This is a genomic window from Sphingobacterium sp. 18053, assembly GCF_902706145.1.
GTDB lineage: Bacteria > Bacteroidota > Bacteroidia > Sphingobacteriales > Sphingobacteriaceae > Sphingobacterium > Sphingobacterium paramultivorum.
Window position 1 is genome coordinate 57,672 of record NZ_CACSJW010000011.1, and the last position, 57,671, is coordinate 115,342.

Here is a 57,671-nt window from a genome sequence, read left to right on the forward strand (position 1 = left end):
ATAAATTCAGATCATCCATAAGCAAAGGCGACGTAAAGCTTAGTTTCAGATCCACCTTACCAGCCTGAAAGTTATAGACCGTACGCGTCGCTGTTATTTCCACATCTTTTTGCACGGCTTCTTGAATTCGTGGCCCACGCTCTTTGAGCCTGTCGACCAAACCAAAATCCAGGTAACGACCGCCGGCACTATTCTTCAAATGGATGGCAATATGATTTTGCCCAGCCCTCAGATTCGCCTTGTCAATCGGTAAATATTGAAAGCTGTTAGTCCAACCTACCTTTTCGTAAACCTTCTTCCCATTCAAAAATACTTCTATATTATCATCATGATTGAGTTTTAGAAACAGCTCATTGATACCCTTCGGATCCGTTACGGAAAACTCACGTCTCACCCAGATATCGTCCGATTTCCAAAGCGTCTTTACCTGTTGCGCATCATCACCAATGGGTGCAAGTCCAGATTTCCACGTATTCGTCTTATAAACGGAAGACTCCCAGCCGCCTTGAGGTTTTGATTCAGTATATTGTACCGTATAAGATTTATCTTCCGAAGTCGGTAGAATAACCGCATAACTAGGCTCTTCTTTGCCAAGAAAACGATAAATATTACCATCAACATCAATTAAGCCCAACAGCGAATGATCAGCGTCTGTCCAGTGTTTCGTTGTAGACGCATGAAGCTGGTCCGTCATGGACCATATACTAAAATTGGGGTTGTGTGTAATTAATGGATAAGCCGGAGCTTTGCGCTCTTGGGCTTGTCCATCTAAAACAGTGGAAACACAGGCCACAATAACACAGAGACCTATCTTCCCAAGTTTGTTCATTGCATAAATAGATTTTTGAAAAGGTTTAATCATATTTTTTGGATAAAATTAGCTATACAGTTTTCCCTATTGAGCATATGCCCAATCGTTTTAACAAAGAAAGTCGGAATAAATTAAATTCAGCTGTCGCATCGTATCATTTTATCTTCAATTTATATCATATTTGACGATCTGCCTTCTAATCAAGATAATTATTATCTTTGAGAACCTGTCCGATCGTTATGCGCAAAATGACCTATATCCATCGGCATTCAATTTTACCAACAACACAATGAGAAGTATTTACGTTTATTTCTTAATGACCATATCTTGTCTTTTTTCAACGAGCACACAGCTTTATGCACAAGAAACCGATTCGGTCAATAAAAAAGAACTGGATCTGAGTTCCCTTCTGAACGGAATCAGACAACAGCAAATTAATGATTCTCTTGAACGGGTAAAGCTTCAGCATGAAATTGCCGATCTTAAAAGTCAAAATAGCCCCAAAAAGGAAAATTTAAAACAGCAGCTGAATGAGTTTGACGAAGAAAATAACCTTCGGAAGCAGCAGCTGAAAGTTAAAGTAGACTCCATCAAAAAAAACACAAAAAGATATGCGGTAGCACCATTTCAGGATACGCTATTCTATATCTACAATAAACTTGGATCATCATTAGCCAAAGACCGAGCTTACAATGTGGTCAGCAGAATCCATAATCTATATGAAGATGATTTTGTGAAAGTAGACTCGTTTAAAATCGAAAACAACGAAATCAGTGCCGACATCATTTATAAAGATCTCGTCATAACTTCCGTCACAGAACTCGATGCACTACTGGAAGGAAAAAGCAAAGAAGAGATTGCTGCAAACTACCTAAAAAGAATTCAGGATTCAATCACAACGGAACGTGCAGACAACAGCATTACAAAACTTCTTACCCGTATTGGGCTTGTATTTCTCATTCTCGTCGTTTTTTCGATATTGATTCTATTGATAAACAAATTGAAAAAATATGGTACACGACGTATATTAACGGAGAGAACACAACGGATCAAAGACATTAAGATCAAAAATTACGTCCTTGTCACTTCGGTACAAAAAACACGGATGTTTATTAATGCCATAAATATCTTACGCTGGGGCTTGATCGTCCTCATTGCCTTTATCATGCTGCCGATTGTCTTCAGTGTGTTTCCATTTACACAAAGCTGGGCATCCAATCTCATTGGACTTTTCACAAAGCCCCTGAAGACTGCAGTTTTGGCAATTTGGGATTATATTCCCAATCTGATTACCGTATTTGTCATACTCGTTGTCATGCGTTACGCCGTTCGATTCATAAAGTATATTTTTACCGAAATTGACAAAGGCAAATTAGAGGTTAATGGCTTTCATCGCGATTTTGCCATGCCTACCTTTACTATTGTTCGCTTTCTGCTCCAAGCCTTCACACTGGTGCTCATATTCCCGTACCTACCCGGCGCAAATTCAGATATCTTTAAAGGAATATCCGTATTTATTGGTGTCCTATTCTCTTTAGGATCATCTTCTGCGATTTCCAATATCATAGCGGGACTTGTGATCACCTATATGCGTCCTTTCCGTATCGGAGACCGTATCACTATCGCCGACAAAACAGGCGTGGTTATCGAAAAATCACCACTGGTAACAAGGCTTCGAACGATAAAAAATGAAGAAATTACCATCCCCAATTCCTCGGTACTTTCCGGAAATACCGTCAATTATTCTACCTTCTCAGAAGATGGAATCTGCTTTCAGGTGGAATTGACAGTCGGTTATGAAGAACCTTGGCAACGTATACACGAATTGCTACTGAACATCCCACCCCGAATAAAAAGGGTCAACCTTAACCCCGCGCCATTTGTCTTACAAAAAAAATTAGACGACTTCTATGTCCTCTATGAACTGAATGTGTACATCGCTAAATCTGGGGAAATTGAACTGGCAAAATCTGAAATTTTTCAATCGATCTTGGATGACTTTCTAGCTGCAGGAATTGAGATGAATGGCCCACACATATTTGCCAAAGTTGACCATGTACAACAATATAATCCAAAAATGCCCAACAGCTCGTACAATAACTGATCTGAAAGCACAATTTTTAGCTGATTACTGCAAAGAACATCTAATGCGTTTTGACCGGTATACATATCCTGTTGAATTCATCCACTGTTGTGAGCTTGTTAACTAAAGATGTAAAACATAGATTAGCTCTTCGGCTTCGACTCTGTCAGGCCAAACGACATCCCTGGATTGCGTGAACACCAGTCAGCCCGCGCAATAAATGAACACTGGACCAGCTACATTATTCAAATTGGACTAGCTCAGTTGCATCTATTGGCTGTAATTTTGGATAAAATCAAGAAATAGCTATTTGCATGTATGTACCCAAACATTTCCAGTTCGAAGATTACGCAGAAAAGGTTGAATTTATGCAACAATATAGTTTTGCGACCATTGTATCGATTAAAGAGGGGATTCCAATAGCCACACAGCTCCCCTTCCACATCCGTACAGATAAAGATCAGCTGCTTTTAACATCACACTTCGCTCGCGCAAACGAACAAGCCAATTATATCGAAAATACGCCGTCATTGGTTATTTTCTCCGAACCACATGCTTATATCTCACCACAACACTATGACAAGGAAGAAAGTGTGCCAACTTGGGATTACATCGCTGTACATGCCTATGGCCTTGCATCCATCCTTACAGACGAAATAGCAAAAAGTAAAGCCCTAGAACAGATGATCCTGAGTTACGACGAAGCCTATTTAACACAATGGGAAAGCCTTTCCGATCGTTTTAAAAGTGGTATGATGCGAGGTATCGTCGCCTTCGAACTTGTCGTTACGGATTTACAGGGCCAAAAAAAATTAAGTCAAAATAAAAGTGAAACGGAAAGACAGCGTATCCGTGATTTTCTAAAAAATAGCGACAATGAGCTCGAAAGAAATATTGCCGCAGCAATGAAAAATGGATCAATAAGTAACGAAAAAAAATGAACACACACACTGACATAGAAATCACGCAGGTAAAACTAACAGATATTGACCTGCTGCAGCAAATAGGAAAAGCAACATTTATTCAGACCTTTTCAGACACGAACACCGAAGAAAATATGAAGACCTATCTGGCCGAAGGGTTTTCAAAGGAAAAATTATTGTCCGAGCTCTGCGATAACGAATCTGAATTTTACTTCGCTGTCTTGAAAAATGATGTTATTGGCTACCTAAAAGTAAATACCGGCCAGGCCCAGACCGAACAACAGTGCCCCCAGGCATTAGAAATTGAACGCATTTATGTATTACAGGAATTTCATGGTAGAAAAGTGGGGCAGTTATTGTTTGAAAAAGCGCTAGCCTTAGCCCAAATAAAAGCAGCGTCATTTATCTGGCTTGGTGTTTGGGAAAAAAACTTGCGGGCAATCAATTTCTATCAGAAAAATGGTTTTGTCGCATTCGACCAGCATATTTTTCAACTGGGTGACGATAAACAAATAGATATCATGATGAAAAAAACAGTACAACCACATGCATGAGTTTATAGCAGAAAATATACAGGTCATACAACAACGTATTGATGAAACCTGCAAAGCAAGCCGTCGCGATCCCCGCGAGGTAAAATTATTGCTGGCCACTAAAACCGTACCTGCCGAACGTATCGAAATCGCACTACAAACTGGTCAAACCTTAATTGCTGAAAATAAAGTGCAGGAACTGAAAGACAAATTTGAGTATTTAAACGCTGTTCCCCATGTCAATCATTTTATTGGTCATCTTCAAACCAATAAGATCAAGGATCTGCTCAAATGCAACGTATCCTGCATCCATTCGATCGATCGTATAGATCTCGCCGAAAAATTGCATCAGCGACTTTTAAAAGAAGATAAAACCATGGAAGTGCTCATTCAAGTAAATACTTCCTTCGAAGAGAGCAAGTACGGCGCTGCCCCAGAGGAAGTGATCAGCCTGGTTCAGCAAATAGCAACATTAAGCACACTAAAGATTAAAGGACTGATGACTATCGGTATATTGAGTGCCGAGGCCGAACAGGTACGAGCCTGTTTTCAATTGCTCAAACATATTCAACGACAGATTATAGCCCTAGCTATTCCCGATGTATCGATGCAAGAATTGTCGATGGGCATGAGCGGGGATTTAGAAATAGCGATAGCGGAAGGCGCTACGATTGTCAGGGTAGGCACGGCAATTTTTGGACGGCGTCCTACTCCAGATAGTTATTACTGGAATGAGAACCTATAACATAAAAACCAATGCGGATACATTTTATACAACACGAAGTTTTTGAAGCACCCGGGGCCTATTTAACCTGGGCGGAAAAACAACAGCATGAGCTCACCTTTTCCCAGGTCTATCAACAGGACCGTCTGCCGGAAGAAATCGATTCCATCGATATATTGATCATTATGGGCGGACCTCAAAGTCCAGATTCATCCCCGTCCGAATACCCTTATTTTGACGCTAAGGCCGAAATTGCTTTTATCCGCCGATGTATTGATGCAGGCAAGGCGGTTGTTGGTATATGTCTGGGCGCACAATTGATTGGCGAAGCGCTGTCGGCAACGTACAGACATAGTCCGCAAAAGGAAATCGGAGTTTTCCCCATCACGCTCACAGAGGAAGGAATAAACGACAGCAAAATAGCACATTTTGGCAGCCCATTACCGGTCGGACATTGGCACAACGATATGCCTGGACTTACCCCTGAAAGTAAAATCTTAGCAAGCAGCGTCGGCTGCCCTCGACAAATTGTTCGCTATACAAATCTCGTTTACGGATTTCAATGCCATATGGAACTTACTACTGAAGTCGTCCGGCTTTTGATAGCTGCAGAAGAAGATCTCTTTCTTCAAAGCCAATCGCAGCAGTTTGTCCAATCACCTGACGAAATTCAGGCTTATGATTACAGCCAAATGAACAGCAAACTTCATACATTTTTAGATTTGCTTGAATGTGCATACACGAAAAGCCTAGTAAATAAATGAAGCGTATCTGTCTAAACGAGGAGGGTAAAAATTTACAGTAGTAATTCATTCGTTGGATAAAAAATAGTAGATTTGGTGTAACACAAAAAAACTATTGATGAACCTAAGACGCGGTCAACTTTTGAAAATGGGCTATCTAGCCCTTCTGGCAATTCTCCTACACGCCTGTGTTTCCCAAAAAGAAAATAAAAACCTCACTTGGTATCAACATCAGGTTATCGAGCAGCTTGTTCCGGAAACTGATTCCAGTTATAGAGTTCAAATTGGTATTATGGCTGCCACCTTCTGGCTGGACAATCAGGATGGTCAACTGGCCAAAAAATTGAACCTCCTGCAACAGAGCTACACGCAACGAAATAAAGTCGATGTCGCTGTTCAGCAAGGTACCAACAAAATCATTCGCGTCACTAAATCAGAATAAAACAAGCTTATTCAAGGCAACACAAATGATTTTGGTACCCACCAATACTTCAATTATAGTTAATATCTTCCGCCTGTACACATCATCCACTACATGATATTCTTTGCTATCTTTTCAATACGATCCTTACAGGCCACATTGTAAATTAAGCGATTTTATTCATTAATATAATTTGACGCGCTTCCTGCAATTTTTCAGCGGCAACTTTTCCGAATGCTACAATATAAGGTTGTTGATTATGCGCATCCAAGCCCGCCTGATCTTCCCAGATTTCATAAAATATAAACTGGTTTTCATCACTGTTTACCTGGTGCAGATCGTACTGTATACAAGCTTCTTCCTTTCTACTTGCTTCGACCATTTCTAACAATAATGCCAATACTTCTTCCCGATGTGCAGGAACTGCCTTTAAAATTGCGGTTAAATATACCTTCATGTTATTGATTTTTATTTTGGTAATTTACTCTTTTCATCGCAATAACGCCATGGATAAAGCGATTTATCGATCAATAAATTTTTAGTTCAACGTAGTTTCCAAATGGAAGACCTCTTCCACATATTGTTTATATTCCTTTTCGTAATTGTCGACACGTTCTTGAGACGCACCCTTCTCCATATCATGAAAATGGAAGCTTCCCAGATGTTCCAATCCTGCAAACTGATTCATCTTGTGAAAACCGAATAAAACACCAGCATCAACTGAATGCTGATCAAAAAACTCATTTTCCATTGTAAAGGCTGTCTCAGGAGCATTCCAGCTCGAAGTCACCATGTATTTTTTACCATGCATCAAACCTCCGGTACCATAATTAATGGCCGGATTCTTACGTGAACGACCATCATTTTTATAGATACCGTTGTTGTGACCCGCCGTAAAAACTTCATCGATATAGAGCTTCAGACGGTTCGGAACCTGAAACCACCATACAGGAAAATGGTAAACGATAATGTCTGCCCATTTAAAATTTTCAACTTCAACCATTGGATCAAAATCATCGTTGATATTGGTTACCCTTGTTTCAAGTCCATTTTCAGCCAATGTTTCAACAGTCCAATTTGTTATTGTGGTATTGAAAGAACCACCCGAGTGTGCGAATTTCTGTCCGCCGTTGATAATAAATATTTTCATTTCTATAATTTTTCTTATTGATAACACAAATTTCTATCATATTTTTAAATCATACAAATAATTTAAATTGTATATTTGTATCATAAAAATAATAACTATGAAATGGAACTTAGAATGGCTTCGTACATTTAAGGCAATTTATGAAACCGGAACATTATCTGCAGCGGCACAGGAATTGTTTATTTCTCAACCTGGTGTCAGCCTACATCTGAATTCCCTGGAAGCCTTTACCGGGCACAAGCTTTTTGATCGATCTGCGCGAAGAATGGTGCCGACCGAAAAGGGGAAAATCTTGTACAACTATGTTATTGACCCGCTTAAAAAACTAGAAACCGGTGAACAGCATTTTCACAAACGCGCATTGGACGAACGTGTCACAATCAGTATCGGAATGTGTTTTGAGACATTTCAATACACATTGGAAGAACATATTGCACAGCTCCCCTTTAATTTAATTATCAAATTTGGAGAATATCCTCAGATGCAGCAGGATCTTGATAATGGTTTATTGGATCTTATTATTACGCCTCAAAAAGGAAACCAGCAGAATCTACAATACGAAGCTTTCTCAAAAGAGCGCATTGTCTTGATTGCAGGTTGTCAGACCGACACATCCACACTCGAAGCACTGCTGAACGACAATAAAATTAAGGAAGCAGCCCAGCTTCTAAAAAAACAATTGTGGTATAGCACGGCTGCCGATATGGATCATTTAAAAAACTATTGGTCGACACACTTTGGCGAACATCCAGACTTCAGCCCCAATTATATCGTCCCAAATATCAGCTCAATCATACGCTGCTTGAGCAACAATACTGGTTTTTCCATTGTTCCCGACTTTCTTTGTGCCGAAGCACTTGCATCCGGAAAAATAAAACTAATCTGGGAAGGGACCTCTCCCGTGGAGAATATACTTTACTTTGGAACGAGAAAGAAAACCATGTATCAGGAAGAAATCGGTCAATTGGAAACGCTGTTAAAAGAGAAATGGTAGATCACCGGACAATTTCTTGCCGATAGCCCGATTTCCGCTATTGATGCAACATTTTGCTTAAAAATTCGGGCGTAACGCCAATATATGCCGCAACTTGTTTCTGCGGAAGACAGTCGATCAATGTAGGATAACGTGTACAGAACTTTTCGTAACGTTCTTTGGCAGCTAGACGGAGATTCTCCATCGATCGACTTTGATAATAAACCAATGCATTTTCGGCAAGTATCCGAAAATAGACATTCAGTTTCGGAATCTCCTGATAGAGCCGATGCAGATCTACTTTGGAAATCATCCATACCTCAGATTCAAATACCGCATCAATGTATAGGTTGCCCGGTTTTCCGGTCACCAAACTATACATATCGCCGATCCACCAGCCTTCAGGAGCAAACTGTTGAATATACTGAAAGCCATTTTCATCCACGCAATAACTTCGTAGACAACCCGAAGCGACAAAAAGAGCATACCTGCTCAGATCGCCCTCCAACAGCAAATATTGTTTCTTCTTCACTTTTTTGGATTTCACAACAGCCAATAGGCGTACGATTTCATCTTCCGTGAGGTCGATCTCTTTCTGAATACTGTCCAACAATAGCTGTTTGTCCATAAATTAAAGCCTGATACATAACAAACATAGATAAATTGATGTTTGTATCCAAAAAAATAGACAAGCAGCGCCTTTTCTACGAAGGGAATACGCTTAGCTCTTCTAAAAGAAATACGTTTTGTTCTTCGCCGAAAAGACGCATAGGATACTTATATATTTACGGATGGCCGTCCCGAAGCAATGGTATGCGCTTCCTTCAAGACCTCCGAATAAGTAGGATGTGCATAAGACACTCTTGACATGCTATCGGCGGTGATTTCATATTCCAAGCCCAAAACACCTTGAGCGATCAGATCGGCGGCACGTGCTCCAATGATATGAACTCCCAATAGTTCGCCATATTTAGGATCGGCCAACACTTTTACAAATCCTTGTGTATCCATCCCTGCACGGGCACGGGCATTTGCGGAAAACGGGAATTTTCCAATCGTATACGCTATACCCTTTGCTTTGAGCTCCTCTTCTGTTGCGCCAACAGAAGCCACTTCGGGCCAGGTATAAACCACACTTGGGATCCGATCGTAATGTACCTTTGGTTTTTGGCCGTCCATATGTTCGACAACAAAGATTGCTTCTTCTTCAGCTTTATGAGCCAGCATAGCTCCGCCGATCACATCACCAATAGCATAGATGTGGGGAACGGCCGTCTGTAACTGCTCGTTGGTAACGATCATCCCTCTCGCATCCAGTTGGACAGCCGTATTTTCCAGTCCAAGCCCCGTTGTAAATGCTTTCCGTCCGACAGCCACCAAAATATAATCCGCCTGTAACTGCTGCTCGTTACCAACTCGATCCCTAAAGAAAACGTTTGCCGCAGCGCCTATATTTTCTGTTTTGTAAACAGCCTGTTCAAGCAAAATTTTAATGCCATCATGCAGCAGTATCTTTTTCAATGCATCCCCCAATTCATGATCCATATTGGCAAGGAGGCGATCGGCATATTCAATAATCGTGACCTCACAACCCAATCTATTGAATATGGATGCCATCTCTACCCCAATTACACCGCCACCGATAATAACGATTTTATCTGGCTTCTCTTGCAAAGACAACGCCTCTGTTGAGCTTATGATACGTTTTTTATCTATGGTTACTCCCGGAACTGTCGCTGGTTTGGACCCTGTAGCGATGATAAATTTCTTTGCTCCAAGGGACAGCCGCTCCCCCGCTGATGTAGCAATCTCCACCGTTGAATTATTGACAAAAGAGGCCGTTCCATGGATCACCGTAACCTTATTCTTTTTCATCAGGAAATTCAGCCCCTGCGTATTTTGCAACACCACTTTATCTTTACGCGCATACAGCCGACCAAAGTCAACCGATAGTCCCCCTACCTGAATCCCGTGTGCAGCAAAATGATGCTGTGCTTCATGATAATGATGTGTACTATCCAAAATTGCCTTTGTGGGAATACAGCCCACATTGGTGCAGGTACCACCCAATGTATCATATTTCTCTACAAGTGCGGTTTTATACCCCAATTGGGCACTGCGAATCGCCGCAACATAGCCGCCTGGGCCAGACCCAATGACAACCAAATCATATTGTTCCATATACGAACTATTTTTAGTTAACAGAATTATTCACGACCAAAAAAGGTCTTACAAGTACGCCCCGCATAGTTGCCATCCAAAAGGCTACTATAAAAATTTCAATATATACGCCAATCATAACATAAAATAAAATACCAAAAGGTATATTTAAAAACAGTAGAAAACACCGTATTATTCATAAATATTGGATTTAATTAAAATCAGTACAAACCTACAAATAAAATACCAATCAGTATATTATAAATAAAAAATTAGATCAAAAAAATAATATGAAAGTCAATTCTACGCAGAAGAGATTGTGTTTATGTTTAGGATAAAGGCATATTTTTTTAACTTGCTTCCAGATTAGCACCAACAGCGTCAAACGATTATTTTCAAATGAAACAGCATAATTACGTCGCCACAATTACGTGGACAGGAAATCGCGGCAGCGGAACCGATCATTATAAAAACTACGAAAGAAGCCATCGCATTAGCATTGACGGCAAAGCCGAGATTGAAGGTTCTTCGGATCCAGCGTTCCTGGGAGACCCCAGCAAACACAATCCCGAAGAACTATTACTTGCCTCCCTGTCCTCCTGCCATATGTTATGGTACCTGCATTTCTGCTCGGTCAATAAAATTATTGTAGAAGAATATATTGACCATGCAACAGCGATCATGCTTGAAGAAGAAAATGGAAAAGGCCGTTTTAAAGAAGTCACGCTAAATCCTTCGGTCCGGGTAAAAGATTCAACGATGATTGCACAAGCCATTGAATTACATAAAAAAGCAAGTGAATATTGTTTTATTGCCAATTCAGTAAACTTCCCGGTCTTGCACACCCCCAACGTCAGCATCAGCACATCCAGCTAAATGAATGAACTTTCTTCTTCACATGATATGCTGTGACATGATATGCTGTGAATTGACAAGAACGGCGATACCTGATCGAATTACGACATAGCTTAGCGCTATTTATTGGCTAGCCGCTCCTGTAACTCCCGACGGAAAGTAATACCGACCGGTAGGGACGTATTATTGATCTGTACCATACCATGCTCATATTTGATCACCTTATTGATCGAAGCAATGTAAGATTTGTGGATACGGATAAACTTTGAGGCCGGCACCTGTGTGAGAATTTGCTGGGTAGTGCTTGCGGTCAAAAATGTCTGACTAGGAGTGACAATTTTCACGTAATTGCCAAAGCTCTGGATAAAATCGATCTGCGATAATTTAACGTCAATAATACGGCCATCCATGCGTATACTAATTGATTTGGGCTCTTCTTCCTGGGGCGACACAGCCGTGTTATAGGATAAAAAACGTTGAACAGCCTTAAAAAAACGGGGAAATGAAATAGGTTTTAATAAATAATCAACAACGCCGTAATCATAACTCTCCAATGCGTATTCGGAATATGCTGTTGTCAAAATCGTTTTGGGTGGGTTATCCAGCATCTTCAGAAACTCCATCCCATTAATTTCGGGCATTTCAATATCCAGGAAGATTAAATCTACTTTGTTCTCCCGAAGAAAATCCAATGCCTCAAAAGCATTATAACATTGAGCGACCAACTGCAGATCAGTACTTCTTTCAATATAATTTACCAGTACATAATGCGCCGCAGGTTCGTCATCAACCACAATACAGCTATTTTTATTCATTGTTTAAAGATTTATAACCAATGACACCTCATACTCCTCTTTTTTGGAATTTGTCGTTAATGTATATCGATTAGGATACAAAAGTTTTAATCGCGCCATTGTATTTTCCAGACCTATTTTCGCCGAAAAAACATTCCTTTTCTTGACGGGAACAGAATTCCGTACATGCAAATATAAGTTCCCTTTTTCAATCTTGATCGAAATATGTACAAAACAATCTTCAATACTGCAGGTTCCGTGTTTAAAAGCATTTTCTACGAAAGTAATCAATAGCATCGGCGCTATCTGATAATTGATATCTTCTTCTTTTTGATAATCAAATTCAATTTTTGTGCGATAGCCTAACCGTTCACGCTCCAGCTCGATATAACTTGAGATAAAATCGATCTCATCATCCATCGCAACAAATTCCCGATCGCTGCTCTCCATCTGATAACGGAGAAGCTGGGAAACTTTGATGACCAATTCGGAGGTACGTTCCGGGTACTTCAAATTAATACCATAAATGGTATTCAATGTATTGAATAAAAAATGTGGATTGAGCTGTTTTTTTAAATGGGACAATTGCGTCTGATTGGAAAGCAGTTCACGTCGGGTCTTCACACGCTGAAAGCGATAAAATTCAATAAATTGGATACTACCCAATATACAGATCAACGAACCCAATAATACACCAAATTGATAATGGAACGTTTTCTGAACAAGATTCTTGTAAAGAAAACAATTCTTGTAGATCACGTTATCCGTTAGCTCTTTTAATATGAGTGCAAAAACTAGTAGTGTTGCCACCGAAGCCAAAATATACAACAGCGGTTTATTCTTCTTAAGTAGCAATGGCAACAGGAAAAAGCGATTCAATTGTGCATGCGCATAAAGGATCAAGAAATAGAACACCCCCATCAAAAATCCCTTCCAGCTCAGGATCAAAATCCAATCGTTCAAAGTAAAGAGGATAAACGAAAAGATCAATAGCACGATCTCCTGTATGATCTTGTTCTCAAAAACCTTTCTCATAATCCTTTTTTTGTTAAAAATCTGTTACAAAGTAAAAGTTTTAAGTTTATAACAGCAGAAAAATAAATGACGAATTAAATTGGTCACTTTTAAACGCTATAGATCATTTTAAAGGGAAATCACAGTTCATCTCATCGTTATCTTCGTGTCCATAAAATGATAGATAACCTATGCTGAAATTGAATTTAGTGCTGTCATTGGCTGTATCACTTGCGACCTCCTCTTCCTTCGCTCAGAAGCTTACGCTCCGCGATGCCGTAGAACAGGGTATTGCAAATTATGGAAATATCAAGGCAAAGGAATATTATCTCCAGTCCTCCCTGCAGACCAATGAACAAGTCAAACGCGACTTTTGGCCCAATCTGAACATCGTAGCCCAACAGGACTTTGGAACAGTCAACGGACAAAATGGTCCACTGTATGGATTTGGTGGGCTGGGTGTAGCTTCTTCGGGAGCCGCTCTTCCAGAACAAAATTGGAATGCCGCATTTGGTGCGCTTTACTTAGCCAATGTCAATTGGGACATTTACACCTTTGGACGAAAAAAAGAACGTATCGAATTAGCCAAATCCGATACCAAACGACTACAGGCCGATCTCGGTCAGGAACAGTTCCAGCATAAAATCAAGATTGCTGCGGCTTACCTCAATTTATTGGCTAGTCAACGATTGGAAAAAAATCAACAGATGAATCTGGATCGTGCACTGGTATTTTTAAATATTGCTGCCACCAAAGTAAAAAACGGAATATTGCCCGGAGTAGATTCTACACTTGCTTCAGCGGAAGTATCGCGCGCAAAAATCAGCCTCAATCAGGCCCGTGAAAATGTTAAGGAGCAAAACAATAAGTTGACGGTATTGATGGGGATTCCAGCGAAAAACCTCGAAATAGATACTGTTCTGGTTCAGAAAACACCTGTACAGCTAACTCCGCTTTCAGGCAACTTGATTGAAAGTAATCCTATTCTGCAATTTTATAAAAGTAAAATTGAACTTGGCGAACAACAATTGAAACTATCAAACAAAGAGTATCTTCCCACTGTAAGCGCCTTTGGGGTCTTTCAGACAAGAGGATCTGGTTTTAAGAGCGACTACATTACGGATTTACAAGCATATAGCACAAATTATTGGCAAGGGGTTCGTCCCAGTAGGCAAAATTATCTCTTGGGATTGGGCATAAACTGGAATCTGACTTCGATTGCGCGTATCAATAAAAAAATCAGTGCACAGCGCTTTACGAATGATGCCCTAAGAGAAGAATACCAAACTGCCGAAGCCCAATTGACAGCACAGCTGGATGCCGCTGATGTAAAAATCCAATTGGCCCTAAAAAGTGATCTAGAAGCTCCCCGACAAGTTTCGGCAGCTCAGCAAGCTTACAATCAAAAAATGACGATGTATAAAAACGGCCTAGCGACACTTGTCGACGTGACGCAGACCTTTTACACATTAAATAGAGCCGAAACCGATCGAGAGATCGTCCACATCAATCTTTGGCAGTCGCTTTTACTAAAAGCCGCAGCTGCGGGAGATTTTGATATTTTCAACAAAGAACTATAAATAACATTACATGAATTTAATACGTTTTGCCTTACGCAAGCCGATATCCATCCTCGTACTCGTATTGGGACTTATTGTCTTTGGCATAGGTGCCGTTCGATCGATCAAGGTGGATATCCTGCCAAAAATGAACCTTCCGGTTATTTATATTGCCCATCCATTTGGTGGCTATTCGCCGGATCAAATGGAATCTTATTTTGCCAAAAACTACGTCAATATCCTTCTTTTTGCCAATGGGGTCAAGTCCATTGAGACCAAGAATATTCAAGGTCTGACCTTAATGAAAGTATCGTATTACGAAGATACCAACATGGCCCAGGCTGCAGCCGAGCTAAGTGCCCTGGCCAATCGGATCCAGGCCTCCTTTCCTCCAGGCTCACAACCGCCGTTCATCATTCGCTTTGACGCCTCATCGCTTCCTGTAGGCCAACTGGTATTGAGCAGTAACAAGCGTTCTAACAACGAACTGCAAGATCTAGCCAACGTCTATGTCCGGGCATCGTTTACGTCAATCCCCGGTCTGTTGTCACCCCCTCCTTTTGGGGGAAGTCCACGTACAATTGAGGTCAACGTTGATCCCGATTTAATGCGGAGTCACAATATGACACCCGATCAGGTCGTAGAAGCGCTAAGACTGAACAATCAAACCGCTCCTGCAGGAAACGTACGTATTCAGGACAAAAACTACATTACACCAACGAACAACACCATCAAGGATGTCAAAGATTTTGAAAAAATCCCGCTATTTAAAGGTGGAGTACAAAATCTTTACCTTGGCGATATTGCTACCGTAAAAGATGGTGCCGACGTTACCGCAGGCTATGCTTTGGTCAACGGCAAACGTTCCGTATACGTCAGTATCGCCAAAGCCGGCGATGCCTCAACCTGGGAGGTTGTCCAGAATTTAAAAGCAGCCTTACCAAAAATTCAGGAAAATTTACCCGACGACGTCAAGTTATCTTATGAATTTGACCAGTCCGTCTATGTCATCAATTCCGTAAAGAGTTTGATTACCGAAGGTGCAATCGGTGCTATCCTGACCGGACTAATGGTCCTCCTATTTTTAGGTGATCGAAGAGCTGCGCTGATCGTTATCCTAACCATTCCGATATCCGTGATATCCGGAGTGCTCTTTCTGAAACTCTTCGGGCAGACCATCAACCTCATGTCCCTCAGTGGACTAGCCTTGGCAATTGGTATCCTGGTCGACGAAAGTACGGTAACGATAGAAAATATACACCAGCATCTGGATATGGGTAAACCCAAAGCCTTGGCTATCTGGGATGCCTGTAAAGAGATCGCCTTACCCAAATTATTGATCCTGCTCTGTATACTAGCCGTATTTGCGCCGGCATTTACCATGACAGGTATTCCGGGCTCGTTATTTCTTCCCTTGGCCCTGTCCATTGGATTTTCAATGATCATATCCTTCCTCCTTTCGCAGACATTTGTTCCTATCATGGCAAACTGGCTCATGAAAGATCATGCGCATAAAGCGCCACACGCGACCGAACCAGTGGGTTTAAATACAGATGAAGCTCAATTTGCAGCAACTGGACTGACCATAGAATCCGAGCAAGACACCCTAAATCAGAAGAAACTATTGGTTGAACGGGAAGACTTTAACAACGATGGAAAGATCAGTATTTTTGAACGGTTCAGAAACAGATTCATGAAAATGATCGACCGTTTGTTCAAAAGAAAGAAAACCATTACCGTAGTTTATCTGCTTGGAGCAATAAGTCTTGTTGTCATTTTACTTTCCACAATTGGACAGGATGTATTTCCGAAAGTTAACTCCAGTCAGTTCCAAATGCGCCTCCGTGCAGCTGAAGGTACACGTATCGAACGCACCGAAGAAAAAGCAAAACTAGCGCTGGCCGAACTGGAAAAACTGGTTGGGAAAGAACATATCAGCATATCTTCTGTCTATATCGGTCAACACCCCGGACAGTTTTCAGTATCACCGATCTATCTTTTCATGGCTGGTCCACATGAAGCTGTTTTCCAAATTGCACTGAAAGACTACCATCACGATATGGACAGTTTCCGTGATGAATACCGAAAACGCCTGAAAGCGGCAGTTCCCGATGTACAGGTATCCTTTGAACCGATCGAGCTTACGGATAAAGTATTAAGTCAGGGATCGCCCACTCCTATTGAAGTTCGGATAGCAGGAAAAAACAAAAAGAACAACGAGAAGTACGCCGGTAAATTGATCGAGGAACTAAAAGCCATCCCTTATTTTAGAGATGTGCAATTAGCACAATCCATTAAATACCCTTCTTACGATATTAAGATAGACCGCATCAGGGCTGCACAATTGGGTGTAGATCTCAGCGAAGTAACACGATCGCTGATCGCTTCCACTTCTTCCTCGCGTTATACCGAAAAAAACACCTGGATCGATGAAAAAGCAGGACTTTCATACAACGTCCAAGTTCAGGTTCCCATAGATAAAATGAAAGATGAGAAAGAAATCGGTGAAATCCCCTTATTGAAAAATTCAGCGCGACCAATTCTGAGCGACGTTGCAACGATCACACCGTCCTTCACCTATGGCGAAAACGACAATTTAGGTGCAATGCCTTATGTATCAGTTACAGCAAATATTGATCATACCGATTTAAAAACAGCCTCCAAGGATGTACAGCGCAGTATCAAAGCCCTTGGAGAACTTCCTCGTGGTTTATCGATGGAGCAAATAGGACTTGGAAAAGTGTTATCAGAGACCATGAGCAGCCTCGAATCTGGTTTGGCCGTAGCCATTATCGTTATATTCCTGATGCTATCAGCCAATTTCCAGTCGTTCAAAGTTTCTATGGTTGTGCTCACCACAGTGCCTGCGGTTGTGCTGGGCTCATTGATTCTGCTGTTGTTAACCGGATCTACCCTCAACTTACAATCCTACATGGGGATTATCATGTCGGTGGGTGTATCCATTGCGAACGCTGTTTTGCTCATCACCAATGCCGAACATATCCGTCGGCATAATGGAGATGCGCTGGCTGCAGCCCGTGAGGCAGCATCCTTACGGCTTCGCCCAATTATCATGACCAGTTTGGCCATGATTGTGGGTATGCTACCTATGGCCATTGGTCATGGTGAAGGTGGCGAACAAGTTTCACCACTCGGTAGAGCCGTAATTGGAGGATTACTATTTTCGACATTTGCCGTACTCGTCATCTTACCGCTTATATTTGCTTGGGCGCAAGAAAAAAGCAGTACACAATCGATCTCATTAGATCCTGAAGACAAAGAAAGTAAACACTATATTGCGGCATTAAAACCTTTATCGTAAAAGCAGTATAATCTATAAAATATGAAAAATAATTTGTTCAAAATATTAGCTATCGCCGGTCTGATCGCATCCTTAACAGGATGCCATTCGGCTGCCGAGGAAAATGCAAAAAAAGAAAGTCCGGAAGCTGTAGCTCCGGCAATGGAGACATTTGTACCCACCAAACAGAAATTAACAAATAAAATGCAGATTCCCGGGGAAATCACGGGATTCCAACAGGTCGAGATTTACGCGAAGGTCAGCAGTTACGTCAAAAGTCTTAACGTGGACATCGGAAGTAAAGTGCATGCCGGTCAGCTATTGGCTGTCCTGGAGGCTCCCGAATTGAGTTCACAGCTGTCAGCAGCCAAATCGCGGCTCAAATCACAGGAGGCGGTCTATATGGCTACAAAAAGCACTTACGACAGACTCTTTGAAACCAGCAAGGTAGAGGGAACGGTGGCCAGACTGGATCTTGAGGTTGCTGAGTCAAAAAAGAATGCTGATTTTGCGCAGTACCAAGCCGCTAAATCGGCCTACGCAGAGGTACAAAACCTGTTGAATTATTTGGAAATCAGGGCACCCTTCGACGGTGTAATCGCAACAAGAAATGTCAATCAGGGCGCCTATGTTGGTCCTGCTGGCCGTGGCTCGGAAATGCCCATCATGACCATTCAACAACAACGCAAACTGAGGTTAGCCGTTGCTGTTCCGGAACAATATTCGGGTTTCCTCACCGAAAACCAGCCCTTACAATTTACTGTCAAATCATTGCCTGGGCAAACCTTCTCGGGTAAGATCGCACGTAAATCGGGTGCTCTGGACAGCCGATTAAGATCCGAGCGGGTAGAAATTGACATTAACAATACCGACAACAAGCTATTGCCGGGTATGGTCGCAGAGGTCGAATTGCCTTTAACATCTCAAGACAGTACTTTTGTTGTACCGAAATCAGCCGTATTTACTTCGGGCGAAGGAAGTTTTGTGATTGCTGTTGTTTCGAACAAAACACAACGTATTCCTGTACAGAAAGGACGCAGCATCGATGGTCAGATCGAAATATTTGGTGACTTAAAACAAGACACTAAATTGGTCAGCAAAGCGGATGAAGAGATTATAGACGGAACGTCAGTCAAATAGGACTTTCTACTAATTCCTAAACAAAAGAAAGACCGAACCCATTATAACCGGGTTCGGTCTTTCTAATTTATTCGGTCTTTCTAATTTAAATGCCCATAAATTTAAAGGGTTGGGCAGCCTTAAACAGGTTATTTGAAATGCCATTTATTGCCATCCCCTGCTTCATGTCCAGCTTCATCGTCGGAGCCCCTTTCTTTAAATCAAATTTAGCCAGATCTACCCACAGTGTTCCCGGAACCAATACATTCTCAAAATAATAGATTTTATTCTTCTGATCAGCCACGGATCTCCATCGTGTAGACGAAATATTAGGTTCAGATTCCGAGCTTATTCCAAATGGAACCGAGCAGTTGCGGATCACGCTGAAAACACTGGCAACAGAAAGCCGCACATCGTCTGTTTGCGGGATCGCATTAATATAATAAGAAGCCCTCACAAAACGATCAGCAGCTCGGTTTGTCCCCGGCAACATGATGGTTCCCGGAATTCCCTGCCAATACCTGTTTAGCGCGAGCTGATCTTCAAAGATGGGCGAGTTTGTCATAACTGTATAGGCCGCATCGTGATGAATAACCAATTTCCCATCGATGTATTCAAATATAGCATTATCGCCTGTGGCATCTGAAAGCGATAAATGTATGGTCGTAAATTTGGTAGTTCCCGGGATATAATCACTTACAATTACAAATGGCTCATCCTTTAAGGCAGATACGGCTTCATTGACTGTCGCAAAATTATCCAAAACATATTGGGCCCAAGCCGAGATTGCAAGACCTTTTTTTGGTCCCGCTGGATCAAATTTAGGATAAGTAGATTCGACAAGCCAGAGTACATTGGCCACCAATCCCTTTTCATTTAAACCATCGACTGTAGCAATGTCCCAAGCACTGGAAACTACACTCCCATATTGGGAAGTCCATTTCAAAGACTGAGGTCCTACCTCTCCACTGCGCGCTATTCCACGCGGAAACACCCATAGATTGGCCGCGATATCATCTCTCCAGTCCATACTCCTTGCCGTGATAACGGTCTGATTAGGCCCCTTATAAACAACGCGTGTACAGGATCGGCCTTCTTTAACGGCAAAAAGGAATACGATCAACATAAATTGTGCAAGATACTTCATATGTATAGATTTTTTTGCGTGATATGACTTTGTCTTGATAGCGTGCAAAAGCACTCCAATTCCATAAACAATAATTTGAGCTTATTGTTTGTCTAAGCTGTACCCGGCATGATTTAATCCGGTACAGCTTAGACGAGCATAACCTATAGCCATAATATATGGCTCTGGGTACTATTCTGCCGCTTTCGGGTCAATTGCGGCAGCAACTGCAGTTAATGCCAAGGCACCTCCAACAAGCATTGCCCCCTGCCCCTTTTTTTCCTTAACAGCCAGCACGTCTCCGCGCTTATTATACAGTTCAATAATATTATTAAGCGCTACTGAACCGGTCTGCCAAAGCTGGGCAGCATAAAATTTTTGTTCCGTAGTTTTAACAATAGCTTTACCATCTTCTAAAATCGAATAACTTAAATAACTACGTAAACTGTATGGAGACTCAGCGCCTTCAAATCGAGCAAGTTTTACCGCAAAACTCTCGCCACTCATATCATACATATATACTTTTTCTTTTTGGGATGATCGTACAATGGATTTAACATCGTTTTTAAAATCAAAATAATGCCCATCCACATAGGCATGTGGTGGGATAAGTACCACATCTTTAGGTAAACTTACCGATCCTGTAATATAACCGTTCACCCAAGCATCATTAAATATAGTGGATTTACTAGCACCTATATCGGAAACCGAAGCATTCATCTTTCCATTAAAAGCAGCTTGTTCAGCAGAATAGCCTTGCGTTTTACCATTAATAACCATGGCCGAACTTTTAAGATCCCATAAGATCGGTTTATCGATTTTATTTTCTATTCGAAGGTAAATTCGACCATCTCTGTCGGCAAAGGAATAATCAATTTGTACTGTATCATTATTAAATGAAAACGTTCCCTTGTCTTCATCTTTTTTTACATTCTCCCCATTGAATGTCATGAGATAGTTGGAAGAACAGGCTGAAAGAAAAACAGCACAATACATTAGCGTGAGAACTTTGAATACTTTTCGCATAATATCAGGATATCTTAGTGTAATTACAACGGCACGAGTACTATTGTACAACAATATAAAAAACTATTATTAAAAAAATAGCGAAACGATATAAAATAATTTCCTAATTAGGGTATTAATCGCAAAGTATCACTGTTTCTAGAAAATAGTAAATGATCGTCATAAAGCAGTAAATGGTCGTCTTTTATCACCCGATACAGGTTTTAAATTGCTTTATATCAGTTTCCATAATAACAGGGATATTACAGGGGGTTAACAGGGGGATAACAAGGGGTTAACAGGGGATTTACCCCTGTTAACCCCTTGTTAATACCTTGTAAAAAGACTACTATATCCTTCTTAATGGAGAATAGGATATCCGGCTGATAGTAACCATAAACAAACGCAGGAATATCCTCAACTGTTGGTCAGGTTAGCGCAACGAAAACGGTTAAACGAATAGAAGTTTTTTTAACCGGAAAGCAAAAGCTATATTTACAGTCAACTAAACCCAATCCAATGAAAGAGAAATTTATCGACAGAAAAGATCAACAAGCCAATAAGATATTTGAAAGAAGGACATTATCCTCCGATTATAGAACAATTATTCCCTTACTATCTCCTGGCATAGAAATCTTGGATGTGGGCTGTGGTACCGGAACACTCACGAATGAGGTAGCAAGCTATATCGGCGACGGAACCATAACCGGGCTCGATAATACACAGTCATTTATCGACAGCGGCAATGAGCGCTATGGTAGCACCCAAAATCTGAACCTGGTCTGCAGCAATATTTTTGATTATCAACCGCCACATCCGTTCGACCTGATTATAACGGCGCGCACCATGCAATGGTTGAGTGATATTCCCCGGGCATTGGGCTTATTTAAATCCTGGTTAAAACCCGGAGGACAAATCTCTATTTTAGACTACAATCACACCGCCATTGAATGGAACCCCGCCCCTCCGGAAAGTATGCTCACATTTTACCGTACTTTTCTGAAATGGAGAGCAGATGCAGGTATGAACAATCGTGTTGCTGATGAGGTCGCTGCACTGCTCCAGGAAGCAGGTTTCCATTCGGTTCAGGTTATCCATGCCGATCAGACCTACAAAAAAGGAGAAGCAAACTTTGATACCAATCTGGCTATCTGGAACAAAGTCGCCCAATCGCGACAAATGGTTACGGAAGGGTATATCTCCGACGAACTTCGCTTACAGGCTATCGCAGAATACAGCCAATGGATCGAGACAGAAGCGACCACCATGACACTTAAAATGAACGATGTACGGGCTAAAGTATAATCTCCTTTTATCCGTTTTCCTCCTACTGACACTCCCCGGGCTGGCCGTAAAAGCACAGCTCAGGGATACCATGATCAATGTAGGCAACCATAGCCTTCATTTTATTTTAATGGAGGGGAAGGGTATCCCCATTGTCTTTGAATCTGGGGGTGGAAATGATGCTTCCGTTTGGAGAAAGTTATTGGAACCGCTATCGAGCAAATTGGGCGCATCTTTAATTACCTATGACAGAGCTGGCTTTGGAAAAAGTGAAATAGACACCGTTAACGTTAGCTTGACAAATGAAGTAAAGGATCTTAAAACTGCTTTGCAGCAATTGGGCTATCGTGATCGGTACTTTTTTGTTGCCCATTCCTTCGGTGGTAACTATACGATGAAATTTATAACGACCAATCCCGGTCAGGTTGTTGGCACTGTAATGATCGATATTGTATCCCCTTATTTCATGACCATGGAGCGATCCAAATCATTGAAGAGCGAATATGCCAGTGAGCTCGATAACATCAAAAAAGAAAGCTTAGGGTTCTATCATCTCGTTTTAAACTACGAAGCATCAACGGCTGTTTTACATGAGGTTGCAGGAAAAATCAATGTTCCTATGACTGTCATTGGCTCAGGAAAATCACCTTTTGAAGAACCCGATCGCAGTTTATTTATTGCTGCCCTAAAAAAATATGCAGATCAAAAAAACAATAGACGTTATCTTTTGGCTCAAAATGCGGAGCATCATGTCTTTTATGACGAACCAGATCTGGTCATTGATGAAATCGTCAAACTGTATCAAAAAACCGCATCCGAGTAATCAAAAAGTCTATCCGTACAACCGATTTTATTTGTAGCTTAGCAAGGCTGTACAACACACAACAACTTATCTTATGGATCATCAGGCCCAAAATGTCATCGATACACCGAGCAACAATACGGTGTTTATGGTATGGAATTTCCACGAAAATGTGGTCATTAAGGATGTCTTCCAACGCTTATGTGCATTGGTTGTCAATCTCAACAATTCGGCGCAGGTACGTTCAAATCTTGTGAAAGCAAGCGTGGTATTGGGCATAAGCCACCATGCCTGGAAAAAGCTGGAACTCAACGAACCTATGCCAAAGGAATTGGTTCCTTTCGAACCTATCATTGGTCAAAAACATATTGCTGTAGCTACCCCTGGAGATTTACATTTCCATATTCGCGCTTATGAAAAAAGCTATTGCATTGACATGGCGACCGAAATAGCAGCCTTATTAAGTCCCGTTGCCGATTGCAAGGAGGAAGTTCATGGGTTCAGATATTGGGACGGCCGAAGTATCTTGGGCTTTGTCGACGGAACAGAAAATCCACTTGGTGAGGATCGTGCTTTCTTTGGTATCGTTGGTGATGAGGATGCAGGCTATAAGGGTGGAAGCTATTTATTTGTACAAAAATATATTCATGACATGAATGCCTGGCGTTCTTTACCCGTCGCTGAACAGGAGAAGGTCATCGGCAGAAGCAAAGCAAACGATATTGAGATGGGCGACGATGAAAAACCGACTAATTCACATTCGGCCCTAGCCAATGTCGGTGACGATTTGAAAATTGTTCGCGACAATATGCCTTTTGGGCAAATCGCAACAAATGAAATGGGAACCTACTTTATCGCTTACGCCAGCACATTCAGTACCGTACAATTGATGCTAAAAAGAATGTTTATTGGTGAACCCGAAGGGAATTACGATAGAATACTGGACTTTAGTACGGCGCATACCGGCTCCCTGTTCTTCTGTCCAACAATCAATATGCTGAAAGAATTTGCAGGTTAAAAGCTGTATACCCACTATCTCGGATCATTTCCAACAGGATATCCCAACGTAGAGCACTGGGTCATGGAATCTGGTCCCACAAATTTATTTTTAACACTACACGACAAAAAAAATGGAAATCACTATTATTCAGCTAGGTGACGAAAACATTGCTGAAGTTAAAGGTTCAGGCGTCTTTATCCATAATCTCGATGATGGTCTACAGATTATGGTCGACTGTGGCGCGCAAGAAGCATACAAAGCAATTATTTATCAAGAGAACATCACAGACGATTTCTTCGAACTTAAAACAAAACTTGCCGGTGAAATTCTTCAAAAATATACGCAGTATGGCTTTGACATTGCCATCGTTGGCGATTTCTCCAGATACAACAGCAAAAGTCTAAACGATTTTATCTACGAAAGCAATAAATCAAAGAAAATCAATTTTGTAGGTACGCGTGAAGAAGCGATAGCGAGATTTTCAAAACGTTAAGTCATGCATATTGAATCAGAAAGATTAGCGATTCGGCCCATTATGGCGGAAGACAGTCAGGCAGTATTCGGTTATCGCTCGGATAAAGAAACCAATAAATATCAGGGCTGGATTCCAGACTCCTTGGCAGAAGTCGATGCATTTATTGCAAAAAATCCGGGCACATTCAATCTTCCAGAGTCCTGGTTTCAGCTCGTTATGACCGACAAAATAGCAAACGCAGTAATCGGCGATATTGGCGTTCATTTTTTTGGTACTGAACACCTGCAGGTCGAATTGGGCTGTACCATAAAAAAAGAATTCCAGCAACAGGGCTATGCCAAAGAAGGACTGAAAACAGTTATAGAGGCCCTGTTCCGTCAGTATCATAAACATCGGATCACGGCCTCGGTAGCTCCGGAAAACAAGGCATCCATGCAGCTTTTAACAAGTTTGGGATTCCGAAAGGAAGCTCATTTTGTAAAAAGCTATTTCCATAACGGTCAATGGGAAGATGATGTGGTCTTTGCAATCCTTGCCGAAGAATGGAAATCAACACAATAAGTCGTCTCTTCGCGACTTACTCTGCTGTACGATTGATCCAATCGGCATAAGACAGCACGCCCAGTTCGGGCCTACCCTCCCCTTCCAAAACTGCGATAAACTCCAATTGGTTGCCATCCGGATCATTAAAGTAAATGGCCAATGCAGGCATCCACGCAAAGACCATCGGCGCTTCGATCCCGTCCTTTAAAAAATTATAGGGTGTCAGGTCACGTGTTTTCAGATAGTCCACGGCGTAATTCAAGATATCCTCTTTATCCGCTCTAAAGGCAAAATGTCTCGGTTGAAAGTTTGTTTCTTCCTGCCACAGCCCCAACATATAGTCTTTGCCGGTTCCAATCCATAAAAAAACAATAGGACGTGTCGGATCGCGATGTGCCACACGCAATCCCAATACCTCCGTATAAAATGCGACCGCTTTAGCTAAATCCCGCACCTGAATATGCGTTTCGTATAAACCTTGTATCATAAGTTATTTCATTTTAAAATTATTTCAATCCATTGATAGCGCTCTCGTGATGTAAATGCAAGATCGGATAGGATTTGCCCATACCATCTACAGCTGAGCGCCCGATAAGCTGGTATCCTTTTTTCAGATAAAAATCAACAGCCTGCTGATTTTGTTCATTGACATCAACTTTATATACCTGGAGCTTATCCAGCACATGCTGTAGCGCTACAGTCCCAACACCTTTTCCCCTGTATGCTGAATCCACAAATAACATTTCTAGATTATCATCGGAGACAGCGAAAAAAGCAGTAGGCTGTCCATCATCATCTATGACATATACCTTTAATTGTGGTAAGTACTCGGTTGGGATCAGTCTCTTATATAACTGAAGATCCTCCTCCTTCAAAAAATCATGGGTTGCCCGAACCGAGTTTTCCCAAATGCGCAGGATTGCCACATAGTCGGCTTCGCTTGCCGCTCTTATTTCCATAACTATTATCTCCCTCTAAAAATTCTTATGTACACCGTATCGCTACGGAATAGCATTCTTATAAAAGCTTCCCTTCTGCTTTACAGAAAGGCAATGTAAGTTAAATTGGAGAACTAAAATCATGAAAAAGTTAAATAAGACAGAAAGATGATGATTTAGGTTCCGATAATTTGATTTCAGAGAAAACAACCTTATCTTGTAAATAAACGCATTAGCCATGTACAACACACTTCTATTTAAAAAATATCTCCCGGAAGATTTTGACGCTTTCCACGACTTGGTTAAAGGGGATGATGTCATGAAATACATTACCGGCAAAGGATTGTCCGAAGAGCAGGCCCGGAAAAAATTCGATTCGATTCTCGAAATCAACCAGGATCCTGATTTAGGCTATTTTAAAGTAATCGAAGCGGATACGCTAAAGCTTTTAGGCGACTGTAAGCTTGTTAATTACAAAAAAGATCCAAGCGTATTCGAAATTGGCTATTTGCTCCGCAAAGAACATTGGGGAAAGGGGCTGGGAACACAGATTTGCGAGTCGATGCTAGCCCTTGCCACAACATTAAATCCAGGTAAAGATGTGATTGGTATCATTGATCCCGATAACACCGCATCGAGACGACTACTGAGCAAATTCGGATTCAAAAGTTTCTTCGTTGGGATAGAAGACGATATTGCCACAGAAAAACTCATGCGCAAACGGACAGCATCCGAATAAACAAAGCCCATTCGAATATTAAAAACAATAGGAACTGTATATGCCCAAGCCGAACAAAAAGTCAATGAAGTTTAAGGTAAAAACAACTTATAATACACACGAAAGTCTTCAAGATACCTTATCATTCTTTGGCGTAAATTGCCACCGCCCCTATTATATTTCTTCTGGAAATCCGATTTTTGAATACCCAAGCAATGCTTTTCGTATTGATTATTATGCCATCTGTATCTGTACAGCGGGCGATATAAATATTCAGGTAGACAATCAGGAATACCATATCTCGACAAACCATATCCTCATATCCGCCCCAACAACAATTATCCGGTTTTCGCAGGTCAGCGCCGACTTTAGAATGAAGCTGCTCTTTTTTGACAAAGCATTCCTGCTTAAACATATTGTCAATCCATTCTTTATCGAACAACTGGGGCTTTTTAAAAATTCGGCCTTTACCATTGTCAGCTCCCAAGACAAACAAATTGACAAGCTGTTAAAATTAATAGACTACCTCAAAGAAGTTACGTTAAGAACAACACATTTTACAGCAGATATCATCCGCACGATCATCTTTAATCTCCTATTAGAGATCGCCGACGAATTGGCATCTAAAGAACAAAATACAACGGAAAGTGCGCAAGAGACCAACAACCTTTTCTATAAGTTTACAGACCTGGTTCAGCGACATAGCAATCAATACAAAGAAGTACAATATTACGCCGACCAGTTATTTATTTCAAACAAATACCTCATTCAGATTGTTAAAAGAGCATCAGGTAAAACACCACATGAAATTATTGATGAGCGTGTGCTTAAAGAAGCCTATGTGCTGCTCGGGAATCCCGAAAAGACTATCTCAGAAATTTCTTATGAAATCGGATTTAATTCCATCTCAGCATTTGGTCGTTTTTTCAAAAAATACTCCACCTTATCGCCATCAGAGTACCGAAAGCGACAAAATATGTAGAAAGAGGAAATTCGGTAGAACAATAGCGAATTTGGGGGCACAAATGATTAAGGTGATCTTAGTAACTTTACTCAAGAATTAAAAAAACATAAGAATCATGAAAGAAATCACCTCAAAATTCGACAAAGTATTAAATGCATCTGCTGAATATGGAAATGTAAATCATGAACCCGATTCAAGCAAAGAACAACAACGTAACACACCGAAAAAATCGATGCCCTTTTCTGATCAGATCGGAAATTATCAACGCAATAAAGGTATTCCACCAAAATCATATAAAGACAGTAAAATCTACATCGTCGGAAGCGGTATAGCAGGGATGTCTGCAGCCTACTATTTTATCCGGGATGGCCATGTTCCTGCTGAAAACATCACATTCCTCGAACAGCTCCATGTGGAAGGCGGCTCGTTAGATGGTGCCGGTAATGCAACCGACGGCTATGTCATCCGCGGTGGTAGGGAAATGGATATGACTTACGAAAATCTTTGGGATATGTTTCAGGACATTCCTGCATTGGAAATGCCTGCCCCCTATAGTGTTCTGGACGAGTACCGTTTGATCAATGACAACGACTCCAACTACTCCAAAGCAAGGCTTATTCATAAACTTGGTGAGATAAAAGACTTCAGCAAGTTTGGATTGGGCAAAATGGATCAGCTGGCCATCATTCGATTGCTCCTCAAAAATAAAGAAGATTTAGATGACTTAACCATCGAAGACTACTTCAGCGAGTCATTTTTATCCAGCAATTTCTGGACCTTCTGGCGTACCATGTTCGCTTTCGAAAACTGGCATAGTTTACTTGAGCTGAAATTGTACATGCACCGCTTTTTACATGCGATAGACGGATTGAATGATCTTTCATCACTCGTGTTCCCGAAATACAATCAATACGACACCTTTGTGACCCCTTTGCGTAAAGTACTTCAAAGCAAAGGTGTAAACATCCGATTCAATGTATTGGTCAAAGACCTGGATATCCAAAGCAATACCGATGGAAAAGTTGTAGAGGCCCTAATTACAGAACAAGATGGCAAAGAAGTAAAAATTCCAATCGGAAAAGACGACTTCGTCATTGTGACAACTGGATCAATGACAGAAGATACCTTCTACGGGGACAACAAAAATGCACCGATCATCGGTATCGACAACAGCAGCAGCGGTCAAAGTGCAGGCTGGAAACTCTGGAAAAATCTTGCTGCCAAATCGACCATATTCGGTAAACCCGAAAAGTTCTGCAGCAACATCGAAAAATCAGCATGGGAGTCTGCAACCCTGACTTGTAAACCTTCGGCTTTAGTCGAAAAATTAAAAGAATATTCCGTCAACGACCCTTATTCTGGCAAAACAGTTACTGGCGGTATTATTACCATTACCGATTCTGATTGGCTGATGAGTTTCACCTGTAATAGACAGCCACATTTCCCTGGCCAACCGGATGATGTTCTTGTCTTATGGGTATATGCCTTATTTATGGATAAAGAAGGAAATTACATCAAAAAGCCAATGCCACAATGTACCGGAGACGAAATTCTAGCCGAACTATGTCACCATTTGGGCATTATCGATCAACTGGACGATGTTATCAAAAATACGATTGTACGTACGACATTCATGCCTTACATCACCTCGATGTTTATGCCACGAGCAAAAGGCGACCGTCCGAGAGTCGTACCTGAAGGATGTAAAAACCTGGGCTTGATCGGTCAGTTTGTGGAAACCAACAATGATGTTGTCTTTACCATGGAAAGCTCGGTACGTACCGCACGTATTGCGGTATATGAACTGCTGAACTTAAACAAGCAGGTTCCGGATATCAATCCCCTACAATATGACATCCGCCATCTTTTGAAAGCAGCCAAAACATTAAATGATGACAAACCATTTGTGGGCGAAGGCTTACTACGTAAAATTCTAAAAGGCACTTATTTTGAACATATCCTACCTATCGGTTCTGAGGAACAAGAAGACCATGAATCTTTCCTGACAGAGCAGATCACCAAATTCAAAGATTGGTTAAAAGGAATTAAAGGATAAGGATCACAACCTGCGCCATGGTTCCGTGGCGCATGTTTTTACGAATTGAAAAAATAATAACATCATGGACTTTAAAAATATAACGATAGCTGGCAGTGGGGTTTTAGGCTATCAAATCGCTTTCCAAACAGCATTTCATGGCTATCATGTCACTGTATACGACATCAACGACGATGTACTTAAAAAAGCTGCAGCAAAATTTGATATTTTGGCGCAGGCATTCGAGAAAGATCTTCATGCGAGTAAAGAACAACTGGCTTCAACCTTTGACAGGCTCATTTATAGTTCAGATCTGGCCGCGGCGGTAGCAAACGCAGATCTTCTTATCGAAGCCGTTCCCGAAAACCCAGCCATTAAAATTGGCTTCTATCAGGAGTTAGCGAAAGTCGCTCCAGAGAAAACCATTTTTGCCACAAACTCCTCAACCTTGCTACCAAGTCAATTTTCCCAAGAAACCGGCCGTCCCGAGAAGTTCCTGGCGCTACATTTTGCCAATGAAATCTGGAAGCACAATACAGCAGAAATTATGGGCCATCCGGGTACAGACAAAACGGTATTTGAGCAGGTTGTAAACTTTGCAAAATCCATTGGCATGGTTGCCCTACCACTGCTTAAGGAGCAACCTGGCTATATTGTAAACTCATTACTTGTCCCATTACTTTCGGCGGCAACAGATCTTTTGGTCAACGAAGTGGCAGATGCCCAAACGATCGACAAAACCTGGATGGTTGCCACTGGAGCGCCAACAGGCCCCTTCGGCATACTCGATATCGTTGGCATCACAACAGCCTATAATATCAATAAAATGAGCGCCGAAGCAACAAATGACCCTTTAAAGATCAAAACAGTGGCCTATCTCAAAGAGCATTTTATAGACAAAAACAAATTGGGCGTCGCTACTGGGGAAGGGTTCTATACCTATCCCAATCCGGCCTATCAATCGCCCGACTTTTTAAAGTAGGTCTCTTCATAAACAATAAATCGTCGCAGGTAAAGCTGCGACGATTTATTGTTTATGCTTATTTCAATCCGCGTCCCTCTTTCACTCATTCGCATATACTCTGTTCAACCATGCAAAAGTTGAGCGATGCTGTTCATTCAATACCGGTTTGCTGATGTCCATTGTTTTAAGGATGGCATCAAAGGCTTCACCGATCATAAAATCATCACGATTGCTAAAAAGTGAAACCACAAGGTCTTTCTGTACATCGATATATACGATATGATGAAACCCGGTAGATTCACCTGAATGAAACAGGATTTTATGGCCTGCATTTTTTTGAATAAACCATCCGAAATGATACGCTATTCCATCCTTTACCGGGTAGGCCATTTGATCGAACAATTGCTCCAGTCCCGGCTGTATTAACCGATCTTTTACCAAAAAATTGGCCCATGTATGATATTCATCCGCAGATAGATAAACACCGCCATCCCCCTGTGTTGCACTTGTCACACTCTGATCGGCAAACAGGTAGGAACCTTCCGTCGGATGATAACCGTAGACTCGTTCATCAACCGTCGTGCCCGGTTCATATACCAATCCCTTGCTAATGCCTATGGGTTCAAACAATTGACTTTTGACAAAGGAAGCAAAGGATTTTTTCGCAACTTGCTCAACAATCAGCGATAAGAGACAATATCCCGTATTGCTATAACGGAATTGACTCCCCGAAGGGAAATATAAACGATCGGTCTGCCGGATATACATCAGCACATCCTTATCCGATACCTGATCTTTCCTTTCTTTCGGTATAAGCTCTTCATAGTCCCAGATTCCGGATGTATGTTGCAGAAGCTGCGCAACAGTAATATCCTTCAGCGCGACTGGCAGATCTTTAAAAAAAAGGGACAATGGGTCGTCTAGTTTTAAACGCTTTTGAATCACTAAGGTGTATATCGCTTGTGCAGTCACCTGTTTGCTTACCGATGCCAGGCGAAAATGTGAGCTGGATGTGATTGCACGTTTTTCCTTCAAATCTGCAAGCCCAAATGCATAACGATAAATAAGACGACCATTTTGGCTAACTGCACAGCTAATCCCCGGAGCTGCCGGGTCCTTATAATAGCCTGCAATCGTACTATCCAATTTTGATTTATCCATTTTTTGTCCCATAACAACACTTGTTACACAGATCAAAATAAAACTCAGTTTTAGGTTTATCATATTTTATACCGCACATTTCGGTTTATATTGTCAGCCTCCTGAAAGGCACAGCGTATTAAATCAATTTGATCTTATTGCTTTTCAAAAATGTACCCTTCAAAAATCGAAATTTTCTTGCAATGCCCGGGTGTTTTTATTGATTTTTATTTATTTCTTTTAATTTTGCTTTTATGCTTCATTTCTCATGAAGTCGAACTGATCCGGAATCCTTCCCTCAGTTCTTCATTAAAAAATCACGACAGACTATGTTTTTTATTTTTAGTATCTACGACTTTGTATTAGCAGAAAAAACGGTAACAGCGACCTTAAAAAAAGAAAACGCGCCACGAAATTTCACCTTACAGATTATTACGCCAGCCCGTCGGTTTATAGGTCTACCTTTTGGCGGCGGATTTGTCAAACTTTCCAGACTTTACGACGAACAGGGAAAATTGATTCACGCACGGAATTATTCAGATGAATTAAAAGCAGAGATCAAAGCGTTCAAAAGTCAGTATAGCATCCCCTATTTTCAGTTATGGAAAGGATTTCTAATTGTCACTGCGGCAATCCTTATCTGGGCAGTCATTTATGGCGTTAAGAATAAATTGGGAAATCAACAACAGGAAAAAGCAGTTGGTCAGATGATTGATAATTTGAAGCAACTAAAGGCAGGCCAGCTCTATGGTGCTACTTTTTTTACCGATCAGGATGGTAACAATATAAATGGACTTCCTGCAGGTTGGATAAAAATAGATAAAATCGTGGGCGACACTATTTTTATACATCGTTCAAAGCAGCTCGACACAAATTCGGCACTTTTTGACATGAAGAACATTGCTTCGTTCAGGCCCCAATCGGCCGATGAATGGCAGGAAAAAACAGAAAAAATGGATTTAAATCTATTGAAAAAACAGCTCGAGGATGCTGCGACAAAGAAAGTCGATCTGCTCTATATCGGTACAGACCACGAGAAATATTCAGGTGTTATATTGACGATAAAAGGTAGCGAGTAAGCCTTATCTCTAGGTATAACCAACGTATTGACTTTTCAGCGCAGACAGATCATGCGGCTAGGTCCATACTTAAAAAACTCAAGATCGGACGTTTTAAGCAGCTGCCGATCTTGAGTCTCTATTTTTAGTACTGGATTTTTTCGTCAATATCGTATTTCATACCCGGATAGTGCAGCAACCTTCGCATCAAGGCAATCTGACCGGCAAGATAATCCTCCCGTCCGATACACATCCCAATGAAATTTAGCTTGTCCTCCTCAATAAAAGGGATATTCATATTAATCTTAAATAGTTCAGCCAGCTGCGTATCGTCCACTTGCAGCAAAGCAGCATAGACTTTCGGTGATATCGATTTAAAATTTTCTTTTAATTCCAGCACACTGGGATAGTGATAACTTTCATCGAGTGTCTTTCCCATAAAAAATAGCTCATGGTAAGGATCATTTTCCTGAAGGCCAAGAACATGAGCCATAGCATAACGCACATTTACAAAATTACCCGCCATCCATACGATATGGTTGGTCTGTCCATCAATTCGTTTTAATGCATCTTCTTCCGAAACGCCATCCAACGCGTTCAGAAAAATTTGACTGTGCATACGATAAGCAGGAATGATGATTTCTAATTTTAATGATTTCGGTTTATCCATATCGTTTTGATTTTTTTAAATACTAAATAGCTGATTTATACTAAAATTACACGTTTCAATAGCGATTACACTTGTCGTATGACAAGAAATAAAAATGAACAAAATTGATAGATCATTGCGAAATAAATTCTAAATTTCTACTAAATTGAAATTCTATCTTTACCACATGAAGATTTTGATCATAGAAGACGAATTGGAGCTGGCCAAAAGCATCGCAACATACCTTAGCGAGCAACAGTATTTATGCGAATTTGCGCCAACTTTACAGGATGCTCTAGACAAAATTCAGTTATACCAGTACGACTGTATCTTACTGGACATCGGTCTACCAGATGGAAATGGTCTAAAACTACTCGAAGAGTTAAAGACGCAGCGAAAGCAGGACGGTGTGATCATCATTTCTGCAAAAAATGCATTGGACGACAAAATTCATGGACTACAACTGGGGGCCGACGATTATCTGACCAAACCTTTCCATTTATCTGAACTCACAGCACGAATCTATTCCCTGATCCGTCGGAAACAATTCAACAGCTCAAATATTGTTGTTCAAAATGAAATACAGATTGATCTACTTGCAAAAACTGTTATTGTCAATGATCTTCCTGTTGTATTGACCAAAAAAGAGTTCGATCTGCTGATGTTTTTTATCGGCAACAAAAATAAAGTGATTTCAAAAAGCACCTTAGCGGAACACTTGTCTGGCGACATTGCTGATATGCTCGATAACCATGACTTTGTCTATGCCCATGTCAAAAATTTAAAAAAGAAATTACAGGACGCCGGAAGTCAACCCTATATAAAAACGGTATACGGTACGGGCTACAAATGGGAAAATTAAAATAGTAAGATGAAACCCCTACTGAGCAAAATAACGACCCCATTTCTACTCTATGTATTGATTGTACTAGGTGTCAGTATTCCTGTTTATTATTTTGTAATCGACGGAATATGGAAAAGTGAATTAGATGAACATAACGAAATTATCGTCAAGAAAACAACCTACGAGCTGAACAGTTTAAAACTGTCCGAAGACAGCCTCCAAGCCAGCATCGCTTTATGGAATAGCATACAACCTGAAACGAATATACATCAAGTAAAACCGGGCGATTTATTGCAAGATAGCGTATATACCATCGAAAAACCGCAGCGTTTTGTCGAACCAAAGACAATTGACCGATTTAGATGCCTATCATCTGTCATTCAGATCAATGGTGCGCCTTATCGTTTTACCGTACAAACAAATATTGAAGAATCTGTAGAAACCATCGCCGCCATCGCCGCAACAACGCTGTTTTTCTTTGTTATCTTGGTCATTGGTCTACTTATTATCTCCAGAAAAATATCACTTAGGCTCTGGAAACCATTTCGAGATACCGTTGATAAGTTGAAGGCATTTAATCTCAATAGTCAACAACAGGTTGACTTTCAGCAAACAGACACCATAGAGTTCCATGAGCTTAATCAATCCTTATCCAAGCTTCTTGAAAAAAACCTGGCCGTATACCGATCACAAAAGGAATTTACTGAAAATGCTTCACATGAATTGCAAACACCCTTGGCAATCTTAAAAAATAAGTTAGATATCTTATTGCAGTACCCTGATCTAAGCGATGAGCAGTACCAGCTCTTTGAAGATATGCATAAAGCGCTTTCACGTAGCACGCGAATCAACCGCAACCTGCTGCTGCTCGCCAAGATTGACAATAGTCAATTCGATCATTCCGAAAAAATCAGTATGGACTCGCTTGTTACACAAAGTATTGAAGTCATGCAAGAACATCTGGAGCTAAAACAGCTACGACTGCAACAAGAGATCCAACCGTCGGTGCTGCTGACAGGAAACAGCAGTCTGACCGAAATCCTGATCAACAACCTACTCCTGAACGCCATACGTTACAGCAATGCCAACGATACACTTGCTGTACATCTCAATCAAACTTCTTTAACGGTATATAACCCCGGTTCAATGCCCTTAGATAAAATACTTTTATTCAAACGGTTTTCCAAACTCTCGAAAAACAGCCAAGGCAGCGGTTTAGGATTGGCAATTATTACTGAAATCGCCCGGTATCAAGGCTGGACTGTTGATTATCAATTTGAAAATAATCAACATATTTTTTCCATTCATTTTTAAAATTCCAAAAGTATTCTAATTTGGATGACAGTTTTGTTTTATGATCCACATGAAGCAAAACCAGACAACACGCTTATTTGCATTTCAGCTACTGATAAGTGTATTATTTCTTTTGGATGTCAGCATGGCCAAAAGTCAGACTATACTCACAAGGGAAGTGCCGACAAACATCGCTCAACCTGAGCGAAATAATAGTGCATTCAGTACAAACTTGACGGCTACCAGGCTAACCGAAGGCATAACAAGCAGCAACTCGTTACTGTCAACAGACAGCACAGGGCTGTCTGCAGTAATCCATCGTCCGAGCAAGAAAACAAAATTAAACCGCTTCTTCCAAACAGCAATTGATGAAACGCCTTACAAACCACATTTAACGAGCTTTATCGTACCGACAGCCTTTATCGGTTTCGGGGTGGCGAGTTTAAGCATCAATGGTTTAAAAAATCTCAATTTATCAACGAAAGACGAGATCAGCGAACATCAGTTAAAGCACAGCAACCTCGACAATTACAGTCAATATGTCCCTGCAGTTATGGTATACGGACTAAATGCGTTGGGCGTGCAGGGCAAACACAATTTTAAGGACAGAACGGTCATTTATTTAACGTCACAGCTGATCTCAGGAGCCATGGTTCTTCCATTGAAACATATCGTCAAAGAAGTCCGTCCAGATAGTTCCAATAACCTTTCCTTTCCTTCAGGGCACACCGCTACAGCCTTCTCTTCTGCACAATTTATGTTTCATGAATATCATGACAGCAATTTTTGGTTAAGCATTTCGGGCTATCCATTTGCGATTTTTACAGGTACCTATCGCGCCATCAATAATAAACATTGGGTCGGCGATATCGTTGCCGGAGCTGGATTTGGCATTCTGGCAACAGAACTAGCCTATTGGGTGCATCCGCGGATCAATCATCTGTTGTTCAACGACAACAAAACAACTTCTGCTACGCTAATGCCCTTCTATCAGCACAAACAATTTGGTTTGAGTTATGCTAAACAGTTTTAACCAGCTCAATTTTTTCAAAGCCTATGCATGCAGAAATTATCAAAAATATTTTTCATCTCGAATAATCTTCCATTACCAAGCAAGCACTTGCGCAATCAGTTTGGTTTTCAGCTTATCCGTATGTGCAGCCTGATGAAATCCAGAAAGTTTTATTTGCATATCCGTGTAAATTTAGCTTAGTTTGATACATTTGTAGGGACAATGCATGGATAGCCCATGATTTGGTATCATAGATAAACTTCGATTCATCGAAGTTTTTAACGTTTTTCTTTATATGAAGATTCTCCTAGTCGAAGATGACGTACGTGTCGCAGGATTGATCAAACGCGGACTTGATGAAAATGAATTTCAAACAGCTATTGCCTACGACGGCCTATCTGGAAAGAAAATGGCCTTACAACACGACTTTGATCTTATCATAACCGATATCGTGCTCCCTAAGATGGATGGATTGGATCTCTGCAAAGAAATTCGTCATATCAAACCCGATGTTCCCATTATCATGTTAACAGCATTAGGAACTACAGACGATAAAATTGAGGGTTTTGACGCCGGAGCGGATGACTATCTGGTCAAGCCTTTTGAAATGCGCGAACTCCTAGCCCGCATCAGAGTCCTGCTCAAAAGATATCAAAAACAAGATACACTCACGGGAACAATTTTGCGTTATGGGGATCTGGAAATGAACCTCCATACCAAAAGCGTCAAAAGGAATACTGTCGAAATCCATTTGACACCCAAAGAGTTCAAATTACTCCATTATTTATTGCAAAATCCCGAGCGTGTGCTTTCCAGAATGGAAATTGCTGAAAAAGTGTGGGAAACGCATTTTGATACCGGAACCAACTTCATTGATGTTTACATCAACTATCTACGTAAAAAAATCGACAAAGATTTTGCGACCAGATATATCCATACCAAATCCGGAATGGGCTTTATTCTAAAACAAGACTAATGCGAATCAGGACACGAATCTCCATATTATTCACGCTGATTACAGCCACCATATTGCTGGTATTTGCCTGTACAGTATATTTTTCAGCGGTGGAGAATCGGGAAAGAGAATTTTACGCCCTATTGAAAAAAGAAGCTTACACCAAAGCAAACCTTTTTTTGAATGCAAAAGTAGACAAAAAGACCTTAGAAGATATCTACCACAACAACCGAAAAATCCTCAACGAAGTCGAGGTTGCAATTTACGACACCCGTTTTGACCTCTTGTATCATGATGCCGTAGATATCGACTTTGTCAAAGAGACACCAGCCATGCTGCAGGATATTCTCAAAAATAAAGAAATACGATTTTATCAGGAAAAATGGCAGGTCATCGGCATAACCTTTCCGTATAAAGACAAAACTTACATCATCACAGCCGCAGCCTATGATCAATACGGCTACAATAAACTCAATAGTCTATTATCTACCATTCTTTTGGTTTTCATTTTGTCTATATTTCTGATCTATGCAGCAGGAATATTCTTTTCCAAAAAGGTCTTTCAACCTATCCTGGAAATGACACAACGTGTAAAAACCATTTCTGCGACAAGTTTGGATGCCAGGCTTACGAGTAGCGGAAATAAAGACGAGCTTTCCGAATTGGCCAGCACATTCAATGCGATGCTCGACCGCCTCGAGAACTCCTTTGATGCCCAAAAGCATTTTGTCTCCAATATCTCGCATGAGCTAAGAACCCCCTTGGCCGCCATGATTGCAGAACTCGAGATTTCTGCCAATAAGGACCGTAGCATAGTGGAGTATAAAACTGTCATCGACAATACGCTAAATGATGCACAGAAACTGAAGAAGTTATTTAATAGCTTACTTGATTTTGCCAAAGCAAGTTACGACAGTTCTGAAATCGCGTTTAAAACCTTACGTATAGACGAAATACTAATTGATGCATGCCAACAGGTTCTCCAGTCAAGTCCAAATTATAAACTCGACATTTTTGTCGATCCGGCGATTGAAGATGAAAAACTTTTATCCATCAATGCAAATGAGTATCTATTGCAGGTCGCCTTTGTCAACCTCATTGAAAATGCCTGTAAATTTTCACCCAATCAAAAATGCCTAATCGCTATCAAGGCGGATGAAAATAGGATTCAGCTGGAATTTAAAGATGACGGAATAGGCATTGACCCGGTCGATCTACCCAATATATTCACGCCATTCTATCGTGGAAGCAACAAAGATTATAGCGAGGGAAATGGTATTGGTTTATCGCTTACCAGAAAAATCGTGCTTCTCCATCAAGGCGAGATCAGCGTCCGCTCGGCAAAAGGCGTTGGAAGTGTTTTTAGCATTGATATCCCCCATCGTTCATTATTCTAATAAAATTCTAATTTTTTTCTAAAGCCCCTCTAACCGATTTATCGGGAGCAGGTGGATAGTTTTGCGGTATGATTAACCGTACAATCAACTATTCGACCCAATCCTTGAGGTACATGAATTGGATCCCTGTGCTGCTGTTACTGCATGCTTGCAACAGCCAGCCTCACGAAAGCCCCAACCAATCTCCGACCATCAGCGCAGCTGGAGACACCGTGACCGTCAGTGAAAACACGTCCCTGTTATCGAAGCTCAAATTTGTTACGACGACCAATGCACAACATGCGCTGAAACTAAATGCAGCTGCTACAGTGAAGATTATTCCCAGCAGTTATGTGGAGATTCCGGTACCTTTTGCTGGACGAATTGTCAAATCCCACGTGAAACTGGGCCAAAAAGTTGACATCAACACGCCTTTATTTTCAATTAGTTCATCCGACTATTTTGAGGCACAAAGGGCTTACCTTGACGCCAAACAAGCATTTATACTTGCCGAGAATATGTTAAAACGCCAAAAAGATCTGATCGCGCATGGTGTTGGCACTAAAAAAGAACTCGAAGAAGCAGAAACAAATTTTGCAATGAGCAATGCCGCACTCGGAAATGCCACTGCCGCCTTAAAAATATTCGACAGCACCCCGAACCATAGCATCCTCGGTGAGCCTCTCCTCGTTCGTTCACCTATTCAAGGAGAAATTTTAAGTAGTTCGATTGTATTGGGTCAGTACACGAAAGAAGATGCTCCGGCATTACTCCGCATTGCAGAATTGTCAAAAGTATGGGTTTCGGCCTACATCAAAGAAAAGGACTTGCCGGCAATCGATCAACTTGCGCGTGTTGAAGTGAGCGTAGATGCGCTCCCTGCTAAAAAAATATCCGGAAAAATTGTCCATATCAACCAATTTGTCGACGAAGCAAGCCGGAATATTGAGGTCCTCATTGCCTGTGAAAATGCTGATCGTGCCTTAAAACCAGGGATGTATGTCAACGCCGAATTCGAACGGCAAACGACTCCGACACTTTTCATTCCGGCAAAAGCTGTATTTCAATTTAACGATAAGAGTTTTGTTTGGGTCAAAACATCGTCCAATACCTTCGTCAAACGCTATGTTACTACTGGCGTAACAGAAGGTGATGCGATCCAGATTTTAACAGGCCTGGTTCCGCAGGAACAGATTGTTGGTGAAGGTGCCTTTTATTTAACACCCGGCCTCTGATGGACTCAGGCTTTCAACTTTTAAAATAGAAACACATGAATATTAAACAATTGATTGGCCATATCATTGCAAAGAGATGGGTAATCGCCGCATCTTTTCTATTGATCGGTTTTTTCGGTTACTATGCCTGGCGACAACTTTCGGTTGAGGCATACCCTGATATCGCTGACGTATCGTCACAGGTCGTAACCCAGGTGCCGGGACTCGCAGCCGAAGAAATGGAACAGCAGATCACCATCCCGATCGAACAGGCCATCAATGGATTGCCGGGTATGGAAGTGATGCGCAGTAAAACGACTTTTGGCCTATCCATGGTCACGATTGTCTTCAAAGATGGCATTGAGGATTATTGGGCGAGAGCCCGTATACAGGAGCGTCTAGCTGATTTATCCCTGCCCTATGGTGCCAGTCCGGGATTGGATCCGCTGACTTCACCCACAGGTGAGATCTTCCGTTATATTCTTGAAAGTAAAACCCACGATTTACGACAGTTGACGGATCTTCAAAATTTTGTTATTATTCCTAAAATCAAACAGGTTTCGGGCGTTGCTGATGTAACCAATTTTGGTGGAATCACCACGCAGTTCCAGGTAGAATTAGATCCCAAAAAGCTTGATCAATATGAAATTTCGCTTGCCGAAGTTGTCGCCAAGATCGAAAGCAACAATGCCAATGCCGGCGGCAGTGTGATGAACCGTGGAGATCAGTCGTACGTCATCCGTGGCATCGGTCTGGTCAAGACATTGGATGATTTGGGGAACATCGTCGTAAAATCCACCAACGGAAACCGCATCTATATGCGTGACCTCGGTCAGATCAAACTTGGAAATCTAGCGCGGAAAGGGGCTTTAGGATATTCGGATAAACGCGGAGCCAATTATTCGGACAATATCGAAGGTATTGTCCTGCTATTAAAAAATGAGAATCCTTCTGATGTTTTAGCCGGTGTAAATGCAACGGTACAGGAACTAAACGAAAAGATTCTTCCGGAAGGCGTAAAAATACATGTCGTGCTCGATAGAACCAGTTTGGTCGACAATACCCTACATACCGTTTCCAAAACCCTTCTCGAAGGTATGATCTTGGTTATTTTTGTCCTTATTATTTTCCTGGGCAGCTGGCGTGGCGCACTCTTGGTTGCTATAACTATTCCATTGTCCTTGCTGATTGCCTTTATTCTGATGCATTTCACCCATATTCCCGCCAACTTGCTTTCCTTAGGGGCAATCGATTTTGGGATTATTGTAGACGGAGCCATCGTTATACTCGAAACCATTCTTAAAAAAAGAGAAGATGAACCGGAAGGTCTCCTGCAGGAAAAAACTATTGCGCAGAAAATTGCTGAAGTCGCCAAACCGATATTCTTTGCGACACTGATCATTATTACAGCCTATCTTCCCCTGTTCACATTTGAGCGCGTCGAGAAAAAACTTTTTACGCCGATGGCCTATACCGTAGGTTATGCCCTCTTCGGTGCCTTGGCTGTCGCTCTTGTGCTTATTCCCGGGTTGGCCTATTTGATCTATCGCAAACCTCAAAAAATCTTTCACAACAAATGGTTGGCAAAATTGACTGCGGCTTATCAGTCGGCGATAGAAAAGGTTATGCGGGTTCCCAAACAAGTTTTTATTCCATTGGCAATTGTATTGCTTGCCACAGGTTTGCTCACGGCCTCCGTTGGCAAGGACTTTCTTCCGTCGTTGGATGAAGGTTCGATCTGGCTTCAAGTATCGCTTCCCCCAGGCATCACGGTAGAAAAGTCAAAAGAAATGAGTGATACCCTACGTGCCCGCACACTTAAACACGATGAGATCTCCTATGTCATGGTTCAGGCGGGGCGTAATGACGATGGTACCGACGCCTGGACGCCCTCCCATTTCGAAGTTAGTGTGGGGTTAAAACCTTACAAAACATGGAAATGGGGAAAAACCAAGGAAGACCTGATCAATGAACTTGCTGCAGAATATGCGAAAATGCCGGGCTTCAATGTTGCTTTTTCCCAACCCATGATCGACGGTGTCATGGATAAAATCGCTGGCGCCCATAGTGAGCTCGTTGTCAAAATATTCGGCGATGATTTAAAAGAAACCCGACGGGTCGCCGAGGAACTGATCACAACACTCCAACAAGTGAAGGGAGCTGTCGATCTGGCCATTGATCAGGAACCACCACTCCCCCAATTGCAAATTATCGCCGATCGCGATAAAATAGCACAATACGGACTGAACATCGCTGATGTGACTGACCTGATCCAGATCGCTATCGGGGGAAAAGCCGTAGCACAGGTTTATCAAGGAATCAAAGTGTATGATATTACCTGTCAATATCAGGAGGAAAACAGGAATTCGCCCGAAAAAATCGGCAATTTAATGCTGTATCCCGAAAATGGAAACCGTATTCCACTAGCCCAGGTGGCCACTATTAAACTCAATACGGGAGAAAGTATGATTTCACGCGAGCGCAACAACCGACAGTTGACAGTTCGTCTAAATGTTCGCGGTCGCGATCTAGGGACATTCCTCACTGAAGCACAGCAGGCCATTGCCAAAAATATACCGTATGACCAACATAAAATTACGTTAAAATGGGGCGGACAATTTGAAAATCAGCAACGTGCCTATACGCGTCTTGCCATTATCGTCCCATTGACATTAGCCATTATATTTATCCTATTGTACGGCACATTTGGTTCATTTAGGCAAGCCGGTCTATTAATGGGCATCGTACCATTGGCACTTTTTGGCGGTATGCTCGCACTCCATGTTCGCGGGATGACGCTAAACGTTTCCTCGGCAGTCGGTTTTATTGCCTTATTTGGTGTTGCCATACAAAACGGTGTCTTGATGCTTTCACAGATGAATGTACTACGTAAAAATGGGCTGCCGCTACATAAAGCGGTAACACAGGGAGCCTTTAGTCGTTTTCGCCCCGTTTTGATGACCGCTACGGTAGCTATTCTTGGTTTGCTTCCGGCTTCACTAGCAACAGGGATTGGATCGGATGTGCAACGCCCTTTGGCAACGGTAATCGTTTATGGCCTACTATTTTCGACTATCCTGACATTATTTGTGCTCCCCCCACTCTATTATCTTTTAGAACGTAACAGCACCAAACAAAAAGACCCCGTAGAATAAATACAAATTCATCCATTCGAAACAACTTGCTTTCTGCTGTTTCGAATGGATTCAACCTGAACATTGAGTGGATTCAACCTGAACATTGAAAAGCCTTCAGCAAAACCTACACAGCAATCACATCCGCTGAGGGTTTGCTCAATCCAGGAAGCAGGGGATCCAAACGGAAGGCGCTTACGAATAGCCCGGGCGACTTATTTCATGTGTCAAGGAGCGCCCTGGTGCTTTAATAAAAGAATCACTAAAACAGAACATTCAGAAGAAGTAGATTATCATGAACAAACAACAGATTTTAACAAAGAAAAGCTTTACCTTTTTTCTTTTTATACTCGCGCTATACCATACAGCAATCGCTCAGGATAGGAATAGCAGCGTGTCAGAAGCGACAGGTCAGCAACTCGATTATTCAAAATTTATACATACAGTCGCTAAAAATAATTTGGGCTACGCCGCCGAAAAATTCAACCTCAGCATTGCTGAAGCCAATATCATTAGCGCCAGGGTGTTTCCTGACCCTGAATTTAGCATGGGCATTTTTGATAATAGTGAACGTACAAAACAACTGGGGCGGGGCTATAATGCGGGAATTGCATGGACACTGGAATTGGGGGCTAAGCGAAAAGCCCGGATAAACCTGGCCAAAGATGAAGCCGAGGTAACCCGTTTATTGCTAGCAGACTATTTCCGAAATTTACGTGCCGACGCTACACTCGCATTTTTAACAGCAAAACAGCAGGCATTATTGGTGAAAATAAACCAAAATTCCTATCAGCAACTTAGGCAATTGGCCACATCGGATAGTATCCGTTATAAATTGGGGAGCATCCCTGAAATAGATTTCCGCCAATCTAAATTGGAGGCCGCCAATATGCACAATACGTTGCTGGCAACAGAAGCAACCTGGAAATCCGCCCTTGTAAACCTTTCCTTATTTATGGCAGACAACTCCCTTACGACAACGGCAGTACCCCCAGATGCTTTCGATCATTTGGACCGGGCATACCGCTTAGATGAACTGGTCCGAGTAGCCCAAAATGACCGCAGCGATCTAAAAGTCGCCCTGCAAAACAAACAGCTTTCACAGCGTCTGCTCCAATTGGCTCAGGCCAACCGGGTAGTAGACCTCGGACTTTCATTTGGCGTCACTCATAATGGAGAAGCACGAAATGAAACTGCCCCAACGCCTCAGTTTACGGCTATAAATGCAGGTATTTCAATTCCGCTAAAGTTCTCGAATTTTAAAATAGGCGATCTTAAAGCCACAAAATTTAAGATCGATCAGGATGAGATTACCTATCAGGACGTGCTTCTACGCATTCAGATCGAAGTTACGCAAGCGTTCCTCTCCTACCAGGCCGCTCAAAAACAGGTACAGCTATTTGATCGTGCTATGCTATCGGAAGCAAAAGCAATTTTGGAAGGAAAGGTTTACAGCTATAAAAGAGGCGAAACATCCCTACTGGAAGTTTTAAATGCCCAACGGACCTACAATGAAACACAGCTTAGCTATTATGAAGCCCGTTACAATTATGCGATCGCCTTGGTCGAACTCCAACGTACAGCCGGGATATGGGATATTCAGGAGATCTAAGCTGGAGAAATTCTGTTTTTTCCTAGTTTCTTATATATGCTTTTCAAGGAAGGCGAGATCAGTATCAGCAAAAGTATGCTGATACTGATCATGGACATGATCTCATAATAATCCATGGCATAGCGCACAAAGGATTGGATCTTGACCCGCTCAGCAACGAGCTTTAAGGCAGCTGTATGTTCCTTATACTGCAGTCCATGCTGCAAGATGCTGACAGATTCCTGCTGCAGGTACTCCCGAAATAAGGGATTGCCCACTTCCGTTTGGTCCCTAAAAACCTGCTGGTGCTGGGCATATTCAAACAACTTGAAAAAATTCTGTAAACCGATACTGCTCGTGTAGCCCAGGTATCGGATAGCAAGACAGACCGCAGCCGCAGAAGCCCCCAATTGAGGGCTGACACTGGTAATGCAAAATAAGATGGTGGGTACCATAATAAGCCCTACTCCGAGTCCATGTAAAACTAAGGGTATCCAAAAATGCGCATCATTACCCTGCCCCTCAAAGGAGAAAAACATCCATTGGTGAAACAGCAGCAAGCAACAATAGCCCGAAATCCAGATCCATTTTACGGGGCGTTGCCCAAGCATCCAATACAATGAACCTAGAACACCAGCGACAATACCAGCAATATTAAACCACTGGATATAGGACAAATGAATAGGATCAAGTTGAATAACCTGTACGAGATATTGATTTGAGATGGTCAAGGAGAAGCGCTCGATATACATCATGTACAAAATCAATAAGCCCAAGAGAAAGTTCCTGTTTTTAAAAATCGCCAAATGAACATACACACGCCTGAGCACCATTTGCCGAACAATAAAAAGAATAAGCAACGCTAGACCTACCCCGAATATGATCAGCATATGCTGATCGTTAAACCAATAAACTTCTTGTCCATACACCATTAAATAGCCAAAACTGACAATCACAAGACTATAGAAAATGCAGCTTGCCCAGTCTAATGAAAACAAAGGGTAAGGCCGTATATGCCGTATAGAGCGCATCGACAGCATAATCAACAATAAACCCGGTACAAATGATAAGGCAGCGTATAGATAGAGCTGATCAAAATTGAATGAATCGATAAATTCAGCCGTGACGAAAGTATTAAATGGGGAGCTGCAGAGTAACATGCAAAAAAAGACAGCATAACTTACTTCCTTAGCCCGATCGCTTTTCAACCGTGAGAATATCATGGAGATCGATAAGTTTACGGCAGAAGCAAACAACATCCCTTGGAAAAAGCGCAGGCCATATACCCAGCTGATATCGGTGATGCTGTACATCAAAAAGCAATTCAATAGCTGTAGAAGATTAAAAATAATGTAGTACTGCTTGATGGGAAAGTATAAAAAAAAGCGTCGTTCTAAAACGTAGAATCCAACAAAACCAGCGTAAAACAAAATGATCAGGAACTGGACATCACTGGGTTGGGCACCGTAAAATCCAGCGGTGACATTTGTATTTGCACCTGGCAGGAAAAATAAGACCATACTCGGCATCAAGCTGCTAAACAGGATAAGCTTGATCAACCACTCCGGCACCCATTCTTTAAAAATTCCTTTCACTATTTCTGCTTTTTTGATACCGACACATTCACATTCATTCCCGAAAGAAGCTGTTGGGCTCCCCTTTGCTTATCCAGCTCGATGCGCACAGGTACGCGTTGTACAATCTTCACAAAGTTGCCCGTTGCATTATCTGGCGGCAAAAGGGAGAATGCAGATCCTGTAGCCGGGGAGATGGAAATAATTTTTCCATAAAATTTTTGATCCGGATACGCATCAGCAACCACCTCAACCCTATTGCCAAGATGCAAATAACGGAGTTGCGTTTCCTTAAAATTAGCGGTTACCCAGGTTGGGGTTTCTCTATTGACGATAAAGCCTAAAACTTCGCCAGCACTTATCATTTGACCTTTTTCAATCGTGCGTTTGCCAATCTGCCCATCGTAAGGTGCGCGAATAACGGTATAGCCGACATCAAGCCGTTTGCGGCCGACAGCTGCCGTCAAACGAACACGTTCGGCATCGACCACACCTTTTTTCATATCCACATCATGCACACGTTCCTGTGAAGCCTGTAATTTATGCTTTAACGAAGCCAGCTCACTCTTATACACATCCAACGTCGCTTTTACATCCTCCAGTTGCTGTGCCGTTGCAGACTTTTCCTGAAACAAATAATTATATCGATCATATTCCAACTGTTGCTTGGTTACCCGAGCCTCCCCGGCAGCAATTGAAGTGCGTAAAGATTCATGTTCCGCCTGAAGAATTTCCTTTTGACTATGAAGAACATTGATCTCTGCAGCTTCCTTATTGACGGATGCCGCTACCTGATCAGCCTCATATTTATATTCCTTATTATCTATAAGCAACAAGGTATCACCCCGTTTAACCAATTGATGATCGTGATAATGCACAGAAACCACATATCCTCCTACCCGAGAAACAATGGGATTGATATACTGCGTTACCTGTGCATCATTTGTGTAGGTATACCGCAGTCGCATCCATAATGCTTGAGCGCCCCATAACAACAAGGCCAACAAGACAATTCCAGCCAACCAGTTGGTAATTCGAGTGAGTTGTGCCTCCACAACTGTTCTTCGTGATTTAGGTTTCATTAGATAGTACCCTTCAAAAATTCGATAAAATAATAGTGTTTCTGTATCGCAATATGTGCGGTTTCAAGATCAAAAAGTGTTTTTAGGTATTGCATATCAGCATCCAAGAGATCTGTAATCAAAGCCGATGATTTAAAATACCTGTTTTTTATAATCCGTGCATTTTCCTGCGCCAACGCCTTATTGTTTTGACAGACGTCCTGCTGCTTAATAGCCAATTGATAATCCAACAGGGCCTGTAACAGCTGATTTTCCAGAATCTCCTCTTCATGACGGTGTTTTACCTCTTGTCGATCCAATGCGATCTGTGCTCCGCGCACCACGTTTTTATTGAGATAGATAGCCGAGATCGGTATGTTTAATTTGAGTCCTGTGATACTCAGATTATACCAGCTGGGATTATAGGGATACAAGAAGACCTGTGGATTGGCAAAGGTGAATGTACTGGTCAACCCCAACTCAGGAAGATAATTTGATCGCGCCTGTTTGACCGACAACTTCTTCAAAACCACTTCCTGTTCGGATTTTAGGAGGGAAAAAGCATGGCTTCGCGCTTCGGCAACAAGCGCTTCATAGCTGGGGCTTTCCACTTGAAACTGCTCGGGCAGGGGCACAATCTCCGCTGTAATACCGCCAATAAGCTGCAGCTTCTGATTTGCAGCCTGAATATCATGACCGATCTGCACGAGCAACAGTTCCCGCTTCGAAAGCTCTAACGAAATACGCAAGACGTCACTGTGTAATACCACGCCCGCCTTATACAGATGCTCAATCTCTTTGAGCTGTACCCGTTGATCAGCAATATCCTGCTCAATTAAAGATCGGTTACTATACGACAGTTCCAAATCCAAAAAAAGATTGCAAACCTCCAATTTCGTCTGCGCTGCGGCATTCTTCCAATCGATTCTGGCCAGCTCATTTTCCAATTTTTTGGACTCAATTTTCATCAGGTCCCGATGCCCATTGTAGAGGTTCAGATAAAAATCCAGGCCGCTATCGTACAAGTAATGAATGATATCATGCTGGGAAGGTTTATTTAAAAGCCCCTGGTCATACACAGGCATATTACTCGCATAACTAGCAGAAGCTCTGGCGGAAATTTTGGGCAGCAACTCCATGCGTTGCTGCTGTACTGCCACCTCAGTTTCTTTGAGCTGCAAATAGGACTGCTCGATGTATTTACTGTTCTGTAGCGCTTTGTCGATCATGTCTTTCAGGGACATGTGCAAAGAATCGAGGGCGAAGGTGTCCGAAATAGCGAATACTAACAATCCCATGGTTAGTATTCCTTTTGCCCAATAGGGAGGAAAAAAGTTCACGTGTGCTATGTAATTTTTTTGCGTAGCAAACTTAGACACTTATTGGAACTTGGATTTCTTCACAAACGCCAATATGTTATGGAAAAAAGACATTTTTTCATCAATTCAAACAAAAAGACCAATATCTGCCAAGAAGCCCTTACAATATCCTTTTTTACAGCACATAAAAAAGACCTTTCAAATCATGATTTGAAAGGCCTTTCTCGACGGTATAATAATAGATTATCCGTATAAGGAATCTTCTATTGCATTCCACAACTGTATTCTTTTTTGTAGCGCAATTTTACTGATCTCTTTCATTTCTGTCCATTTAACCTCATCGTCCTTCCCGAGATCTGTGATCATCTGCATCGCCAAAGGCCCGTGCTCATCGCCATCAAGGTCAATATGACGTTGAAAATAATAGATAAAGCTATCCAGATTGGCTGTAGGGAAATTTGTTTTAATTTCTTCCAAAATAGAGGTAAACATTCCCGGGATAAGATCTTCGCGTCCAAATGTAAATGCAGCAGCAATTTTATGCACCTCGCCCTCAGCAATCACTTCGAATGTAAAATTCAAAAAGTCTTTGATCCGCTTGTCCAATGTGGTCGTTGCAATGACATCGAATATGTTACTCGATTTTTTGGCGTGAGCAATAAATTTGTTGACCAGATGAAGGTCGGCACCCATGGCATCCATGGCGTCCAGATACATCTCAAAATGGCTCAAACGGCGGCCATCAATATATTCATCCGACTCCTCAGCCAATACAATTTCGTTGATTAGATAGCGTGTTGATGGATGCTCACTCGCAAACCAAGGTAAAGTCGTACAGGTCAATTTAATCTGTAAAGCTTTTAGTAAAGACATAAAATCCCATACAGCGTACACATGCCCTTCTGTAAAAGAACGTAGATTCTTGATCGTTTTGATCTTACGATACAAAGGGTGTTGCAATAATACCTCGCGTTCGGCAGCAATGTATTCGTTAATTTCCGCAATTCTATTCATGGCGCAAAAGTATTGTCTTATCTCTATTTTTAAAAGTATTTTCGATGAGATTACAGTAACATGATAAATTTTTCGCCCAGCTATCCGCTTCATAACCAAATCACAGCCAACAACGCGCCTCGCTTTTGACCTCCCTATTCCTGTTGCTAACGTTCATTTACCCTTAAAAACAAAAATATTTTTAATTATAAAAAATAATCTACTATATTTGTAGAGTATTCAGAATTGCATGATGCAATACCAACCGAGTGCAGGCACCGCGGTGGTAAATTAATACGGGTTTCGACCAAAATAAACGTCGCAGAACGATTATTTTCCCAACAAGATCTGGATACAGTTTATGGTTTAATCCTTTAAATTTTTAAATTGTATGGCTACTACAACAAATCTTTACCAACACTTACTGGAAAAATTCAGTTATTACTCAACAGATGAACTGATACAGCTCAACAATGACACCATCTTAGGACAAGGCTGGGGTTCAGCCAAGGCAACCTTTAGAACAGCTTTGATCAGTACGTTCTCCAAAAGAGGACTGGATCTTTCCAACATCATTTCCAAGGAAGACGGTTTTACCTCGGTGAAGCATGTCCCTGTACGCTTGGAACAGAATGTCCTGATTCCTTTACAGTAATCGTTATCGACAAAAAAAAGCGCGCATCGAAAGGACTTCGTGCGCGCTGCTGTGGTTGGTTTAGGAAATTGCCGATTTAAAAGAAGGCAATAATCTTATTATTTATAGTTTGGATTCTGAATTAACACACCTGCGCTTTTCTCAATTTCTGTTTGTGGTAATGGCCAGCGGTAAAATTTGTCTTCAAAATGATAGGGCACTTTACTGTCTTTGACCGCATTGAGTACTTCGCCTGCGATATGCCAACGAATCAGGTCGTAATGCCGTAGTCCTTCGAAAGCAAGTTCAACCCTTCTTTCGTGGCGGATACGGTTGCGCATTTTTTCCTTGGTATAACCGGCAGGAAACCCGGGCATCTGAACGCGGCTCCTCAGAGTATTCATGGCATCGTAAACCGATGGATCTGGTCCGGCAATTTCATTTTGTGCTTCGGCATACATCAATAACACCTCCCCAAACCGCAGTACAACCGCATCCTGTTGGCTCAATGTTGAAAAGCCAAAAGGTAAGTTGGCCGGATCCAAAAATTTCAACACCCCATAACCTGTAGGCCGCGGATTGGACGGTGTATGGATCTTACCGCCGCCAAAGTCGGGATGATCCACGAAAATTGTTTTGCTCAAGCGCGGATCCCTATCTTTGAAGGGATTAGCTCGGTCAGTCAAGGGTGATTCACCATAAGGCAGACCATCTTTGCATTCATAGGTATCCACCAGGTTTTGTAAAGGTGAAGCAGCGATCCAATCGCCTAAATACATGTCCCAGGGGGCTGTATTATTCGGTGCCAGAAAATTGACCGAAAAGATAATCTCGGTATTGTTCTTCTGTGTTGCATCGCGAAAGACATTTTCAAAAGCTGTACTCAGAGTATACTCTTTCATGACATCGGTGCATAAGTCTTTTACCTCTTTCAAAATTGCTAAATCGGGCACCCCTTTGTCGCCATAAGCCGCAAACAGTAAAACCCGTGCTTTCAAGGCTTTTGCTGAACTTGCGGTCGCATGCCCCCCATTATTGAAATAAGGTTTAGCCGCTAAGTTGGCGATCCCAAAATCCAGATCGGCCCGAATCTGTTTTAGAATATTCTCTGCAGTTTCCTTTGGCTGACGCTGATTCTCCAGACTGAGGGAAGTAAGCACAAGCGGCACCTCACCATAAATACTGTACAATTGGAAGTAAACAAAAGCACGGATAAAGCGGGCTTCGGCTTCCATGTTCTTCTTCTCCCCATCGTTCATATCGGAGCCGTTATAGCCCTGAAGCTTCTCGATCAGGCGATTGGCACGTCCTATTCCCACATAAGCATCGTTATAAATTCCGGTTTCATACCCCCCTGTGGTCGGATTTAAATTCCCACCTACGATTTCATTGACGCTACCTGAGTTGAACTGATTGTAGCCATTGTCGGTCAGACAGTCCCGGAAAGGCATCCCATAGGAGAAAGCCTCACTCTGCAATGACGCGTATACACCGGCCAATGCATTATCAAAATCCGATTTTTTGCTAAAATAGTTGTCCGAAGCGATCTGATCCAAAGGATTAAGGTCCAAGGCACTGTTACAGGAACCCAAAAATAGTCCGGATAGCATCAACGCTGTTATAAATTTCTTTTTCATAGCACTTAAAAGTTAACTTGTACACCAAATGAATAAATCTTGTTTTGTGGATACTGTACCAGATCACCATTTCCATAGCGTTCAGGGTCCAAGCCCTTAAATTTGGTCGCAGTAAGGAGGTTATCACCCGAAAAATAAACCCTTAGGCGGTCAATTTTATATTTTTTCAACAGCCCTTCAGGTAAAGTGTATCCGAACACAAGATTTTTCAACCTGAAGTATGAAGCATCCTGTATAAAATAGCTGGAAGCACGGCTGAATTTCTCCGGAGCACTCCAACCCCAATAAATACGGGGCATCGTTGTCGAAGGGTTTTCAGGTGTCCAACGGTCTAACCAGTCTTTTGTCGGCGGACTGCCTTGCACAAATGGGGTTACACCCCAGCCCGAAACATAGGATTTGACGCCATATACCCCTTGTAATAGAGCCGAAAAGTCAAAGCCCTTAAAACTTGCACTTAGATTAAAACTATAGTTCAGTTTTGGATCTACACCGGAAATAATTGTTCTGTCGTTCGCATCGATTTTTCCGTCCCCATTGACATCCCGATACTTAAGATCTCCTGCCAGTGTATTATCATTAAACTGCTTAGGCGACCCCGCTACTTCGGCATCGGATTGAAATATGCCGATGACTTCGTAGGTATAAAAGCTGTCCATCGCATAGCCATTTTTTTTGATCGTATAGCCGCCGATTTCAGGCTCGCCAAATTTGACCAGCTTGTTTTTGAAACGATCGAGGTTTGCACCGAGCTGATAGCGTAAACCTTCCAATGCTCCCGTAGTAATCTGATTACGATAAGTAATTCCCAACTCAACACCTTTATTCTCGACAATTCCATCATTTACGTAAGGTGCCCCCAAACCAACGATTGCAGTAATCTGTGACTGTCTTAGAATATCGGTCGTCCTCTTTTTATACCAGTCAAAAGTGATATCTAAATTTTTAAACAGACTCAGGTCCAATCCCACATCGGTCATCGTTGTTGTTTCCCATTTAATAATCGGGTTGTTTAACCCTTGTTGAGCGACACCTGAATTTAGCGTACTATTATCAAAAGAATAATTTCCGGTAAGTCCCAATACGGGTTGATACGGATAGTTGCCGGTATTCTGATTTCCGAGTTGGCCCCAGGATCCACGGACCTTCAAATTATCCAGCCAACCGGAAGCGAATTCCTTAACAAAAGATTCTTCCGATACACGCCAGCCTGCAGAGAAAGAAGGAAACGCTGCCCAACGGTTTTTACCGTAAAACTTGGAACTACCATCGTAGCGCATATTGGCTTCCAAGAGGTATTTCCCTTGATAATCATAGTTCAATCGGCCGAAATAAGAGATCAGCGCCCATTGGTTGGCGGTTCCGTTTGCCCGTTGAATATCCGATCCCCCCGCATTTAATTCTGTTAGTGTATCGTCGACAAAATTCTGTCTGAAGCCCTGGAGGTAGGTATACTTACTTTTTTCAATGCTATATCCGGCCTGAGCTTTGAGATGGTGTGCCCCAAACGCGCGATCATAGTTGAGGTAAGTAAATAAATTGGTGTATATCGTTTGCTGATCCTGATCCGTAAGGCCCTTTCCAAGATCCAGTGTTGTTCCGAGCGTGCCCGTATGGTAGTAATATTCATCCAACGTTGATTTATAATCCTTGTACTTGTCCATATTGAAATTATAGGCACCTTTGGTATACCAGGAAAGACCTTTAAACAGCTGTACCTCCATCCAAGCCTGTAAATTGGCTGCATAGTCATCGGTATTGTACGTGAATTTCCGATCCAATACGGCCATAGGATTTTTATTGTTGTACTCCCAGTCGTAAGCTTTGTACGTGTACCGTCCGCTACCATCCGGCAAAAATGGGCCATAGGTTGGTGCCTGCGACATGGCCGACAGGAACAGGTCTTTGGATCCGCCTGGAATAGATTCGGTATGTCCTGTTTTGAGCAAGATATTTGTTCCGAATTTAATACCTTCCGAGATTTTGGTTGTCAGGTTGAGGCGGGCGGAATAACGGTCGTAGTTAAAACCTTTGATCATTCCATCCTGATTGACGTAGCCCAAACCAACATTAAAGGTTGTCTTCTCATTTCCGCCTTGGATACCGAGATTATGGGTATAAGTGGGTTTCGTTTGGAAAATAAGCCCCAGCCAGTCCGTATTTGGATATTTTACAGGATCGTTGCTGTTGCGATAGGCAGCAATCACTTCGGCGGGATATAGGCCATCGTTGAGATTGGAATTCTTACGCGCTTCGTTGTATAATTCCATATACTGCGCCGAATTGGTGATCAGATCAAACATTTTCGTGGACTTATAGATACCCACATTTCCGTCATACTGAACGGTTGTTTTTCCCGATTTCCCTTGTTTTGTCGTAATCAGAATAACGCCATTGGCTGCACGCGAACCGTAGATTGCTGCGGAGGCTGCATCTTTCAGCACGCTGACATTTTCGATATCATTGGGATTAACGTCGGAGAATTTTCCCTGCACACCATCGATGAGCACCAGGGGATCTGATCCGGCGCCACTAAAGGTGCCCTTACCACGAATACGGATGGATACACCTTCATTGCCTGGTTCTCCCGAGCCCTGATTGATTTGTACACCCGGGATTGCCCCCTGCAGCATGGAAGCTGTATTGACAACGGGTCGTTTGATCATATCTTTGCCACTCACTGTAGCCACGGCACCGGTTAGGTTTACTTTCTTTTGTGTACCGTAGCCGACCACAACGACCTCTTCCAAACTCGACGAAGCGTCGTTCAGCTGCACATTCACGGTTCCCTCATTGGCAGCAACAGCCATTTCCCGGGTTTCAAATCCCACTGAAGAGAACGTCAGTACGACAGTTCCACCCGTCAGGCTGAGCTCGAATTGTCCCTGCTGATCCGTTTGCGTTTCCTGCGTTGCATTTTTGACCCGTACTGTCACACCGGGTAGCGGGCGCCCTGTATTGTCCAGCACTTTTCCTTTTATTGTACGCTGTTGACTTATCCTATCAAGGACGGCGGAAGGGCCTTTTTCTGTTGGGGCAAAACGACGGTCTGTCGTCCTTAGTGATGCTGCTGAGCCCGTGTAGGGTACAGCTATCGAAAGACAGAGTGCCATTATACTGGCCTCAGGACCGAAGGACAGGCCCTTGATCAAAGGCCATTGTCTTGTCTTTTCTGTTTTCATATTTACTTTTTTTGTTTATAAGGTGCTTTTATCTTGAAATTTTTGACACAAAACATCCCCTATCATGCAAAAAATTGCATGATCCAATTCGGTTGAGGACGCTATGTTTTGTTATTTTTCTTTTGTACGATAGGCGATCCAGTTATGATCTATACATACGTTAAGTTGTTGCGGTTTGGCTGAATAAATCTGATAGTTCAGTATCTTACCATCTTTCCATTCCATATCTAGCGTGTGATTTCCCTTGATGCGCATGCCCGTGACCCGGCCTTCTTTTTTCCAGGCCTGAGGAACTGCCGGTAGAAGATAAACCGTATCCTGATGGGACTGCACCAGCATCTCAGCAATGCCAGCTGCTCCACCAAAATTACCATCGATCTGAAATGGGGGGCCTGCTGTTAGCAAATTGGCGTAAACACCACCACCGGCGCCATAATTGATATGTGTATCGACACGTGGGGTCATGAGTTGCCGAAATAATTTATAAGCCCGTTCGCCTTCATGCAATCTGGTCCAAAAGAGTAGTTTATGGGCAATGGCCCAACTCGGTCCATCATCCCCCCGCACATCTAAGCTTTTTTTAGCGGCAAGCTGCCAGTCTGGATGTTCGTCATAACGAATCAGATAGCCTGGATACAAACCGTACAGATGCGAGATATGCCGATGCTGCGGATCCACCTCTTCATAATCTTCAATCCATTCCATGATGCGGCCATCTTTGCCTAGCTGCACAGCTGGTGCTAAACGTTTCAGTTGCGCCGCAACCTGCGTTAAAAAAGGATCCGATTGTTTGCCCAATAATCCCGCTGCATGGATGATATTTTCAAATAATTCGCGTACGATTTGATTATCTATCGTTGGCCCCATCGTGACATTTGCCTGCTGCCCATTGGGGAGCTTGAAGGAATTTTCGGGAGATACAGAGGGCGAAGTCAACAGCCAGCCCTTGGTTGGATGTTCGTTCAGGGCACTGGAGTAAAACTGTGCTGCCCCATAGAGAATCGGGTATATCCGCCGTAGATAGTCGATATCTTCGGTATAGAGGTAATGTTCCCAAAGGTTATTGCAGAGCCAGCCCGAGCCCGCATTGGCAATGCCCCAGGAAGCAGACTCTCCGGGTTCGGTATAGCCCCATACATTGGTGATCACATGGGCTACCCAGCCCGGTGCGTTATAATACGCTTTCGCGGTTTTTGCCCCCGGAGCCATAAGGCCTTCCACAAGCCCCACCAAGGGTTCATTGAGTTCGCCCAGATTGGCCGCCCCGAGGTGCCAATGGTTCATCTGCACATTGATATCCAGGTGGTAGTCCCCATTCCAGGGCGTCTGAATCTGATTTGCCCATAAGCCCTGTAAGTTTGGTGGTAGCAAGCCTAAGCGCGTACTGCTGATACTAAGGTAGCGACCATACTGATAGAATAGAGCTGCTAATCCTGGATCCTGATCCGGTTCTTTACCAAAGGCCACCAGACGCTGATCGGTCGGTAAGTCATCTTTCGACTGTCCTAACTGGAGCGACAAACGGTTGAACTTTGCCAAGTAGTTTCGTAAATGTTCGGCATACTGCTGGCTATAGGTTTTTTTCAAAGCCTTTGCTAGCGTTTCAGCTGTGGTACTCTCAAAATCCTTACCTTTAAAATCAGTATCTGTTGCCACGTAAATCAGCACTTCGTCAGCCTGTTGAATAACAATAGATTCTCCTTTTACCAGCTGTTTCCCTCCTTTTATCTGCGCGCGGACACGTGTTTTAAACTGCATTCCTTTACCGTCCACACCATTGTCCAATTGTCCTACCAAAACAAGCTCGCCATCCTCGGTCTTGGCAGTAGCCCTTTCGGGACGGTCAATCTTGATTTCCAGGCTAATCTGTCCTTTTTTGCTACTCTGTAAACGAATAACGCCCAGGTCATCAGCAAAGCTTGTCCAATATTCGCGGCTATACCTGACGCCTTTGAGCTCATAGCTTGTTTTTGCCATCGCTTTATCGA

50 protein-coding genes and 1 riboswitch (2 of these 51 cut by a window edge) are annotated in these 57,671 nt (G+C 42.1%); of the genes, 30 read left to right on the plus strand and 20 right to left on the minus strand.

Annotated elements, in window-relative coordinates:
- Positions 1-862, minus strand: partial view of a glutaminase family protein gene (locus GVK91_RS23700; RefSeq protein WP_235032982.1) — the beginning only. The gene continues 1,640 nt to the left of window position 1, outside the view; only the first 862 of its 2,502 coding nucleotides appear in the window; its start codon is at positions 860-862; its stop codon lies beyond the left edge, outside the window.
- A 238-nt stretch (positions 863-1,100) separates the two neighbouring features.
- On the opposite strand from GVK91_RS23700, the gene GVK91_RS23705 reads away from it, so the two are divergent.
- The 6 genes from GVK91_RS23705 (at position 1,101) to GVK91_RS23730 (ending at position 6,259) form a co-directional block, all read left to right on the plus strand.
- Positions 1,101-2,915, plus strand: coding sequence for a mechanosensitive ion channel family protein (locus GVK91_RS23705; RefSeq protein WP_159731589.1), 1,815 nt, complete (start codon positions 1,101-1,103; stop codon positions 2,913-2,915).
- A gap of 293 nt (positions 2,916-3,208) precedes the next feature.
- The gene (locus tag GVK91_RS23710) at positions 3,209-3,835 is read left to right on the plus strand and encodes an FMN-binding negative transcriptional regulator (RefSeq protein WP_159731591.1); all 627 of its coding nucleotides are present in this window, start codon (positions 3,209-3,211) and stop codon (positions 3,833-3,835) included.
- Positions 3,832-4,371 (plus strand): GNAT family N-acetyltransferase, encoded by a 540-nt coding sequence (locus tag GVK91_RS23715; RefSeq protein ID WP_159731593.1) that lies wholly within the window; start codon positions 3,832-3,834, stop codon positions 4,369-4,371. Before GVK91_RS23710 ends, GVK91_RS23715 begins: the two co-directional genes overlap by 4 nt.
- Positions 4,364-5,095, plus strand: coding sequence for a YggS family pyridoxal phosphate-dependent enzyme (locus tag GVK91_RS23720; RefSeq protein ID WP_159731595.1), 732 nt, complete (start codon positions 4,364-4,366; stop codon positions 5,093-5,095). Before GVK91_RS23715 ends, GVK91_RS23720 begins: the two co-directional genes overlap by 8 nt.
- 11 nt (positions 5,096-5,106) lie before the next feature.
- Entirely contained in the window at positions 5,107-5,838 is a 732-nt protein-coding gene (locus GVK91_RS23725; protein ID WP_159731597.1) for a glutamine amidotransferase, read from the plus strand.
- Positions 5,839-5,935: 97 nt separating this feature from the next.
- Positions 5,936-6,259 (plus strand): hypothetical protein, encoded by a 324-nt coding sequence (locus GVK91_RS23730; protein WP_159731599.1) that lies wholly within the window; start codon positions 5,936-5,938, stop codon positions 6,257-6,259.
- A gap of 145 nt (positions 6,260-6,404) precedes the next feature.
- Here GVK91_RS23730 and GVK91_RS23735 read toward each other — a convergent pair whose 3' ends face one another.
- Entirely contained in the window at positions 6,405-6,695 is a 291-nt protein-coding gene (locus GVK91_RS23735; RefSeq protein WP_159731601.1) for a putative quinol monooxygenase, read from the minus strand.
- Between the two features lie 81 nt (positions 6,696-6,776).
- Positions 6,777-7,388 (minus strand): NAD(P)H-dependent oxidoreductase, encoded by a 612-nt coding sequence (locus tag GVK91_RS23740; protein WP_159731603.1) that lies wholly within the window; start codon positions 7,386-7,388, stop codon positions 6,777-6,779.
- 97 nt (positions 7,389-7,485) lie between these two features.
- Between GVK91_RS23740 and GVK91_RS23745 the strand changes: the two genes are divergently transcribed.
- A complete protein-coding gene (locus GVK91_RS23745) occupies positions 7,486-8,382 on the plus strand; it encodes a LysR family transcriptional regulator (RefSeq protein ID WP_159731605.1) in 897 nt (298 codons plus the stop codon).
- 37 nt (positions 8,383-8,419) lie between these two features.
- Here GVK91_RS23745 and GVK91_RS23750 read toward each other — a convergent pair whose 3' ends face one another.
- Together GVK91_RS23750 and lpdA are read right to left on the minus strand one after the other, a co-directional pair.
- Positions 8,420-8,989: a Crp/Fnr family transcriptional regulator gene (locus GVK91_RS23750; protein ID WP_153845230.1), complete on the minus strand. Its 570-nt coding sequence runs from the start codon at positions 8,987-8,989 to the stop codon at positions 8,420-8,422.
- Between the two features lie 149 nt (positions 8,990-9,138).
- A complete protein-coding gene (lpdA, locus tag GVK91_RS23755; protein WP_159731607.1) occupies positions 9,139-10,542 on the minus strand; it encodes a dihydrolipoyl dehydrogenase in 1,404 nt (467 codons plus the stop codon).
- 378 nt (positions 10,543-10,920) lie between these two features.
- Here lpdA and GVK91_RS23760 point away from each other — a divergent pair, with 378 nt between their 5' ends.
- Positions 10,921-11,397, plus strand: a complete 477-nt coding sequence (locus tag GVK91_RS23760; RefSeq protein WP_159731609.1) for an OsmC family protein — start codon at positions 10,921-10,923, stop codon at positions 11,395-11,397.
- Positions 11,398-11,495: 98 nt separating this feature from the next.
- Here GVK91_RS23760 and GVK91_RS23765 read toward each other — a convergent pair whose 3' ends face one another.
- Both GVK91_RS23765 and GVK91_RS23770 read right to left on the minus strand, forming a co-directional pair.
- Positions 11,496-12,191 carry a LytTR family DNA-binding domain-containing protein gene (locus tag GVK91_RS23765; protein WP_075993840.1) on the minus strand — a complete coding sequence of 232 codons (696 nt, stop codon included), beginning with the start codon at positions 12,189-12,191 and terminating at the stop codon, positions 11,496-11,498.
- Between the two features lie 3 nt (positions 12,192-12,194).
- Complete coding sequence (locus tag GVK91_RS23770; protein WP_159731611.1) at positions 12,195-13,205, minus strand: sensor histidine kinase; 1,011 nt, start codon at positions 13,203-13,205, stop codon at positions 12,195-12,197.
- A 170-nt stretch (positions 13,206-13,375) separates the two neighbouring features.
- On the opposite strand from GVK91_RS23770, the gene GVK91_RS23775 reads away from it, so the two are divergent.
- The 3 genes from GVK91_RS23775 to GVK91_RS23785 are packed head-to-tail and all read left to right on the plus strand — an operon-like array spanning position 13,376 to position 19,184.
- Positions 13,376-14,764: a TolC family protein gene (locus GVK91_RS23775; protein WP_159731613.1), complete on the plus strand. Its 1,389-nt coding sequence runs from the start codon at positions 13,376-13,378 to the stop codon at positions 14,762-14,764.
- Positions 14,765-14,774: 10 nt separating this feature from the next.
- Positions 14,775-18,065 (plus strand): efflux RND transporter permease subunit, encoded by a 3,291-nt coding sequence (locus GVK91_RS23780; protein ID WP_153845226.1) that lies wholly within the window; start codon positions 14,775-14,777, stop codon positions 18,063-18,065.
- Between the two features lie 21 nt (positions 18,066-18,086).
- Positions 18,087-19,184, plus strand: coding sequence for an efflux RND transporter periplasmic adaptor subunit (locus GVK91_RS23785; RefSeq protein WP_153845225.1), 1,098 nt, complete (start codon positions 18,087-18,089; stop codon positions 19,182-19,184).
- 85 nt (positions 19,185-19,269) lie between these two features.
- On the opposite strand, the gene GVK91_RS23790 is transcribed toward GVK91_RS23785, so the two are convergent.
- A complete protein-coding gene (locus tag GVK91_RS23790; protein WP_153845224.1) occupies positions 19,270-20,310 on the minus strand; it encodes a linear amide C-N hydrolase in 1,041 nt (346 codons plus the stop codon).
- A gap of 171 nt (positions 20,311-20,481) precedes the next feature.
- The gene (locus tag GVK91_RS23795) at positions 20,482-21,315 is read right to left on the minus strand and encodes a hypothetical protein (RefSeq protein ID WP_159731615.1); all 834 of its coding nucleotides are present in this window, start codon (positions 21,313-21,315) and stop codon (positions 20,482-20,484) included.
- Positions 21,316-21,813: 498 nt separating this feature from the next.
- Here GVK91_RS23795 and GVK91_RS23800 point away from each other — a divergent pair, with 498 nt between their 5' ends.
- The 5 genes from GVK91_RS23800 to GVK91_RS23820 all read left to right on the plus strand — a co-directional run bounded on the left by GVK91_RS23800 (position 21,814) and on the right by GVK91_RS23820 (position 25,416).
- Entirely contained in the window at positions 21,814-22,599 is a 786-nt protein-coding gene (locus GVK91_RS23800; protein ID WP_159731617.1) for a class I SAM-dependent methyltransferase, read from the plus strand.
- Positions 22,580-23,401 carry an alpha/beta fold hydrolase gene (locus tag GVK91_RS23805; protein WP_159731619.1) on the plus strand — a complete coding sequence of 274 codons (822 nt, stop codon included), beginning with the start codon at positions 22,580-22,582 and terminating at the stop codon, positions 23,399-23,401. The genes GVK91_RS23800 and GVK91_RS23805 overlap by 20 nt, the downstream gene beginning before the upstream one ends.
- 73 nt (positions 23,402-23,474) lie before the next feature.
- Entirely contained in the window at positions 23,475-24,398 is a 924-nt protein-coding gene (locus tag GVK91_RS23810) for a Dyp-type peroxidase (protein WP_153845220.1), read from the plus strand.
- A gap of 112 nt (positions 24,399-24,510) precedes the next feature.
- Positions 24,511-24,873 carry a DUF4180 domain-containing protein gene (locus tag GVK91_RS23815; RefSeq protein ID WP_115050019.1) on the plus strand — a complete coding sequence of 121 codons (363 nt, stop codon included), beginning with the start codon at positions 24,511-24,513 and terminating at the stop codon, positions 24,871-24,873.
- A gap of 3 nt (positions 24,874-24,876) precedes the next feature.
- The gene (locus GVK91_RS23820; RefSeq protein ID WP_159731621.1) at positions 24,877-25,416 is read left to right on the plus strand and encodes a GNAT family N-acetyltransferase; all 540 of its coding nucleotides are present in this window, start codon (positions 24,877-24,879) and stop codon (positions 25,414-25,416) included.
- A 16-nt stretch (positions 25,417-25,432) separates the two neighbouring features.
- Here GVK91_RS23820 and GVK91_RS23825 read toward each other — a convergent pair whose 3' ends face one another.
- Together GVK91_RS23825 and GVK91_RS23830 are read right to left on the minus strand one after the other, a co-directional pair.
- Entirely contained in the window at positions 25,433-25,885 is a 453-nt protein-coding gene (locus GVK91_RS23825) for a VOC family protein (protein ID WP_159731623.1), read from the minus strand.
- Positions 25,886-25,904: 19 nt separating this feature from the next.
- Positions 25,905-26,357, minus strand: a complete 453-nt coding sequence (locus GVK91_RS23830; protein WP_153845218.1) for a GNAT family N-acetyltransferase — start codon at positions 26,355-26,357, stop codon at positions 25,905-25,907.
- A gap of 217 nt (positions 26,358-26,574) precedes the next feature.
- Between GVK91_RS23830 and GVK91_RS23835 the strand changes: the two genes are divergently transcribed.
- The 4 genes from GVK91_RS23835 (at position 26,575) to GVK91_RS23850 (ending at position 31,035) form a co-directional block, all read left to right on the plus strand.
- Positions 26,575-27,075 carry a GNAT family N-acetyltransferase gene (locus GVK91_RS23835; protein ID WP_153845217.1) on the plus strand — a complete coding sequence of 167 codons (501 nt, stop codon included), beginning with the start codon at positions 26,575-26,577 and terminating at the stop codon, positions 27,073-27,075.
- 64 nt (positions 27,076-27,139) lie between these two features.
- Entirely contained in the window at positions 27,140-28,036 is an 897-nt protein-coding gene (locus GVK91_RS23840; RefSeq protein ID WP_159731625.1) for an AraC family transcriptional regulator, read from the plus strand.
- 97 nt (positions 28,037-28,133) lie between these two features.
- On the plus strand, positions 28,134-30,074 hold the full coding sequence (locus GVK91_RS23845) for an oleate hydratase (RefSeq protein ID WP_153845215.1): 1,941 nt from the start codon (positions 28,134-28,136) through the stop codon (positions 30,072-30,074).
- Between the two features lie 64 nt (positions 30,075-30,138).
- Complete coding sequence (locus tag GVK91_RS23850; RefSeq protein WP_159731627.1) at positions 30,139-31,035, plus strand: 3-hydroxyacyl-CoA dehydrogenase; 897 nt, start codon at positions 30,139-30,141, stop codon at positions 31,033-31,035.
- Positions 31,036-31,116: 81 nt separating this feature from the next.
- Here GVK91_RS23850 and GVK91_RS23855 read toward each other — a convergent pair whose 3' ends face one another.
- A complete protein-coding gene (locus GVK91_RS23855; RefSeq protein ID WP_159731629.1) occupies positions 31,117-32,241 on the minus strand; it encodes a serine hydrolase in 1,125 nt (374 codons plus the stop codon).
- A 245-nt stretch (positions 32,242-32,486) separates the two neighbouring features.
- Between GVK91_RS23855 and GVK91_RS23860 the strand changes: the two genes are divergently transcribed.
- Positions 32,487-33,236, plus strand: coding sequence for a hypothetical protein (locus GVK91_RS23860; RefSeq protein ID WP_159731631.1), 750 nt, complete (start codon positions 32,487-32,489; stop codon positions 33,234-33,236).
- Positions 33,237-33,360: 124 nt separating this feature from the next.
- On the opposite strand, the gene GVK91_RS23865 is transcribed toward GVK91_RS23860, so the two are convergent.
- The gene (locus GVK91_RS23865) at positions 33,361-33,885 is read right to left on the minus strand and encodes a DinB family protein (RefSeq protein ID WP_115050001.1); all 525 of its coding nucleotides are present in this window, start codon (positions 33,883-33,885) and stop codon (positions 33,361-33,363) included.
- A gap of 166 nt (positions 33,886-34,051) precedes the next feature.
- Between GVK91_RS23865 and GVK91_RS23870 the strand changes: the two genes are divergently transcribed.
- The 8 genes from GVK91_RS23870 to GVK91_RS23905 all read left to right on the plus strand — a co-directional run bounded on the left by GVK91_RS23870 (position 34,052) and on the right by GVK91_RS23905 (position 45,304).
- A complete protein-coding gene (locus tag GVK91_RS23870; RefSeq protein ID WP_145329625.1) occupies positions 34,052-34,726 on the plus strand; it encodes a response regulator transcription factor in 675 nt (224 codons plus the stop codon).
- A 9-nt stretch (positions 34,727-34,735) separates the two neighbouring features.
- The gene (locus GVK91_RS23875) at positions 34,736-36,022 is read left to right on the plus strand and encodes a HAMP domain-containing sensor histidine kinase (protein WP_153845211.1); all 1,287 of its coding nucleotides are present in this window, start codon (positions 34,736-34,738) and stop codon (positions 36,020-36,022) included.
- Positions 36,023-36,071: 49 nt separating this feature from the next.
- Positions 36,072-37,034 carry a phosphatase PAP2 family protein gene (locus GVK91_RS23880; RefSeq protein ID WP_228280128.1) on the plus strand — a complete coding sequence of 321 codons (963 nt, stop codon included), beginning with the start codon at positions 36,072-36,074 and terminating at the stop codon, positions 37,032-37,034.
- A gap of 274 nt (positions 37,035-37,308) precedes the next feature.
- Positions 37,309-37,989 (plus strand): response regulator transcription factor, encoded by a 681-nt coding sequence (locus GVK91_RS23885; RefSeq protein WP_159731633.1) that lies wholly within the window; start codon positions 37,309-37,311, stop codon positions 37,987-37,989.
- On the plus strand, positions 37,989-39,365 hold the full coding sequence (locus tag GVK91_RS23890; protein ID WP_153845209.1) for an ATP-binding protein: 1,377 nt from the start codon (positions 37,989-37,991) through the stop codon (positions 39,363-39,365). The genes GVK91_RS23885 and GVK91_RS23890 overlap by 1 nt, the downstream gene beginning before the upstream one ends.
- Before the next feature lie 113 nt (positions 39,366-39,478).
- Positions 39,479-40,579, plus strand: coding sequence for an efflux RND transporter periplasmic adaptor subunit (locus GVK91_RS23895; protein WP_159731635.1), 1,101 nt, complete (start codon positions 39,479-39,481; stop codon positions 40,577-40,579).
- A gap of 35 nt (positions 40,580-40,614) precedes the next feature.
- Complete coding sequence (locus tag GVK91_RS23900) at positions 40,615-43,713, plus strand: efflux RND transporter permease subunit (protein WP_159731637.1); 3,099 nt, start codon at positions 40,615-40,617, stop codon at positions 43,711-43,713.
- A gap of 274 nt (positions 43,714-43,987) precedes the next feature.
- Complete coding sequence (locus tag GVK91_RS23905; protein ID WP_159731639.1) at positions 43,988-45,304, plus strand: TolC family protein; 1,317 nt, start codon at positions 43,988-43,990, stop codon at positions 45,302-45,304.
- On the opposite strand, the gene GVK91_RS23910 is transcribed toward GVK91_RS23905, so the two are convergent.
- The 4 genes from GVK91_RS23910 to GVK91_RS23925 form a co-directional block, all read right to left on the minus strand.
- Positions 45,301-46,878, minus strand: a complete 1,578-nt coding sequence (locus GVK91_RS23910) for a beta-carotene 15,15'-monooxygenase (RefSeq protein ID WP_159731641.1) — start codon at positions 46,876-46,878, stop codon at positions 45,301-45,303. The genes GVK91_RS23905 and GVK91_RS23910 overlap by 4 nt on opposite strands.
- The gene (locus GVK91_RS23915; protein ID WP_159731643.1) at positions 46,878-47,939 is read right to left on the minus strand and encodes an HlyD family secretion protein; all 1,062 of its coding nucleotides are present in this window, start codon (positions 47,937-47,939) and stop codon (positions 46,878-46,880) included. The genes GVK91_RS23910 and GVK91_RS23915 overlap by 1 nt, the downstream gene beginning before the upstream one ends.
- On the minus strand, positions 47,939-49,216 hold the full coding sequence (locus GVK91_RS23920) for a TolC family protein (RefSeq protein WP_235032983.1): 1,278 nt from the start codon (positions 49,214-49,216) through the stop codon (positions 47,939-47,941). Before GVK91_RS23920 ends, GVK91_RS23915 begins: the two co-directional genes overlap by 1 nt.
- A 264-nt stretch (positions 49,217-49,480) precedes the next feature.
- Complete coding sequence (locus GVK91_RS23925) at positions 49,481-50,251, minus strand: DUF3050 domain-containing protein (protein WP_153845202.1); 771 nt, start codon at positions 50,249-50,251, stop codon at positions 49,481-49,483.
- A gap of 210 nt (positions 50,252-50,461) precedes the next feature.
- Positions 50,462-50,555: riboswitch (SAM-I-IV-variant riboswitch) on the plus strand.
- Positions 50,556-50,621: 66 nt separating this feature from the next.
- On the opposite strand from GVK91_RS23925, the gene GVK91_RS23930 reads away from it, so the two are divergent.
- The gene (locus tag GVK91_RS23930; protein ID WP_070567048.1) at positions 50,622-50,885 is read left to right on the plus strand and encodes a 5-oxoprolinase; all 264 of its coding nucleotides are present in this window, start codon (positions 50,622-50,624) and stop codon (positions 50,883-50,885) included.
- Between the two features lie 98 nt (positions 50,886-50,983).
- Here the strand turns inward: GVK91_RS23930 and GVK91_RS23935 are convergent, their stop codons facing one another.
- The 3 genes from GVK91_RS23935 to GVK91_RS23945 all read right to left on the minus strand — a co-directional run.
- Positions 50,984-52,501, minus strand: coding sequence for a RagB/SusD family nutrient uptake outer membrane protein (locus GVK91_RS23935; protein ID WP_159731647.1), 1,518 nt, complete (start codon positions 52,499-52,501; stop codon positions 50,984-50,986).
- Between the two features lie 5 nt (positions 52,502-52,506).
- Complete coding sequence (locus GVK91_RS23940) at positions 52,507-55,683, minus strand: TonB-dependent receptor (RefSeq protein ID WP_200845692.1); 3,177 nt, start codon at positions 55,681-55,683, stop codon at positions 52,507-52,509.
- 111 nt (positions 55,684-55,794) lie between these two features.
- On the minus strand, positions 55,795-57,671 hold the 3' portion of the coding sequence (locus tag GVK91_RS23945; protein WP_159731649.1) for a glycoside hydrolase N-terminal domain-containing protein. The gene runs 475 nt beyond the window's last position; 1,877 of the gene's 2,352 nt are visible here — the last part of the coding sequence; its start codon lies beyond the right edge, outside the window; its stop codon occupies positions 55,795-55,797.

Coding starts and splice junctions, on each gene's coding strand:
- GVK91_RS23725 (WP_159731597.1), top strand. CDS start 5,107: ATGCGGATACATTTTATACAACACGAAGTTTTTGAAGCACCCGGGGCC.
- GVK91_RS23765 (WP_075993840.1), bottom strand. CDS start 12,191: ATGAATAAAAATAGCTGTATTGTGGTTGATGACGAACCTGCGGCGCAT.
- GVK91_RS23775 (WP_159731613.1), top strand. CDS start 13,376: ATGCTGAAATTGAATTTAGTGCTGTCATTGGCTGTATCACTTGCGACC.
- GVK91_RS23800 (WP_159731617.1), top strand. CDS start 21,814: ATGAAAGAGAAATTTATCGACAGAAAAGATCAACAAGCCAATAAGATA.
- GVK91_RS23890 (WP_153845209.1), top strand. CDS start 37,989: ATGCGAATCAGGACACGAATCTCCATATTATTCACGCTGATTACAGCC.
- GVK91_RS23710 (WP_159731591.1), top strand. CDS start 3,209: ATGTATGTACCCAAACATTTCCAGTTCGAAGATTACGCAGAAAAGGTT.
- GVK91_RS23785 (WP_153845225.1), top strand. CDS start 18,087: ATGAAAAATAATTTGTTCAAAATATTAGCTATCGCCGGTCTGATCGCA.
- GVK91_RS23745 (WP_159731605.1), top strand. CDS start 7,486: ATGAAATGGAACTTAGAATGGCTTCGTACATTTAAGGCAATTTATGAA.
- GVK91_RS23905 (WP_159731639.1), top strand. CDS start 43,988: ATGAACAAACAACAGATTTTAACAAAGAAAAGCTTTACCTTTTTTCTT.
- GVK91_RS23930 (WP_070567048.1), top strand. CDS start 50,622: ATGGCTACTACAACAAATCTTTACCAACACTTACTGGAAAAATTCAGT.
- GVK91_RS23870 (WP_145329625.1), top strand. CDS start 34,052: ATGAAGATTTTGATCATAGAAGACGAATTGGAGCTGGCCAAAAGCATC.
- GVK91_RS23810 (WP_153845220.1), top strand. CDS start 23,475: ATGGATCATCAGGCCCAAAATGTCATCGATACACCGAGCAACAATACG.
- GVK91_RS23795 (WP_159731615.1), bottom strand. CDS start 21,315: ATGCGAAAAGTATTCAAAGTTCTCACGCTAATGTATTGTGCTGTTTTT.
- GVK91_RS23850 (WP_159731627.1), top strand. CDS start 30,139: ATGGACTTTAAAAATATAACGATAGCTGGCAGTGGGGTTTTAGGCTAT.
- GVK91_RS23740 (WP_159731603.1), bottom strand. CDS start 7,388: ATGAAAATATTTATTATCAACGGCGGACAGAAATTCGCACACTCGGGT.
- GVK91_RS23835 (WP_153845217.1), top strand. CDS start 26,575: ATGTACAACACACTTCTATTTAAAAAATATCTCCCGGAAGATTTTGAC.
- GVK91_RS23845 (WP_153845215.1), top strand. CDS start 28,134: ATGAAAGAAATCACCTCAAAATTCGACAAAGTATTAAATGCATCTGCT.
- GVK91_RS23720 (WP_159731595.1), top strand. CDS start 4,364: ATGCATGAGTTTATAGCAGAAAATATACAGGTCATACAACAACGTATT.
- GVK91_RS23880 (WP_228280128.1), top strand. CDS start 36,072: ATGAAGCAAAACCAGACAACACGCTTATTTGCATTTCAGCTACTGATA.
- GVK91_RS23940 (WP_200845692.1), bottom strand. CDS start 55,683: ATGAAAACAGAAAAGACAAGACAATGGCCTTTGATCAAGGGCCTGTCC.
- GVK91_RS23770 (WP_159731611.1), bottom strand. CDS start 13,205: ATGAGAAAGGTTTTTGAGAACAAGATCATACAGGAGATCGTGCTATTG.
- GVK91_RS23790 (WP_153845224.1), bottom strand. CDS start 20,310: ATGAAGTATCTTGCACAATTTATGTTGATCGTATTCCTTTTTGCCGTT.
- GVK91_RS23895 (WP_159731635.1), top strand. CDS start 39,479: ATGAATTGGATCCCTGTGCTGCTGTTACTGCATGCTTGCAACAGCCAG.
- GVK91_RS23805 (WP_159731619.1), top strand. CDS start 22,580: ATGTACGGGCTAAAGTATAATCTCCTTTTATCCGTTTTCCTCCTACTG.
- GVK91_RS23920 (WP_235032983.1), bottom strand. CDS start 49,216: ATGGGATTGTTAGTATTCGCTATTTCGGACACCTTCGCCCTCGATTCT.
- GVK91_RS23815 (WP_115050019.1), top strand. CDS start 24,511: ATGGAAATCACTATTATTCAGCTAGGTGACGAAAACATTGCTGAAGTT.
- GVK91_RS23855 (WP_159731629.1), bottom strand. CDS start 32,241: ATGATAAACCTAAAACTGAGTTTTATTTTGATCTGTGTAACAAGTGTT.
- GVK91_RS23715 (WP_159731593.1), top strand. CDS start 3,832: ATGAACACACACACTGACATAGAAATCACGCAGGTAAAACTAACAGAT.
- GVK91_RS23915 (WP_159731643.1), bottom strand. CDS start 47,939: ATGAAACCTAAATCACGAAGAACAGTTGTGGAGGCACAACTCACTCGA.
- GVK91_RS23885 (WP_159731633.1), top strand. CDS start 37,309: ATGAAGATTCTCCTAGTCGAAGATGACGTACGTGTCGCAGGATTGATC.
- GVK91_RS23735 (WP_159731601.1), bottom strand. CDS start 6,695: ATGAAGGTATATTTAACCGCAATTTTAAAGGCAGTTCCTGCACATCGG.
- GVK91_RS23840 (WP_159731625.1), top strand. CDS start 27,140: ATGAAGTTTAAGGTAAAAACAACTTATAATACACACGAAAGTCTTCAA.
- GVK91_RS23860 (WP_159731631.1), top strand. CDS start 32,487: ATGTTTTTTATTTTTAGTATCTACGACTTTGTATTAGCAGAAAAAACG.
- GVK91_RS23830 (WP_153845218.1), bottom strand. CDS start 26,357: ATGGAAATAAGAGCGGCAAGCGAAGCCGACTATGTGGCAATCCTGCGC.
- GVK91_RS23760 (WP_159731609.1), top strand. CDS start 10,921: ATGAAACAGCATAATTACGTCGCCACAATTACGTGGACAGGAAATCGC.
- GVK91_RS23750 (WP_153845230.1), bottom strand. CDS start 8,989: ATGGACAAACAGCTATTGTTGGACAGTATTCAGAAAGAGATCGACCTC.
- GVK91_RS23865 (WP_115050001.1), bottom strand. CDS start 33,885: ATGGATAAACCGAAATCATTAAAATTAGAAATCATCATTCCTGCTTAT.
- GVK91_RS23705 (WP_159731589.1), top strand. CDS start 1,101: ATGAGAAGTATTTACGTTTATTTCTTAATGACCATATCTTGTCTTTTT.
- GVK91_RS23780 (WP_153845226.1), top strand. CDS start 14,775: ATGAATTTAATACGTTTTGCCTTACGCAAGCCGATATCCATCCTCGTA.
- GVK91_RS23935 (WP_159731647.1), bottom strand. CDS start 52,501: ATGAAAAAGAAATTTATAACAGCGTTGATGCTATCCGGACTATTTTTG.
- GVK91_RS23875 (WP_153845211.1), top strand. CDS start 34,736: ATGAAACCCCTACTGAGCAAAATAACGACCCCATTTCTACTCTATGTA.
- GVK91_RS23820 (WP_159731621.1), top strand. CDS start 24,877: ATGCATATTGAATCAGAAAGATTAGCGATTCGGCCCATTATGGCGGAA.
- GVK91_RS23925 (WP_153845202.1), bottom strand. CDS start 50,251: ATGAATAGAATTGCGGAAATTAACGAATACATTGCTGCCGAACGCGAG.
- lpdA (WP_159731607.1), bottom strand. CDS start 10,542: ATGGAACAATATGATTTGGTTGTCATTGGGTCTGGCCCAGGCGGCTAT.
- GVK91_RS23730 (WP_159731599.1), top strand. CDS start 5,936: ATGAACCTAAGACGCGGTCAACTTTTGAAAATGGGCTATCTAGCCCTT.
- GVK91_RS23900 (WP_159731637.1), top strand. CDS start 40,615: ATGAATATTAAACAATTGATTGGCCATATCATTGCAAAGAGATGGGTA.
- GVK91_RS23825 (WP_159731623.1), bottom strand. CDS start 25,885: ATGATACAAGGTTTATACGAAACGCATATTCAGGTGCGGGATTTAGCT.